The 44102-nt window shown below is 59.7% G+C and carries 51 protein-coding genes and 4 tRNA genes; 3 read left to right on the forward strand and 52 right to left on the reverse strand.

The features are described from left to right. Positions 1 to 174 precede the first annotated feature (174 nt). Together N5C91_RS12510 and N5C91_RS12515 are read left to right on the forward strand one after the other, a co-directional pair. Complete coding sequence (locus N5C91_RS12510) at positions 175 to 1479, forward strand: hypothetical protein (RefSeq protein WP_236172373.1); 1305 nt, start codon at positions 175 to 177, stop codon at positions 1477 to 1479. Positions 1480 to 1514: 35 nt separating this feature from the next. Then, a complete protein-coding gene (locus tag N5C91_RS12515) occupies positions 1515 to 2051 on the forward strand; it encodes a M15 family metallopeptidase (RefSeq protein WP_236172372.1) in 537 nt (178 codons plus the stop codon). Positions 2052 to 2152: 101 nt separating this feature from the next. On the opposite strand, the gene ssb is transcribed toward N5C91_RS12515, so the two are convergent. Further along, a complete protein-coding gene (ssb, locus tag N5C91_RS12520; protein WP_017521888.1) occupies positions 2153 to 2650 on the reverse strand; it encodes a single-stranded DNA-binding protein in 498 nt (165 codons plus the stop codon). Between the two features lie 18 nt (positions 2651 to 2668). Then, positions 2669 to 4057 carry an MFS transporter gene (locus tag N5C91_RS12525; RefSeq protein ID WP_081517085.1) on the reverse strand — a complete coding sequence of 463 codons (1389 nt, stop codon included), beginning with the start codon at positions 4055 to 4057 and terminating at the stop codon, positions 2669 to 2671. 213 nt (positions 4058 to 4270) lie between these two features. Here N5C91_RS12525 and uvrA point away from each other — a divergent pair, with 213 nt between their 5' ends. Further along, positions 4271 to 7105 (forward strand): excinuclease ABC subunit UvrA, encoded by a 2835-nt coding sequence (uvrA, locus tag N5C91_RS12530; protein ID WP_081517084.1) that lies wholly within the window; start codon positions 4271 to 4273, stop codon positions 7103 to 7105. Positions 7106 to 7304: 199 nt separating this feature from the next. Here the strand turns inward: uvrA and bfr are convergent, their stop codons facing one another. The 50 genes from bfr to birA all read right to left on the reverse strand — a co-directional run bounded on the left by bfr (position 7305) and on the right by birA (position 44016). Continuing rightward, entirely contained in the window at positions 7305 to 7769 is a 465-nt protein-coding gene (gene bfr / locus N5C91_RS12535; protein ID WP_236172371.1) for a bacterioferritin, read from the reverse strand. A 131-nt stretch (positions 7770 to 7900) separates the two neighbouring features. Continuing rightward, positions 7901 to 9349: a catalase KatA gene (gene katA, locus N5C91_RS12540; protein ID WP_236172370.1), complete on the reverse strand. Its 1449-nt coding sequence runs from the start codon at positions 9347 to 9349 to the stop codon at positions 7901 to 7903. Positions 9350 to 9620: 271 nt separating this feature from the next. Continuing rightward, positions 9621 to 10010, reverse strand: a complete 390-nt coding sequence (gene rplQ / locus N5C91_RS12545; RefSeq protein ID WP_015475338.1) for a 50S ribosomal protein L17 — start codon at positions 10008 to 10010, stop codon at positions 9621 to 9623. Positions 10011 to 10053: 43 nt separating this feature from the next. Beyond that, positions 10054 to 11055 (reverse strand): DNA-directed RNA polymerase subunit alpha, encoded by a 1002-nt coding sequence (rpoA, locus tag N5C91_RS12550; protein WP_009617182.1) that lies wholly within the window; start codon positions 11053 to 11055, stop codon positions 10054 to 10056. A 22-nt stretch (positions 11056 to 11077) separates the two neighbouring features. Then, complete coding sequence (gene rpsD, locus N5C91_RS12555; RefSeq protein WP_054906702.1) at positions 11078 to 11698, reverse strand: 30S ribosomal protein S4; 621 nt, start codon at positions 11696 to 11698, stop codon at positions 11078 to 11080. Between the two features lie 16 nt (positions 11699 to 11714). Beyond that, positions 11715 to 12104: a 30S ribosomal protein S11 gene (rpsK, locus tag N5C91_RS12560; protein WP_003093689.1), complete on the reverse strand. Its 390-nt coding sequence runs from the start codon at positions 12102 to 12104 to the stop codon at positions 11715 to 11717. A gap of 18 nt (positions 12105 to 12122) precedes the next feature. Next, entirely contained in the window at positions 12123 to 12479 is a 357-nt protein-coding gene (gene rpsM / locus N5C91_RS12565; protein WP_024767079.1) for a 30S ribosomal protein S13, read from the reverse strand. 130 nt (positions 12480 to 12609) lie between these two features. After that, entirely contained in the window at positions 12610 to 12726 is a 117-nt protein-coding gene (rpmJ, locus tag N5C91_RS12570; RefSeq protein WP_014854209.1) for a 50S ribosomal protein L36, read from the reverse strand. Between the two features lie 24 nt (positions 12727 to 12750). Continuing rightward, on the reverse strand, positions 12751 to 14082 hold the full coding sequence (gene secY, locus N5C91_RS12575; RefSeq protein ID WP_017521895.1) for a preprotein translocase subunit SecY: 1332 nt from the start codon (positions 14080 to 14082) through the stop codon (positions 12751 to 12753). Continuing rightward, a complete protein-coding gene (rplO, locus tag N5C91_RS12580) occupies positions 14083 to 14517 on the reverse strand; it encodes a 50S ribosomal protein L15 (protein WP_045215310.1) in 435 nt (144 codons plus the stop codon). It abuts the gene before it with no gap. A 3-nt stretch (positions 14518 to 14520) separates the two neighbouring features. Next, complete coding sequence (gene rpmD, locus N5C91_RS12585; protein WP_009617174.1) at positions 14521 to 14697, reverse strand: 50S ribosomal protein L30; 177 nt, start codon at positions 14695 to 14697, stop codon at positions 14521 to 14523. A 2-nt stretch (positions 14698 to 14699) separates the two neighbouring features. Further along, positions 14700 to 15200 carry a 30S ribosomal protein S5 gene (gene rpsE, locus N5C91_RS12590; RefSeq protein WP_009617173.1) on the reverse strand — a complete coding sequence of 167 codons (501 nt, stop codon included), beginning with the start codon at positions 15198 to 15200 and terminating at the stop codon, positions 14700 to 14702. A gap of 3 nt (positions 15201 to 15203) precedes the next feature. Beyond that, a complete protein-coding gene (rplR, locus tag N5C91_RS12595; RefSeq protein WP_017521897.1) occupies positions 15204 to 15554 on the reverse strand; it encodes a 50S ribosomal protein L18 in 351 nt (116 codons plus the stop codon). 10 nt (positions 15555 to 15564) lie between these two features. Then, positions 15565 to 16098 carry a 50S ribosomal protein L6 gene (gene rplF / locus N5C91_RS12600; RefSeq protein ID WP_015475332.1) on the reverse strand — a complete coding sequence of 178 codons (534 nt, stop codon included), beginning with the start codon at positions 16096 to 16098 and terminating at the stop codon, positions 15565 to 15567. A gap of 11 nt (positions 16099 to 16109) precedes the next feature. Next, positions 16110 to 16502 (reverse strand): 30S ribosomal protein S8, encoded by a 393-nt coding sequence (gene rpsH, locus N5C91_RS12605; protein WP_015475331.1) that lies wholly within the window; start codon positions 16500 to 16502, stop codon positions 16110 to 16112. A gap of 188 nt (positions 16503 to 16690) precedes the next feature. Continuing rightward, entirely contained in the window at positions 16691 to 16996 is a 306-nt protein-coding gene (rpsN, locus tag N5C91_RS12610) for a 30S ribosomal protein S14 (RefSeq protein ID WP_024767384.1), read from the reverse strand. Positions 16997 to 17009: 13 nt separating this feature from the next. Continuing rightward, positions 17010 to 17549 (reverse strand): 50S ribosomal protein L5, encoded by a 540-nt coding sequence (gene rplE, locus N5C91_RS12615; RefSeq protein ID WP_017521899.1) that lies wholly within the window; start codon positions 17547 to 17549, stop codon positions 17010 to 17012. A gap of 19 nt (positions 17550 to 17568) precedes the next feature. Beyond that, the gene (rplX, locus tag N5C91_RS12620; RefSeq protein WP_045215317.1) at positions 17569 to 17883 is read right to left on the reverse strand and encodes a 50S ribosomal protein L24; all 315 of its coding nucleotides are present in this window, start codon (positions 17881 to 17883) and stop codon (positions 17569 to 17571) included. 12 nt (positions 17884 to 17895) lie between these two features. Next, a complete protein-coding gene (rplN, locus tag N5C91_RS12625; protein WP_017521901.1) occupies positions 17896 to 18264 on the reverse strand; it encodes a 50S ribosomal protein L14 in 369 nt (122 codons plus the stop codon). Positions 18265 to 18280: 16 nt separating this feature from the next. Continuing rightward, the gene (gene rpsQ, locus N5C91_RS12630) at positions 18281 to 18547 is read right to left on the reverse strand and encodes a 30S ribosomal protein S17 (protein WP_236172369.1); all 267 of its coding nucleotides are present in this window, start codon (positions 18545 to 18547) and stop codon (positions 18281 to 18283) included. Between the two features lie 2 nt (positions 18548 to 18549). Then, positions 18550 to 18741, reverse strand: a complete 192-nt coding sequence (gene rpmC / locus N5C91_RS12635; protein ID WP_003093720.1) for a 50S ribosomal protein L29 — start codon at positions 18739 to 18741, stop codon at positions 18550 to 18552. Continuing rightward, positions 18741 to 19154, reverse strand: a complete 414-nt coding sequence (rplP, locus tag N5C91_RS12640; RefSeq protein WP_009617163.1) for a 50S ribosomal protein L16 — start codon at positions 19152 to 19154, stop codon at positions 18741 to 18743. The genes rpmC and rplP overlap by 1 nt, the downstream gene beginning before the upstream one ends. Positions 19155 to 19165: 11 nt before the next feature. Beyond that, positions 19166 to 19852: a 30S ribosomal protein S3 gene (gene rpsC, locus N5C91_RS12645; protein WP_024767387.1), complete on the reverse strand. Its 687-nt coding sequence runs from the start codon at positions 19850 to 19852 to the stop codon at positions 19166 to 19168. A 13-nt stretch (positions 19853 to 19865) separates the two neighbouring features. Beyond that, positions 19866 to 20198: a 50S ribosomal protein L22 gene (gene rplV, locus N5C91_RS12650; RefSeq protein ID WP_015475325.1), complete on the reverse strand. Its 333-nt coding sequence runs from the start codon at positions 20196 to 20198 to the stop codon at positions 19866 to 19868. Between the two features lie 12 nt (positions 20199 to 20210). Then, on the reverse strand, positions 20211 to 20486 hold the full coding sequence (gene rpsS / locus N5C91_RS12655) for a 30S ribosomal protein S19 (RefSeq protein ID WP_017521902.1): 276 nt from the start codon (positions 20484 to 20486) through the stop codon (positions 20211 to 20213). Positions 20487 to 20502: 16 nt separating this feature from the next. Continuing rightward, positions 20503 to 21324, reverse strand: a complete 822-nt coding sequence (gene rplB / locus N5C91_RS12660) for a 50S ribosomal protein L2 (RefSeq protein WP_024767388.1) — start codon at positions 21322 to 21324, stop codon at positions 20503 to 20505. An 11-nt stretch (positions 21325 to 21335) separates the two neighbouring features. Then, on the reverse strand, positions 21336 to 21635 hold the full coding sequence (gene rplW / locus N5C91_RS12665; protein ID WP_015475322.1) for a 50S ribosomal protein L23: 300 nt from the start codon (positions 21633 to 21635) through the stop codon (positions 21336 to 21338). Continuing rightward, positions 21632 to 22234 (reverse strand): 50S ribosomal protein L4, encoded by a 603-nt coding sequence (rplD, locus tag N5C91_RS12670; protein ID WP_017521904.1) that lies wholly within the window; start codon positions 22232 to 22234, stop codon positions 21632 to 21634. Before rplD ends, rplW begins: the two co-directional genes overlap by 4 nt. Before the next feature lie 14 nt (positions 22235 to 22248). Continuing rightward, positions 22249 to 22884 (reverse strand): 50S ribosomal protein L3, encoded by a 636-nt coding sequence (gene rplC / locus N5C91_RS12675; protein ID WP_024767389.1) that lies wholly within the window; start codon positions 22882 to 22884, stop codon positions 22249 to 22251. 82 nt (positions 22885 to 22966) lie between these two features. Beyond that, the gene (gene rpsJ / locus N5C91_RS12680; RefSeq protein ID WP_003243886.1) at positions 22967 to 23278 is read right to left on the reverse strand and encodes a 30S ribosomal protein S10; all 312 of its coding nucleotides are present in this window, start codon (positions 23276 to 23278) and stop codon (positions 22967 to 22969) included. 155 nt (positions 23279 to 23433) lie between these two features. Then, on the reverse strand, positions 23434 to 24627 hold the full coding sequence (tuf, locus tag N5C91_RS12685; protein ID WP_065327628.1) for an elongation factor Tu: 1194 nt from the start codon (positions 24625 to 24627) through the stop codon (positions 23434 to 23436). Between the two features lie 29 nt (positions 24628 to 24656). Next, the gene (gene fusA, locus N5C91_RS12690; protein WP_192435059.1) at positions 24657 to 26792 is read right to left on the reverse strand and encodes an elongation factor G; all 2136 of its coding nucleotides are present in this window, start codon (positions 26790 to 26792) and stop codon (positions 24657 to 24659) included. Positions 26793 to 26822: 30 nt separating this feature from the next. After that, entirely contained in the window at positions 26823 to 27293 is a 471-nt protein-coding gene (gene rpsG, locus N5C91_RS12695) for a 30S ribosomal protein S7 (RefSeq protein ID WP_054910989.1), read from the reverse strand. 85 nt (positions 27294 to 27378) lie between these two features. Beyond that, positions 27379 to 27750 carry a 30S ribosomal protein S12 gene (gene rpsL / locus N5C91_RS12700; RefSeq protein ID WP_015475317.1) on the reverse strand — a complete coding sequence of 124 codons (372 nt, stop codon included), beginning with the start codon at positions 27748 to 27750 and terminating at the stop codon, positions 27379 to 27381. Between the two features lie 154 nt (positions 27751 to 27904). Then, positions 27905 to 32104 (reverse strand): DNA-directed RNA polymerase subunit beta', encoded by a 4200-nt coding sequence (rpoC, locus tag N5C91_RS12705; RefSeq protein ID WP_279830004.1) that lies wholly within the window; start codon positions 32102 to 32104, stop codon positions 27905 to 27907. Positions 32105 to 32169: 65 nt separating this feature from the next. Continuing rightward, positions 32170 to 36243: a DNA-directed RNA polymerase subunit beta gene (gene rpoB, locus N5C91_RS12710; RefSeq protein WP_054910991.1), complete on the reverse strand. Its 4074-nt coding sequence runs from the start codon at positions 36241 to 36243 to the stop codon at positions 32170 to 32172. Between the two features lie 222 nt (positions 36244 to 36465). After that, positions 36466 to 36834, reverse strand: a complete 369-nt coding sequence (gene rplL / locus N5C91_RS12715; protein ID WP_017516430.1) for a 50S ribosomal protein L7/L12 — start codon at positions 36832 to 36834, stop codon at positions 36466 to 36468. A gap of 76 nt (positions 36835 to 36910) precedes the next feature. Continuing rightward, complete coding sequence (gene rplJ, locus N5C91_RS12720; protein WP_015475313.1) at positions 36911 to 37411, reverse strand: 50S ribosomal protein L10; 501 nt, start codon at positions 37409 to 37411, stop codon at positions 36911 to 36913. Positions 37412 to 37613: 202 nt separating this feature from the next. Continuing rightward, on the reverse strand, positions 37614 to 38309 hold the full coding sequence (rplA, locus tag N5C91_RS12725; RefSeq protein ID WP_279830008.1) for a 50S ribosomal protein L1: 696 nt from the start codon (positions 38307 to 38309) through the stop codon (positions 37614 to 37616). Next, positions 38309 to 38740 (reverse strand): 50S ribosomal protein L11, encoded by a 432-nt coding sequence (gene rplK, locus N5C91_RS12730; protein ID WP_024767122.1) that lies wholly within the window; start codon positions 38738 to 38740, stop codon positions 38309 to 38311. The genes rplA and rplK overlap by 1 nt, the downstream gene beginning before the upstream one ends. Positions 38741 to 38859: 119 nt before the next feature. After that, positions 38860 to 39393, reverse strand: a complete 534-nt coding sequence (gene nusG, locus N5C91_RS12735; RefSeq protein WP_015475310.1) for a transcription termination/antitermination protein NusG — start codon at positions 39391 to 39393, stop codon at positions 38860 to 38862. A gap of 9 nt (positions 39394 to 39402) precedes the next feature. After that, positions 39403 to 39771: a preprotein translocase subunit SecE gene (gene secE / locus N5C91_RS12740; RefSeq protein ID WP_088421640.1), complete on the reverse strand. Its 369-nt coding sequence runs from the start codon at positions 39769 to 39771 to the stop codon at positions 39403 to 39405. Positions 39772 to 39815: 44 nt separating this feature from the next. After that, positions 39816 to 39891 (reverse strand) — tRNA-Trp (locus N5C91_RS12745). A 53-nt stretch (positions 39892 to 39944) separates the two neighbouring features. Continuing rightward, positions 39945 to 41138, reverse strand: a complete 1194-nt coding sequence (gene tuf, locus N5C91_RS12750; RefSeq protein ID WP_065327628.1) for an elongation factor Tu — start codon at positions 41136 to 41138, stop codon at positions 39945 to 39947. Positions 41139 to 41221: 83 nt separating this feature from the next. Next, positions 41222 to 41297: transfer RNA gene (locus N5C91_RS12755), tRNA-Thr, on the reverse strand. Positions 41298 to 41316: 19 nt separating this feature from the next. Beyond that, positions 41317 to 41390, reverse strand: a tRNA-Gly gene (locus N5C91_RS12760). A 25-nt stretch (positions 41391 to 41415) separates the two neighbouring features. Further along, positions 41416 to 41500: transfer RNA gene (locus N5C91_RS12765), tRNA-Tyr, on the reverse strand. Between the two features lie 142 nt (positions 41501 to 41642). Continuing rightward, positions 41643 to 42323 carry an SPOR domain-containing protein gene (locus N5C91_RS12770; RefSeq protein WP_279830015.1) on the reverse strand — a complete coding sequence of 227 codons (681 nt, stop codon included), beginning with the start codon at positions 42321 to 42323 and terminating at the stop codon, positions 41643 to 41645. 9 nt (positions 42324 to 42332) lie between these two features. Next, positions 42333 to 43082 carry a pantothenate kinase gene (locus N5C91_RS12775; protein ID WP_279830017.1) on the reverse strand — a complete coding sequence of 250 codons (750 nt, stop codon included), beginning with the start codon at positions 43080 to 43082 and terminating at the stop codon, positions 42333 to 42335. Continuing rightward, complete coding sequence (birA, locus tag N5C91_RS12780) at positions 43072 to 44016, reverse strand: bifunctional biotin--[acetyl-CoA-carboxylase] ligase/biotin operon repressor BirA (protein WP_279830019.1); 945 nt, start codon at positions 44014 to 44016, stop codon at positions 43072 to 43074. The genes N5C91_RS12775 and birA overlap by 11 nt, the downstream gene beginning before the upstream one ends. Positions 44017 to 44102 lie beyond the last annotated feature (86 nt).

The raw sequence follows: 44102 nt of genomic DNA on the forward strand, positions 1-44102 counted from the left end.
TCGTCGCGAACACTTTACAGGTATTGTTTCAGCCACTTTACATAGTCGCGAAACATTGGAATTGGCTGTATTTCAACTTCAACTAAGCCCTTGGATTATTTGCTTGAAAGCCAAACCAACCTGAGCTTGCCTTAAACACTCGAAGTGTCATCAGGCTTGCCAGGGAGATTCATCATGAACGGAGTATCAGACCCGCCCGGCGACCCCACGCCCAACCCTCCGCCACCACAATCCAGCCCCACCGAAGACGGCTGGCCGGCCTTTGCCACGCCGATTATCTGCACCGCCATCGTGATCGGCTTCATCCTGATCCTGTTCGGCTGGCTGGTGGCAAGGTTCGCTCCGTTCAGCTGGATGCTGGAAACCTTCATTGTCTGCACAGGGCTGAGCATCATACTGGGCGCCTTCGGTGCCCGAGCCAAAGTCAAGGTGCTGGGCGAGGCGGGAGTGCTGGTAGGGGTTGCCGCTATCGCAATCATTATCTTCGTGACCCTGATCAACCAGATGTCCGACCGCTATGTCCACATCAAACTCAGCGGTGACATTCAGCCGAAACAAGTCAAGACCGTCGAACTGTATGGTGACAATCAATACCCTGGAAGTCTGCTGAGCAACCGCAACTCCTGGAGCTTCTATATATTCGGCAGGGAAATCAGAAGTCCGACCGTCGACCTGAAGATAGTGTTCACCGGTGAGGAAGATCTGGAGGCCGACTTCGGCTGCATCAAATCGGAGCAGATCACTCCGTATCTTGCTTCCGGGAAGACCATCCACTGGAAGTATTCGAAGAAGAACAATCGCCTGGTCAATGTGGAAACCAACCAGGTCGTCGGCATCATCGGCTGTGAAACACCGGAGGATTTCGCCCGGCAGCCTGCAACCACCAGGCAGATGATCGCCTTCAGGATGATCAACGAGGCCATGGCCGACGACGAAGTGCCTGCGAACGACGCGAAGATTCAGGACCTCATCGCCGACCTCGACTCCGACAGCAGTCTCGTCAGGCGTGACGCACGAACCCGGCTGGGCGAATCCGGCGTACCGGCCATCGAGCCGTTACTCGATAGCTTCAGTCAGCCCAACGTCAGCTACCGCACCCAACTCGGCGCGCTGGTAGCGCTCAACTCGATGGCCCGGCAGAAAACCGATGCCGAGACATTCAAGGCCGGGATAAGCGACGTCGAACTGGAAGAGTTGGTCGGCGCGACTGCCCACAACGATGAAACCCTGCGCAAATACGCTTCCGAGTTCCTCTACCGGATCGGCGACCCACGCGCCATCACGCCCGCCCTGAACAAGTTCCCGTCGTCTTCGGCCAACGGCAAGTACAACCTGCTGCTGGTGATCAAGGGATCGCTTGCGCAAGCCAGCCCGGAGCAGAAGCAGGCATTGGCGGAGAAAGTCGAACAGCTGAAGTCCGTCGAAACACCAAAGACCAACCAGTTGATCGAGGACATCCTCACTGAAGTGTCCAACTGATTCCTGAGCGCCCTCTATTTCATTGGAGACGAATCATGGCCGCCGACCTGAATGAACTCGTAGCGGAATTCCGTGACAAGGTGACTGTACTGCTTGGCGCATGCGCCAAGGCGGGCGTCACCATGCGCCCGAGCACCGGGCTGCGAGACCCGCTGGAACAAGGACGACTATGGAGGCAGTCGCGGTCGATCGAGGAGATCAGCGAGAAGATCAAATCGCTGAAGCAACAGAAAGCCCCGTTTCTCGCCCACTGCATCGAGTCGGTCGGGCCACAGGATGGCAAGCACGTCACCAATGCCATTCCGGGGCTTTCCTGGCATCAATGGGGGGAAGCGCTGGATTGCTTCTGGCTGCTGGACGGCAAGGCGGAATGGTCCACCAAGCGCCTCGTCGGCGGACAGAATGGTTACCAGGTGATGGCCAACCTGGCGGAGTCCGTCAAACTCGACGCCGGCGGGCACTGGCCGAAATTCAAGGACTGGCCGCACCTGCAATTGCAGAAGGCCGGCAGCCCGCTGCAGGTCCACGATCTGGCCGCGATCGACAAGGCCATGCAGCAGCGATTCAGCTGAAGCGCTATTTCCAGCGGCGCGATGGGTCGGCTGGGCACAACAAAAACCCCCTGGGACTTGCGTCGCAGGGGGTTCGGTGAAGCTGGCTGGCGATCGTTCCGTCAGAACGGAATATCGTCGTCGAAGCTGTCGTAGTCCGGAGCCGGTTGCGGCGCAGGCTGGGACTGCTGCTGCGGCGCAGGACGCTGGGCCTGCTGCGGACGCTGCTGCGGCTCGCGGGGAGCGCGCGGAGCATCGTCACCACCGGCGCCCGGACGGCCGCCGAGCAGCTGCATGTTGCCGTTGATGTCGACCACGATTTCGGTGGTGTACTTGTCCTGGCCGTCCTGACCCTGCCACTTGCGGGTACGCAGGCTGCCTTCGACGTAGATCTGCGAACCCTTGCGCACGTACTCGGCGACGATTTCCGCCAGGCGACCGAAGAACACCACGCGGTGCCACTCGGTACGTTCCTGCTGCTGGCCGGTCTGCTTGTCCTTCCAGCTCTCGCTGGTGGCCAGGGTGACGTTGGTCACCGCGTTGCCGTTGGGCATGTAACGGGTTTCCGGATCGCCACCGACGTTACCCACCAGAATGACTTTGTTAACCCCACGGGCCATGACGCTCTCCTAAAGGCTTCAGCACGTCGCCTGCTCGGCGCCAGCGAGGCGCTCGAGGGACGTGCGATCAACTTGTTGGGAATCCACTTTGACATAAGCGGCCGCTTCTTCAGCGACCACCATCACATCGCTCACACCGGGCAATGCCTTGAAACGCTCAGCCAACGAAGCATCGCGCAGGGCCTCATCGGAAAGAGGCAGGCGAATACTCGTTACATAAGGCGGTTCACGCATGGTAACAGCAATCGCCAGCCAGATGGCAGCCAGCACCGCGCAGCCGATGAACACCCCGTCGAGCCCGCCGTGCTGGAACATCCAGCCACCAAGAATGCCGCCAACTGCCGCGCCGAGGAACTGGCTGGTGGAGTACACGCCCATCGCCGTGCCCTTGCCGCCGGCCGGCGACACCTTGCTCACCAGCGAAGGCAGCGAGGCCTCCAGCAGGTTGAACGCGGTGAAGTAGACGATGATGCCGAACACCAGTTCCTTGAGGCTGTTGCCGAACTCCCAGAAGAACAGTTCGCAGAGCATCAGGGTCGCCACGGCGCCGGTCAGGACGCGCTTCATCTGACGCTTCTTCTCGGCGTAGATGATGAACGGGACCATCCCGAAGAAACCCACCAGAAGTGCCGTCAGGTAGACCCACCAGTGTTCTTCCTTGGGCAGACCGGCGCGCTCCACCAGCGCCAACGGCAGTGCGACGAAGCTGGCCATGAGGATGGCGTGCAGCACCAGGATGCCGGCGTCCAGGCGCAGCAACTCGCCGTTCTTCAGGGTCGGCAGCAGCGACTGCTTGGCCACGCTGGACTCGCGGTGCTGCATGCGATGGTCGGGCGTCGGCACGAAGAACAGGATGATCAGCATGCCGACCAGGGCCATGCCGGCGGTGAACCAGAACAGCCCGTGCAGGCCGAACCAGTGGGTCAGCACAGGGCCGGCGACCATCGCCACGGCGAAGGACACGCCGATGCTCATGCCGATCATGGCCATGGCCTTGGTGCGGTGCTGCTCGCGGGTAAGGTCGGAGAGCATCGCCATCACCGCCGCGGAGATCGCCCCGGCGCCTTGCAGGACGCGACCGGCGATGATGCCCCAGATGGAGTCGGCATTGGCCGCCAGCGCGGCGCCAGCGGCGAACACCAACAGGCCGACGACGATGATCGGGCGGCGGCCGATACGGTCGGACAAGGTGCCCAGCGGGATCTGCAGGATCGCCTGGGTCAGCCCGTAGGCGCCGATGGCCAGGCCGATCAGCGCCGGGGTGGCGCCCGCCAGGTCCTGGCCGTAGGTGGCGAGTACCGGCAGGACCATGAACATGCCGAGCATGCGGAAAGCGAAGACCAGGGACAGGCCGGCGGCCGCGCGGGTTTCGGTGCCACTCATGCGCTCAGTGTGGGAATCGTGCATAGGCCCCTCATGGAAAGACGAAAAACGGGAATGCGCTACATTGCCCCCGTGGCGACGCGCCTGCCGGGCCCTGCGGGGCCGGTTGTCGCCAACGCCGAAAAATAGCCGCGCATTCTATCAGCCCAACGGTCCAACGGCACACACGCGCTACTTTGCCGCGTGCCGGAAACGCCCCGTATAATCGATAGTTTTCGCCCGCCATGCGAGGCCGTAGTGGACAAGATCCTCATCCGTGGGGCACGTACCCACAACCTGAAGAACATCGACCTGACCCTGCCGCGCGACAAGCTGATCGTGATTACCGGGCTGTCCGGTTCCGGCAAATCTTCCCTGGCCTTTGACACGCTCTATGCCGAGGGCCAGCGCCGTTACGTGGAATCCCTGTCGGCCTACGCCCGGCAGTTCCTCTCGATGATGGAAAAGCCCGACGTCGACACCATCGAAGGCCTGTCGCCGGCGATCTCCATCGAGCAGAAATCCACCTCCCACAACCCGCGCTCCACCGTAGGCACCATCACCGAAATCTACGACTACCTGCGCCTGCTCTACGCCCGCGTCGGTATCCCGCGCTGCCCGGATCACGATATCCCGCTCGAGGCACAGACCGTCAGCCAGATGGTCGACCAGGTACTGGCGCTGCCCGAAGGCCGCAAGCTGATGCTGCTGGCCCCGGTGATCCGCGAGCGCAAGGGCGAGCACCTGGCAGTGTTCGAGGAGATGCGCGCCCAGGGCTTCGTCCGCGCTCGTGTCGACGGCAAGCTCTACGAGCTGGATGAAGTGCCCAAGCTGGACAAGAAGCTCAAGCACTCGATCGATATCGTGGTCGACCGCTTCAAGGTCCGTGGCGACTTGCAGCAGCGCCTCGCGGAGTCGTTCGAAACCGCGATCAACCTGGCCGACGGCATCGCCCTGGTTGCTCCGATGGACGACGAGGAAGGTGAGGAGATGATCTTCTCCGCCCGCTTCGCCTGCCCGATCTGCGGGCACTCCATCAGCGAGCTGGAACCCAAGCTGTTCTCCTTCAACAACCCGGCCGGCGCCTGCCCGACCTGCGACGGTCTGGGTGTGAAGCAATTCTTCGACGCGCGCCGGGTGGTCAATGGCGAGCTGACCCTGGCCGAAGGCGCGATCCGCGGCTGGGACCGGCGCAACGTCTATTACTTCCAGATGCTCGGCTCACTGGCCGGGCACTTCGGTTTCAGCCTGGAGGAGCCGTTCCAGGATCTCGACCCGGATCACCAGAAGTTCATCCTCAACGGCTCGGGCCGCGAGAACGTCGAATTCCGCTACCTCAACGACCGCGGCGACATCGTCAAGCGCGCGCACCCGTTCGAGGGCATCCTGCCGAACCTGGAACGCCGCTACCGCGAGACCGAGTCGGCCACCGTGCGCGAAGAACTGGCCAAGTTCCTCAGCACCCAGCCGTGCCCGGACTGCCACGGCACCCGCCTGCGCCGCGAGGCGCGGCATGTATGGGTGGGTGACAAGACGTTGCCGGCGATCACCTCGATGCCGGTGGGCACCGCCTGCGAATACGCCGAGAGCCTGACTCTGACCGGCCGTCGCGGCGAGATCGCCTCGAAGATCCTCAAGGAGATCCGCGAACGCCTGCAATTCCTGGTCAACGTCGGCCTCGACTACCTGACCCTGGACCGCAGCGCCGACACGCTGTCCGGCGGCGAAGCCCAGCGCATCCGCCTGGCCAGCCAGATCGGCGCCGGCCTGGTGGGCGTCATGTACATCCTCGACGAGCCCTCCATCGGCCTGCACCAGCGCGACAACGAGCGCCTGCTGGGCACCCTCACCCACCTGCGCAACCTGGGCAACACGGTGATCGTGGTCGAGCACGACGAGGACGCCATCCGTCTCGCCGACTATGTCGTGGACATCGGCCCCGGTGCCGGCGTGCACGGCGGCCAGATCGTCGCCGAGGGCACACCGCAGCAGGTCATGGACCATCCGGATTCGGTTACCGGCGCCTACCTCTCCGGCCGTACCAAGATCGTAGTGCCCGCCGAGCGCACCCCGCGCAACAAGAAACAATTGCTGAAACTCAAGGGCGCTCGCGGCAACAACCTGCAGAACGTCAACCTGGAAATCCCGGTCGGCCTGTTCACCTGCATCACCGGCGTCTCAGGCTCGGGCAAGTCGACGCTGATCAACAACACCCTGTTCCCGATCACCGCCACCGCACTCAACGGCGCCACCACGCTGGAAGTCGCGCCCTACGACTCGTTCGACGGCCTGCAGCACCTGGACAAGGTGGTGGACATCGACCAGAGCCCGATCGGCCGCACCCCGCGCTCCAACCCGGCGACCTACACCGGATTGTTCACGCCGATCCGCGAGCTGTTCGCCGGTGTGCCGGAAGCCCGCTCGCGCGGCTACGGCCCGGGGCGCTTCTCGTTCAACGTCAAGGGCGGCCGCTGCGAGGCCTGCCAGGGCGACGGCGTGATCAAGGTGGAGATGCACTTCCTGCCGGACATCTACGTCCCCTGCGACGTCTGCAAGGGCAAGCGCTACAACCGCGAAACCCTGGAGGTCCGCTACAAGGGCAAGAGCATCACCGAGGTGCTGGACATGACCATCGAGGACGCTCGCGCGTTCTTCGACGCCGTGCCAGCCATCGCCCGCAAGCTGCAGACGCTGATGGATGTCGGCCTGTCGTACATCAAGCTGGGGCAGAGCGCGACCACCCTGTCAGGTGGTGAGGCGCAGCGGGTGAAGCTGTCCCGCGAGCTGTCCAAGCGCGATACCGGCAAGACCCTGTACATCCTCGACGAGCCGACCACTGGCCTGCACTTCGCGGATATCCAGCAACTGCTCGACGTGCTGCACCGCCTGCGCGACCACGGTAATACCGTGGTGGTGATCGAGCACAACCTGGACGTGATCAAGACCGCCGACTGGCTGGTCGACCTCGGCCCAGAAGGCGGCTCCAAGGGCGGCCAGATCATCGCCACCGGCACGCCGGAACAGGTCGCGGAACTGGCGGTGTCGCACACCGGGCACTTCCTCAAACCATTGCTGGAGCGTGATCGAGCCTGATTCGCACCGGCATGAAAAAAGCCCCTGCTGCCAATCGGCGCAGGGGCTTTTTCTTGTGCACCTGTAGGAGCGAGCTTGCTCGCGAGTCGCTCAACGCTGGAGTTACCGGGTGACCCTGTTCGCGAGCAAGCTCGCTCCTACAAAAACAAAGCCCCCGAGGCGTTTGCTTCGAGGGCTTCTTTTGCTCTTCAGGCCCGGATCAGATCTGCGACTGCAGGTAATTCTCCAGCCCCATCTTGGCAATCAACCCGAGCTGCTGCTCCAGCCAGTAGGCGTGGTCTTCCTCGGTATCGGTCAGCTGCACGCGAAGGATGTCGCGGGAGACGAAGTCCTTGTGCTTCTCGCAAAGGGCGATGCCCTTGGCCAAGGCAGCGCGGACATGGCGCTCCAGCTTCAGATCGGCTTCCAGCATCTCCGGCACGGTCTTGCCCGGGTGGATGTCGTCCGGGCGCATGCGCGGAGTGCCTTCGAGTAACAGGATACGGCGCAGCAAGGCGTCGGCGTGCTGGGTTTCCTCTTCCATCTCGTGGTTAAGGCGCTCGTAGAGTTTGGTGAAACCCCAATCCTCGTACATGCGCGAGTGGATGAAGTACTGGTCGCGAGCGGCCAGCTCACCGGTCAGCAGCGTGTTGAGATAATCGATAACCTCGGCATGGCCTTGCATCAGCCTTCTCCCTGGGACGTGACAGCGAATTAAACGGCGCTATGGTCGCGACTGGCCATGACCGGGGTCAAGCGCGGATCGCACGCAAAAGAAAGCCGCCCTCATGGGGCGGCTCGCTTTGTCGCTTCAGGTTAGTCCAGCTTCAGACCCAGCGCCTTGGCAACGCCTGCGCCGTACGCCGGATCGATCTTGCAGAACAGCGCCAACTGCCGACGCTGGATAGCCTCCGGCACGTCCGCCATATCTCCGGCGATGTTCTCGTACAGGCGCTGCCGCTGTGCCTCGTCGAACAGGCGGAACAGCGCAGCCGGCTGGCTGTAGTAGTCATCGTCGACACGGTGGTTCCAGTGGTCCGCGCTGCCTTCCAGGGTCAGTGGCGGCTCGGAGTAATCCGGCTGCTCCTGCCACTGGCTGAAGCTGTTCGGCTCGTAGGTAACAGTCATGTCGCCATTGTTGCCGTCCACCCGCATGGCGCCGTCGCGGTGGTAGATCCGGGGGTTGTTGCGCGCAGCGTTCACCGGAATCTGGTGATGGTTCACGCCCAGGCGATAGCGGTGCGCATCGCCGTAGGAGAACAGACGGCCCTGAAGCATCTTGTCTGGCGAGAAGCCGATACCGGGAACAATGTTCGCCGGGCTGAAAGCCGACTGCTCAACCTCGGCAAAGTAGTTCGCCGGGTTGCGATTGAGCTCGAAGTAACCCACCTCGATCAGCGGGTAGTCGCCATGCGGCCAGACCTTGGTCAGGTCGAACGGGTTGTAGCGGTAGCTCGCCGCCTCCTTCTCAGGCATCACCTGCACGTACATCTTCCAGCGCGGGAAGTCGCCGCGTTCGATGGCGTCGTACAAGTCGCGCTGCGAGCTTTCGCGATCGGCCCCGACGAGCTTGGCGGCCTCCTCGTTGCTCAGATTCTCGATGCCCTGCTGAGTCTTGAAGTGGAATTTGACCCAGAAACGCTCGTTGCGGGCATTGATGAAGCTGAAGGTATGGCTGCCGAAGCCGTGAACGTGGCGGTAGCTGCGCGGCAGGCCGCGGTCGCTGAAGTCGATGGTCAGCTGGTGCAACGCTTCAGGCAGGTGCGAGAAAAAGTCCCACTTCAGCGTGGCGTTGCGCAGGTTGGTGCGCGGATCGCGCTTTACCACGTGGTTCAGGTCAGGGAACTTCAGTGGGTCGCGGAAATAGAAGACCGGGGTGTTGTTGCCGACCAGATCCCAGTTGCCTTCCTCGGTGTAGAACTTCATCGCGAACCCGCGGATATCACGCTCGGCGTCAGCCGCACCGCGCTCGCCAGCAACGGTGGAGAAACGCAGGAACAGCGGAGTCTGCTTACCGACTTCGGAGAACAGCTTGGCACGGCTGTAGCGGGTGATGTCATGGGTAACCGTGAAGGTGCCGTACGCAGCAGAACCCTTGGCGTGCATGCGGCGCTCCGGGATCACCTCGCGGTCGAAATGTGCCAGTTTCTCCAGGAACCAGACGTCCTGCAGCAGCATCGGACCACGCGGGCCGGCGGTCTGGACGTTCTGGTTATCGGCGACCGGCGCTCCAGCAGCGGTCGTCAGGCGGGTGTTGTCACTCATCGTTACTCTCCTCAACGGCGGGGTGCTGGAAGTCCGACACTTCACCGAGCGGTGAGTGCAACCCAACATCCCAATCGGACAATTAAGCGCCTCCATCGGCAATGCGGCTGTTGATCCAGCTCAGCAAGCAGTAGAAGTCGGCGTCGTTAAGGATCGGTGACAAGGCGATGGATCAGCCAATTTATTGATTCGAGCTGATCGATAGAGAGAAACTTTTCTACAGGCAATAAAAAACCGGGCACAGGGCCCGGTTTCTTATAAGGCGTGAGCCTTACTCTGCAGCTTCTACTGCTTGGCCGCCAACAGCGCGGTCAATCAGTTCGACGTATGCCATGGGGGCATTGTCGCCGGCGCGGAAGCCGCACTTCAGGATGCGCAGGTAGCCGCCCGGACGGTTGGCGTAGCGCTTGCCCAGTTCGTTGAACAGCTTGCCTACGGCTTCTTTCGAACGGGTACGGTCGAAAGCGAGACGGCGGTTGGCAACGCTATCCACTTTAGCCAGGGTGATCAGCGGCTCGGCAACGCGACGCAGTTCCTTGGCCTTGGGCAGGGTGGTTTTGATCAGTTCGTGTTCGAAGAGCGACACAGCCATGTTCTGGAACATAGCCTTGCGGTGCGCGCTGGTGCGGCTCAGGTGACGACCACTTTTACGATGGCGCATGGTTCAATTCCTTTCCAAACTTTACGTTCGGTAGCTACGACGATCAGGCAGTAGCCTTGTCGTCTTTCTTGAGACTTGCCGGCGGCCAGTTGTCGAGGCGCATACCGAGGGACAGACCGCGAGAGGCCAGAACATCCTTGATTTCGGTCAGGGACTTCTTACCCAGGTTCGGCGTTTTGAGCAGCTCTACTTCGGTGCGCTGAATCAGGTCACCGATGTAGTAGATGTTCTCTGCCTTCAGGCAGTTGGCCGAACGGACGGTCAGCTCAAGGTCATCGACCGGACGCAGCAGGATCGGATCGATCTCGTCTTCCTGCTCTTCAACGACGGGCTCGCTGTCGCCTTTGAGGTCCACGAACGCTGCCAGCTGCTGTTGCAGGATGGTAGCGGCGCGACGGATAGCCTCTTCAGGATCCAGGGTGCCGTTGGTTTCCAGATCAAGGACCAGCTTGTCCAGGTTGGTACGCTGTTCGACACGGGCGTTCTCGACCACGTAGGCAACACGACGTACGGGGCTGAACGAGGCATCGAGCTGAAGACGGCCGATGCTACGGCTTTCGTCTTCATCGCTCGAGCGGGCATCAGCCGGCTCGTAGCCACGGCCACGAGCGACTTTCAGCTTCATGTTCAGCGCGCCGTTATCGGCCAGGTGGGCGATAACATGGTCACCGTTGACGATCTCGACATCATGATCCAGCTGAATATCGGCAGCGGTCACCACACCCGAGCCCTTTTTCGCCAGGGTCAGCGTCACTTCGTCACGGCCGTGCAGCTTGATGGCCAGGCCTTTCAGGTTGAGCAGGATCTCGATGACATCTTCCTGCACACCTTCGATGGCGGAGTACTCGTGGAGTACACCGTCAATCTCGGCCTCGACTACCGCACAGCCAGGCATGGAGGACAACAGGATGCGACGCAGCGCGTTGCCCAGGGTATGGCCGAAACCACGCTCGAGAGGCTCGAGAGTGATCTTGGCGCGGGTTTGGCTGACCACCTGCACATCGATGTGGCGGGGGGTCAGGAACTCATTTACCGAACTCTGCATGGATGCACCTATTTTCTAGCCCTTACTTGGAGTAGAGCTCGACAATCAGGTTTTCGTTGATGTCGGCGGACAGATCGGCACGAGCCGGGACACTTTTGAAGGTGCCAGCTTTCTTGTCGGTGTCCACGTCGACCCACTCAACGCGACCGCGCTGGGCGCACAGGTCCAGAGCTTGGGCGATACGCAGCTGGTTCTTCGATTTCTCGCGAACAGCAACCACATCACCGGCTTTGACCTGGTAGGACGGTACGTTTACGGTCTGACCGTTGACGCTGATGGTCTTGTGGGACACCAGCTGACGGGATTCGGAACGAGTGGAACCGAAGCCCATACGGTAGACGACGTTGTCCAGACGGCACTCAAGCAGCTGCAGCAGGTTTTCACCTGTGGAGCCCTTGCGGCGGGACGCTTCCTGATAGTAGCCACGGAATTGACGTTCCAGAACGCCGTAGATGCGGCGAACTTTTTGTTTCTCGCGCAGCTGCAGACCGTAGTCGGACAGACGACCACGACGCTGGCCATGCTGGCCGGGAACTTGTTCTGCCTTGCACTTCGAGTCGAGGGCACGAACGCCGCTCTTCAGGAAGAGATCAGTGCCTTCGCGGCGGGACAGTTTGCACTTGGGACCAATGTAACGAGCCATTTCTCACTGTCTCCTATTACACGCGACGCTTTTTCGGCGGACGGCAGCCGTTATGCGGAATCGGGGTTACGTCGGTGATGCTGGCGATCTTGTAACCGCAGGCATTCAGCGCACGAACAGCCGACTCGCGACCCGGGCCCGGGCCCTTGACGTTGACGTCAAGGTTTTTCAGACCGTATTCCAGAGCAGCCTGGCCGGCACGCTCGGCCGCTACCTGGGCAGCGAACGGGGTGCTCTTACGCGAGCCACGGAAACCCGAACCACCGGAAGTGGCCCAGGACAGGGCGTTGCCCTGACGATCAGTGATGGTAACGATGGTGTTGTTGAAGGACGCGTGGATATGCGCGATCCCGTCAACCACCGTCTTTTTGACTTTCTTGCGAGGACGAGCAGCAGGTTTTGCCATGACTATATTCCTAAGCGATTACTTGCGGATCGGCTTACGCGGGCCCTTACGGGTGCGCGCGTTGGTCTTGGTACGCTGACCGCGAACCGGCAGACCGCGACGATGACGCAGACCGCGGTAGCAACCGAGGTCCATCAGACGCTTGATATTCATGTTGATTTCGCGACGCAGGTCACCTTCGGTGGTCAGTTTGGCCACTTCGGTACGCAGCGAATCGATCTGCTCTTCGCTCAGCTCTTTGATCTTTACAGCCGGGCTGATGCCGGTGGCTGCACAGATGCTCTGTGCGGTAGTGCGACCAACACCATAGATGTAGGTCAGCGAGATAACAGTGTGCTTGTTATCCGGAATGTTTACGCCTGCAATACGGGCCATTCAGAAAAACTCCAATTGACAGCTACCCGGCGCCCAGGGAGCCAAGAAAGGGCGCGGATATTAGCGCTGTAAAAACAAATAATCAACCCGGCAGCACACTAGCTGCCGGGCTATCACGCGTGAATCACACTCAGCCTTGGCGCTGCTTGTGACGCGGCTCCGCGCTGCAGATCACACGAACGACGCCTTCGCGACGGACGATCTTGCAGTTGCGGCACAGCTTCTTAACCGATGCACGAACTTTCATCAGTGACTCCTCGAACCTTACGGGTCAGCGCAGCAGACCGCTGCCATAGCCCTTCAGGTTGGCTTTCTTCATGAGGGATTCGTACTGGTGAGAAACGAGGTGCGATTGTACTTGGGCCATAAAGTCCATCACAACCACGACCACGATCAGCAACGAGGTCCCGCCAAGGTAGAACGGAACGTGGGCAGCTACGACCAGGAACTGGGGCAGCAGGCACACAGCCGTCATGTACAGGGCACCGAACATGGTCAAACGGGTCAGTACGCCATCAATGTAGCGCGCCGACTGTTCGCCCGGACGAATACCCGGAATAAATGCACCGGACTTCTTGAGGTTTTCCGCCACGTCCTTCGGGTTGAACATCAGCGCTGTATAGAAGAAGCAGAAGAAGACGATCCCTGCACTAAACAGCAGAATGTTCAGCGGCTGACCAGGAGCGATCGCTTGCGCGACGTCCTGCAGCCAACCCAGGCCTTCCGACTGACCGAACCAGGCACCCAGGGATGCCGGGAACAGCAGAATGCTGCTGGCGAAGATCGCGGGGATTACACCCGCCATGTTCACTTTCAGCGGCAAATGGCTGGTCTGGGCGGCAAACACCTTGCGACCTTGCTGGCGCTTGGCGTAATGCACGGCGATACGGCGCTGACCACGCTCGATGAACACCACGAACGCAATGATGGCCACGGCCAGCAGGCCGATGGCGATCAGGGCGAAGATGTTGATGTCACCTTGACGCGCGGACTCGAAGGACTGACCGATTGCTCGGGGCAGGCCTGCGACGATACCGGAGAAGATCAACATGGAGATGCCGTTGCCGACACCCCGCTCGGTGATCTGCTCACCCAGCCACATCATGAACAGTGCACCCGCCACGAAGGTGGTGACCGACACGAAGTAGAAGCCGAAGTCGTTGGAGAAGGCCACACCCTGGCTACCCAGACCAATGGACATGCCAATGGCCTGGACGAGTGCCAGAGCGAGAGTTGCGTAGCGGGTGTACTGGCTGATCTTGCGACGCCCAGACTCACCCTCTTTCTTCAACTGCTCCAGCTGCGGGCTGATAGCGGTCATGAGCTGCATGATGATCGATGCCGAGATGTACGGCATGATCCCCAGTGCAAAAATACTCATGCGCTCCAGCGCGCCGCCGGAAAACATGTTGAAGAGGCTAAGAATGGTCCCCTCGTTCTGCCGGAACAGTGCCGCCAAGCGATCGGGGTTGATGCCCGGGACTGGGATGTGCGCGCCGATCCGGTAGACGATGATCGCCAGGAACAGGAAACGCAGACGTGCCCAGAGCTCGGACAAACCACCACCGTTGCTCAGCGCAGAGAGAGCACCTTGCTTAGCCATTTAGTCCTCGATTTTGCCGCCAGCTGCTTCGATAGCCGCACGAGCGCCCTTGGTGGCGCCGATGCCTTTCAGGGTGACCGCGCGAGTAACGTCGCCCGACAGCATGACTTTCACACGCTGTACGTTCTGGTTAATCACGTTGGCATCCTTCAGGGACTGCACGGTAACGACATCACCCTCGACCTTGGCCAGTTCGGAAGTGCGCACTTCTGCGCGATCCATGGCTTTCAGCGAGTTGAAGCCGAACTTCGGCAGACGACGGTGCAGCGGTTGCTGACCACCCTCGAAGCCCGGAGCGATGGAGCCACCGGAGCGGGAGGTTTGACCTTTGTGACCACGGCCACCGGTCTTGCCCAGACCGCTACCGATGCCACGGCCCGGACGGTGCTTTTCGCGACGGGCACCCGGCGCGGAACGCAGATCGTTCAGTTGCATGGATTAACCCTCCACACGCAGCAGGTAGTAGGCCTTGTTAATCATGCCGCGGTTTTCAGGAGTGTCCTGAACTTCGACGGTGTGATTAATGCGACGCAGGCCGAGGCCTTTGACGCAAGCCTTGTGATTGGCCAGACGGCCGTTCAGGCTCTTGATCAGGGTAACTTTGACAGTTGCCATGGTTAGAGAATCTCCTCGACGCTCTTGCCACGCTTGGCCGCTACCGACTCAGGAGACTGCATGTTCTTCAGGCCCTTGAAGGTTGCGTAGACCACGTTCACCGGATTGGTGGAGCCGTAGCACTTCGCCAGAACGTTCTGCACACCGGCCACTTCCAGGACAGCACGCATGGCGCCGCCGGCGATGATGCCGGTACCTTCGGAAGCCGGCTGCATGTACACCTTGGAGGCGCCATGGGCGGACTTGGTCGGGTACTGCAGGGTGGTGCCGTTCAGATCAACCTGGATCATGTTGCGGCGAGCAGCTTCCATTGCCTTCTGGATAGCGGCCGGCACTTCACGCGCCTTGCCACGACCGAAGCCAACACGGCCCTTGCCATCGCCAACCACGGTCAGCGCGGTGAAGGCGAAGATACGGCCACCTTTTACGGTTTTGGCGACGCGGTTCACTTGAACCAGCTTCTCGATGTAGCCTTCGTCGCGCTTTTGATCGTTGTTTGCCATAACTTAGAACTCCAGACCGCCTTCACGAGCGGCATCAGCCAGGGCCTTGATACGACCGTGGTACTTGAAGCCAGAACGGTCGAACGCCACCTGAGTGACGCCGGCAGCCTTGGCGCGTTCCGCGACCAGTTGACCAACTTTCTTGGCTGCGTCGACGTTGCCGGTGGCAGCTTCGCGCAGTTCTTTGTCCAGGGTCGAGGCGCTGGCCAGGACCTTGCCGCCGTCGGCTGCAATAACCTGGGCGTAGATGTGCTGGGAGGAGCGGTACACGCAGAGGCGTACGGCTTCCAGTTCGCGCATCTTCAGGCGAGCCTTGCGAGCGCGGCGCAGACGGGTTTCTTTCTTGACGCTCATTTGCTATGCCCTACTTCTTCTTGGCTTCTTTACGAAGGACGACTTCGTCGGCGTAACGCACGCCCTTGCCTTTGTACGGCTCCGGCGGACGGAAGTCGCGGATTTCCGCGGCAACCTGGCCAACCAGCTGCTTGTCGATACCCTTGATCAGGATGTCGGTCTGGCTGGGGGTTTCCGCGACGATGCCGGCAGGCAGTTCGTAATCAACCGGGTGGGAGAAGCCGAGAGCCAGGGACAGCACTTGGCCTTTGGCCTGCGCTTTGTAACCAACACCAACCAGCTGGAGCTTGCGCTCGAAGCCTTGGCTGACGCCGATCACCATATTGTTGACCAGAGCGCGAGTGGTACCGGCCATGGCACGGGTCTGCTGGTCGCCGTTACGCGCAGCGAAACGCAGCTCACCGTTGTCCTGAATGACTTCGACGGACGGATGTACTTTCAGCTCCAGAGCGCCTTTGGCACCCTTGATCGAAAGTTCCTGACCAGCCAGCTTGATTTCAACGCCGGCAGGCAGAATGACGGGGTTCTTAGCAACGCGAGACATGCTGATTCCCCTTAGAACACAGTGCAGAGCACTTCGCCACCAACGCCAGCGGCACGGGCAGCACGGTCAGTCATCACACCTTTGTTGGTGGAGACGATCGAAACGCCCAGGCCGCCGCGAACTTTCGGCAGCTGGTCTACGGATTTGTACTGGCGCAGGCCAGGACGGCTGATTCGCTTCACTTCCTCGATGACAGGCTTGCCTTCGAAGTACTTCAGCTCGATCGACAGCAGAGGCTTGGCCTCGGCGGTGACTTGGAAATCCGCAATGTAACCTTCGTCCTTGAGGACTTTGGCGACTGCCGCTTTCAGCTTGGAAGACGGCATGCTCACGACGGTCTTCTCAGCCATCTGGGCATTACGGATGCGAGTTAGCATGTCTGCTAACGGGTCCTGCATACTCATGGGCTTAATGCTCCTGATACAAAAGATAAGCCTTCAACTACAAAACTCGCCCTCAAAACGCCGGGCGATCTAAACCCGGGCTCGGGGGAGCCGGGTATTCTAGAGATCGCTCAAAAACGAATCAAGCCCCACGAGGGGGCTTGCTTCGCAAAGCGATCAACGGAGCTGTTGCCAGCTCCGTCTAGCACTTACCAGCTGGCTTTCACCAGGCCCGGTACGTCACCGCGCATTGCTGCTTCACGCAGCTTGTTACGGCTCAGGCCGAACTTGCGGTAGTAACCGTGCGGACGACCGGTCAGACGGCAACGGTTACGCAGGCGGCTGGCGCTCGCGTCACGCGGTTGCTTCTGCAGGGCGACCTGGGCATTCCAACGATCTTCCGCAGTGGTGCTCGGATTAACGATGATCGCTTTCAGCTCGGCACGCTTTTTGGCGTACTTGGCTACCGTGCGCTGACGCTTCAGCTCACGGTTCTTCATGCTCTCTTTAGCCATGGTCCTACTCCAATCAGTTGCGGAACGGGAATTTGAAGGCGCGCAGCAGCGCACGACCTTCATCATCCGAACGCGCGGTAGTGGTCAGAGTGATATCCATACCGCGGAGGGCATCGATCTTGTCGTAATCGATTTCCGGGAAGATGATCTGCTCTTTGACGCCCATGCTGTAGTTGCCACGGCCGTCGAAGGACTTGGCATTCAGACCGCGGAAGTCACGAACGCGCGGCAGGGAAATCGACAGCAGACGGTCCAGGAACTCGTACATGCGATCGCCACGCAGGGTGACTTTCACGCCGATCGGCCAGCCTTCACGAATCTTGAAACCAGCGATGGACTTACGAGCGTAAGTCACGACCGGCTTCTGACCCGCGATCTTTTCCAGATCAGCTACGGCGCTCTCGATGACTTTCTTGTCGCCGACAGCTTCGCCAAGACCCATGTTCAGGGTGATTTTGGTAACGCGCGGAACTTCCATCACGTTCGCCAGCTGAAGCTCTTGCTTCAGCTTGGGAGCGATTTCCTTCCGATAAATTTCTTTCAATCGTGCCATGGTGATCTACCTAGCTCCCTCAAGCCTGAACCGGTTTCTGGGTCGACTTGAAGACACGAATCTTCTTACCGTCTTCGACTTTGAAACCAACGCGGTCAGCCTTGTTGGTTTCAGCGTTGAAGATGGCGACGTTGGAGACGTGCAGAGGCGCCTCCTTCTCGACGATCCCGCCTTGCTGGTTGAGCATGGGGTTGGGCTTGGTGTGGCGCTTGACCAGGTTCACACCGCCAACGACCAGACGGTCGTCAGCCAGAACCTTGATCACTTTGCCACGCTTGCCCTTGTCCTTGCCGGCAATGACGATGACTTCGTCGTCACGACGAATTTTTTGCATGACGGCTACTCCTTACAGCACTTCAGGGGCAAGGGAGACGATCTTCATGAACTTCTCGGTACGAAGTTCACGAGTCACCGGCCCGAAGATACGGGTGCCGATCGGCTCCTGCTTGTTATTCAGCAGGACGGCGGCGTTGCCGTCGAAGCGAATAATGGAACCGTCGGTACGACGCACGCCGTGCTTGGTGCGAACGACCACGGCAGTCATTACCTGGCCCTTCTTCACCTTGCCACGCGGAATTGCTTCCTTGACGGTGACCTTGATGATGTCGCCAATGCCGGCGTAACGGCGATGCGAACCGCCGAGTACCTTGATGCACATTACGCGACGCGCGCCGCTGTTATCAGCGACTTCGAGCATGGATTGAGTCTGAATCATCTTCTATCTCCGACCCTTAGACTTCAACCGCGCGCTCGACGATATCAACCAGGGTCCAGGCCTTGGTCTTGGCCAGCGGACGGGTCTCGCGAATGGTGACCAGGTCACCAATGCGGCACTGATTGGTTTCGTCGTGTGCGTGCAGTTTGGTCGAACGCTTCACGTATTTGCCGTAGATCGGGTGCTTAACGCGGCGCTCGATCAGAACGGAAATGGTCTTGTCCATTTTGTCGCTGACGACGCGGCCAGTCAGCGTACGGACGGTTTTCTGAGCTTCAGCCATGATTACTTACCTGCTTGCTGGTTGAGCACAGTTTTCACGCGAGCGATGTCGCGCTTAACCTGCGAGAGCAGGTGAGACTGCCCCAACTGGCCAGTTGCTTTCTGCATGCGCAGATTGAACTGGTCGCGCAGCAGGCCGAGCAGTTGCTCGTTCAGCTGCTCAACGGATTTTTCACGAAGTTCATTCGCTTTCATCACATCACCGTCCGCTTAACAAAGGAGGTGGCGAGCGGCAGCTTTGCAGCAGCCAGGGCGAATGCCTCACGCGCCAGCTCTTCGGATACACCCTCGATCTCGTACAGGACCTTGCCCGGTTGAATCTGGGCTACCCAGTACTCGACGCCGCCCTTACCTTTACCCATACGTACTTCCAGGGGCTTCTTGGTAACAGGCTTGTCGGGGAATACGCGGATCCAGATCTTGCCGCCACGTTTTACGTGACGGGTCAGCGCACGACGTGCGGACTCGATCTGACGCGCGGTGAGACGGCCACGGCTGGTTGCCTTGAGGGCGAACTCGCCGAAGCTGACTTTAGAACCGCGATGAGCCAGGCCACGGTTGTGACCGGTCATTTGCTTGCGGAACTTCGTACGCTTGGGTTGCAGCATTTGCGTACTCCTTACTTAGCAGCTTTTTTACGAGGAGCGGGCGCTTGGGGCTTCAGCTCTTCCTGGCGGCCACCAATGACCTCGCCTTTGAAGATCCAAACCTTCACACCGATCACACCGTAAGTGGTGTGCGCTTCGTAGGTTGCGTAGTCGATGTCGGCACGCAGGGTGTGCAGGGGCACACGACCTTCGCGATACCACTCGGTACGAGCGATTTCAGCGCCGCCCAGACGACCGCTTACCTGGATCTTGATGCCCTTGGCACCAATACGCATGGCGTTCTGTACAGCGCGCTTCATGGCGCGACGGAACATAACGCGGCGCTCCAGCTGCTGAGCTACGCTTTGCGCAACCAGCATACCGTCGAGTTCCGGCTTGCGGATCTCTTCGATGTTGATGTGCACAGGCACACCCATTTGCTTGGTCAGGTCCTGACGCAGCTTCTCAACATCTTCACCTTTCTTGCCGATCACGATGCCGGGACGAGCGGTGTGGATGGTGATGCGTGCGGTTTGGGCCGGGCGATGGATATCGATACGGCTTACGGACGCGCTTTTTAGTTTGTCTTGGAGATACTCACGTACCTTCAGGTCGGCGAACAGATAATCGGCGTAAGTGCGCTTATCTGCGTACCAAACGGAGGTGTGCTCCTTGACGATACCCAGGCGGATGCCATTGGGATGTACTTTCTGACCCATCTGATCGACTCCGTTACTTGTCCGCAACCTTGACAGTGATATGGCAAGACCGCTTGACGATGCGATCAGCACGGCCTTTGGCACGCGGCATGATGCGCTTGAGCGAACGACCTTCGTTGACGAAGACGGTGGAGACTTTGAGATCGTCTACATCGGCACCTTCGTTGTGCTCGGCGTTGGCAACGGCCGACTCCAGCACTTTCTTCATGATCTCGGCGGCTTTCTTGTTGCTGAAAGCCAGGAGGTTGAGCGCGTCGCCCACCTTCTTCCCGCGGATCTGGTCGGCGACCAAGCGGGCTTTCTGGGCGGAGATACGAGCGCCCGAGAGCTTAGCGGCTACTTCCATCTTCCTTACCCCTTAACGCTTGGCTTTCTTGTCCGCAGCGTGCCCACGATAAGTGCGGGTAGCAGCGAACTCGCCGAGTTTGTGACCGACCATGTCTTCGTTGACCAGAACCGGCACGTGTTGACGGCCGTTGTGGACAGCGATGGTCAGACCAACCATGTGCGGCATGATCATAGAACGGCGCGACCAGGTCTTGATCGGCTTGCGGTCGTTCTTTTCTACCGCCACTTCGATCTTCTTCAGCAGGTGAAGATCGATAAAAGGACCTTTTTTCAGAGAACGTGGCACTGTCGTATCCCTCTATTTACTTGCGGCGACGGACGATCATGTTGTCGGTACGCTTGTTCGCGCGAGTCTTCTTACCCTTGGTCTGAAGACCCCACGGCGATACCGGATGACGACCAGCAGAGGTACGACCTTCACCACCACCATGCGGGTGGTCGACCGGGTTCATGGCAACACCACGAACGGTCGGGCGAACGCCACGCCAGCGCTTGGCACCAGCTTTACCCAGCGAACGCAGGCTGTGCTCGGAGTTCGAGACTTCACCCAGGGTCGCACGGCAGTCAGCCAGGACTTTGCGCATTTCGCCGGAACGCAGACGCACGGTGACGTAAGCGCCTTCACGGGCAACCAGCTGAGCCGAAGCGCCAGCGGAGCGAGCGATCTGAGCGCCTTTGCCAGGCTTCAGTTCGATACCGTGGATGGTGCTACCAACCGGGATGTTGCGCAGCGGCATGTTGTTGCCGGCCTTGATCGGAGCGCCGATACCGGAGATCAGTTGATCGCCAGCCACCACGCCTTTGGGGGCGATGATGTAACGACGCTCGCCGTCCGCGTATTTCAGCAGAGCGATGTGAGCAGTACGGTTCGGATCGTATTCGACGCGTTCAACGATGGCAGGAATGCCATCCTTGTTGCGGCGGAAGTCGACCAGACGATAGTGCTGCTTGTGACCACCACCGATATGACGGGTGGTGATACGACCGTTGTTGTTACGGCCGCCCGACTTGGACTTCTTCTCGAGCAGGGGAGCGAACGGAGCACCTTTGTGCAGGTCCTGGTTCACTACCTTGACGACGAAACGACGACCAGCGGAAGTCGGTTTGCATTTAACGATTGCCATGATGCACCCCTTTACTCAGCGCCAGCTGCGAAATCGAGATCCTGGCCCGGCTGGAGAGCGATGTACGCTTTTTTCCAGTCGTTACGCTTGCCCAGGCCGCGAACGGTACGCTTGGTCTTGCCCTGAACATTCAGGGTGGTGACGCGACGTACTTTCACGCCGAACAGGCTCTCTACGGCCTTCTTGATTTCCAGCTTGGTTGCATCAGTGGCAACCTTGAAAACGAATTGGCTGTTGCCGTCCGCCAGGCCAGTGGCCTTCTCGGAGATATGCGGGCCCAGCAGCACTTTGAATACGCGTTCCTGGTTCATGCCAGCAGCTCCTCGAACTTCTTCACGGCAGACACGGTGACCAGCACCTTGTCGTAGGCGATGAGGCTGACCGGATCGGAAGCCTGAACGTCACGTACATCGACGTGGGCCAGGTTGCGAGCTGCCAGGTACAGGTTCTCATCGACGCCTTCGGTGACGATCAGTACATCTTTCAGGCCCAGGCCTTCCAACTTGCTGACCAGACCCTTGGTCTTCGGTGCATCGACAGCGAAGTCGGCAACGACAACCAGACGATCCAGACGAACCAGCTCAGAGAGGATGGAGCGCAGAGCAGCGCGGTACATCTTCTTGTTGAGCTTCTGGGAGTGATCCTGGGGCTTGGCTGCGAAAGTCGCGCCGCCGCCACGCCAGATGGGGCTACGGATGGTGCCAGCACGAGCACGACCAGTGCCCTTCTGACGCCACGGCTTCTTGCCACCACCGGAGACTTCGGAACGAGTTTTCTGAGCCTTGGTGCCCTGGCGGCCGCCAGCCATGTAGGCGACGACTGCCTGGTGAACCAGGGTCTCGTTGAATTCGCTACCAAAGGTACGCTCGGAAACCTCGATCGCCTGAGCGCCATTTACATTCAGTTGCATCTCAGCTTCCTCTCTTAACCGCGAGCCTTGGCTGCCGGACGCACCAGCACATCACCACCGGTAGCGCCAGGAACAGCACCTTTGACCAGCAGCAGATTGCGCTCTGCATCGACACGCACGACCTCAAGGGATTGAACGGTTACGCGCTCAGCACCCATGTGGCCCGACATTTTTTTGCCCTTGAACACTCGACCAGGAGTCTGGCACTGGCCGATGGAACCCGGGACGCGGTGGGAAACGGAGTTACCGTGGGTGTTATCTTGACCACGGAAGTTCCAGCGCTTGATGGTACCGGCGAAGCCTTTACCCTTGGACTCGCCGGTAACGTCTACCAGCTGGCCAGCCTGGAACAGATCGACAGAGATGGAATCGCCTGCCTTGAACTCCTCTTCGCCCAGACGGAATTCCCACACGCCGCGACCGGCGGCGACATTCGCCTTGGCAAAGTGACCGGCTTGCGCCTTGGTCACGCGAGAAGCACGACGCTCGCCAGCAGTTACCTGCACAGCGCGATAGCCATCGCTCTCTTCGTTTTTGAACTGGGTGACGCGATTCGGCTCGACCTCAATGACCGTGACCGGAATGGAGACACCATCTTCGGTGAAGATGCGGGTCATGCCGCACTTACGACCGACAACACCAATTGTCATCTTTAGAACCTCTTTAGTGTACGGGGCTTTCACCCGCTATGGCCGCCCATTTCAGAGCGTTACACGACCAATGCCGAAGGCATTAGCCGAGGCTGATCTGTACTTCGACGCCAGCAGCAAGGTCGAGCTTCATCAGCGCGTCGACGGTTTTGTCGGTCGGCTGAACGATGTCGAGAACACGCTTGTGGGTACGAATTTCGTACTGGTCACGAGCGTCCTTGTTGACGTGCGGGGAAATCAGCACGGTGTAACGTTCCTTGCGGGTCGGCAGAGGAATCGGACCACGCACCTGAGCGCCAGTACGTTTCGCGGTTTCCACGATTTCCTGGGTAGATTGGTCGATCAGGCGGTGATCAAAAGCCTTCAACCGAATACGGATTTGTTGATTTTGCATTTGACCTCAGACTCCAAGTTGCCATTCCCAACGGACGGACTCCGCCCGTTAAAAGGAGGCGCAATTGTACGGATGCGCCTGGGGGGTGTCAATATTTAACCAACTCAACGAAAAAGGGACCCCGAAGGGTCCCTTTTTCTGGAGCAGATCAGCGATTACTCGATGATCTTGGCAACCACGCCGGCGCCAACGGTACGGCCGCCTTCGCGAATCGCGAAGCGCAGGCCATCTTCCATGGCGATCGGAGCGATCAGGGTGACAACCATTTTCACGTTGTCGCCCGGCATTACCATCTCAACGCCTTCCGGCAGCTCGCAGTTGCCGGTTACGTCGGTGGTACGGAAGTAGAACTGCGGACGGTAGCCCTTGAAGAACGGGGTGTGACGACCACCTTCTTCTTTGGACAGCACGTACACTTCGCACTCGAACTTAGTGTGCGGCTTGATGGTGCCCGGCTTGGCCAGAACCTGGCCACGCTCTACGTCTTCACGCTTGGTGCCACGCAGCAGAACGCCGACGTTCTCACCAGCACGACCTTCGTCGAGCAGCTTGCGGAACATTTCAACGCCAGTGCAGGTGGTCTTGGTGGTCGCCTTGATACCGACGATTTCCACTTCTTCCTGGACCTTGACGATGCCACGCTCAACACGGCCAGTTACCACGGTGCCACGACCGGAGATCGAGAACACGTCTTCGATCGGCATCAGGAACGGCTGGTCGATTGCACGAACCGGCTCAGGGATGTAGGAGTCCAGGGTTTCTACCAGCTTGCGCACGGCGGAAACGCCCATCTCGTTGTCGTCCTGGCCGTTCAGAGCCATCAGAGCGGAACCGATCACGATCGGAGTGTCGTCGCCCGGGAAGTCGTAGGTGTTCAGCAGGTCGCGAACTTCCATCTCGACCAGTTCCAGCAGCTCGGCGTCGTCAACCATGTCGGCCTTGTTCAGGAACACGACAATGTAAGGAACGCCTACCTGACGGGACAGCAGGATGTGCTCGCGGGTCTGCGGCATGGGGCCGTCAGCAGCCGAGCAAACCAGGATCGCGCCGTCCATCTGGGCAGCACCGGTGATCATGTTCTTCACGTAGTCGGCGTGGCCCGGGCAGTCTACGTGAGCGTAGTGGCGTACCGGCGAGTCGTATTCAACGTGAGAGGTGTTGATGGTGATACCACGAGCCTTCTCTTCCGGCGCGTTGTCGATCTGGTCGAAAGCGCGAGCGGAGCCGCCCCAGGTCTCGGAGCAGACCTTGGTCAGAGCAGCGGTCAGAGTGGTTTTGCCGTGGTCAACGTGACCGATGGTGCCGACGTTGACGTGCGGTTTGTTACGTTCAAATTTTTCTTTAGCCACGAGAGTAACCTCTTACTAAAAGAGCTGAATCAAGCTTGTTTTTTGGCCAGAGCTTCGACGACGTTCGCCGGAGCTTCAGCATACTTGGAGAATTCCATGGAGTAGCTAGCGCGACCCTGGGACATGGAACGCACGTCGGTTGCATAACCGAACATCTCGCCCAGCGGAACCTCGGCACGGATAACCTTACCGGAAACCGAGTCTTCCATCCCCTGAATCAGACCACGACGACGGTTCAGGTCACCCATCACGTCACCCATGTAGTCCTCAGGAGTCACCACTTCCACCTTCATGATCGGCTCCAGAACCTTGCCGCCGCCCTTCTGGGCCAGCTGCTTGGTCGCCATGGAAGCAGCGATCTTGAACGCCATCTCGTTGGAGTCGACGTCGTGGTAGGAACCATCGAAGACGGTCGCCTTCAGGCCGATCAGCGGATAGCCGGCGACAACGCCGTTCTTCATCTGCTCTTCGATGCCCTTCTGGATGGCCGGAATGTATTCCTTCGGAACCACACCGCCCACGACTTCGTTGGTGAAGACCAGGCCTTCAGTGATGTTGCCCTTGTCGTCCACGTCCGGAGTCGAGAAGCGAATCCAGCAGTGACCGAACTGACCACGACCACCGGACTGACGAACGAACTTGCCTTCGATCTCGATGTTGTCTTTCGAGATGGTTTCGCGGTACGAAACCTGCGGCTTGCCGATGTTCGCCTCAACGCCGAATTCACGCTTCATGCGGTCGACGAGGATGTCCAGGTGCAGCTCACCCATACCGGAGATGATGGTCTGGCCGGTTTCTTCGTCGGTCTTGACGCGGAACGACGGGTCTTCCTGAGCCAGCTTGCCGAGGGCGATACCCATCTTCTCCTGGTCAGCCTTGGTCTTCGGCTCAACAGCTACCGAGATCACAGGCTCCGGGAAGTCCATACGCTCGAGGATGATCGGCTTCTCGATGTCGCACAGGGTGTCACCAGTGGTGACGTCCTTCATGCCGATCAGAGCAGCGATGTCGCCAGCGCGTACTTCTTTGATCTCGTCACGCTGGTTGGCGTGCATCTGCACCATACGACCAACGCGCTCTTTCTTGCCTTTCACGGAGTTGATAACCGAGTTACCGGACTCCAGAACGCCCGAGTAGACGCGAACGAAGGTCAGAGTACCTACGAACGGGTCAGTGGCGATCTTGAATGCCAGAGCCGAGAACGGAGCATTGTCGTCAGCCGGACGCTCGTCTTTCGGAGCATCGTCGCCGTCGTCAATGTGATCCGGGTGGATACCCTGGATCGCAGGGATCTCGGTCGGAGCAGGCAGGAAGTCGATGACGGCGTCGAGAACCAGGGGCACGCCCTTGTTCTTGAACGAGGAGCCACAGACAGCCGGTACGATTTCGCAGGCGATGGTACGCAGACGCAGGCCAGCCTTGATCTCTTCGATCGACAGCTCACCCTCTTCCAGGTACTTGTTCATCAGCTCTTCGTTGGCTTCGGCAGCAGCCTCGACCATGTTGTTGCGCCACTCGGTGGCCAGCTCAACCATGTCCGCGGGAATTTCTTCTTCGCGGTAGGAAGTGCCTTTGTCGTCTTCGTTCCAGTAGATGGCCTTCATCTTCAGCAGGTCAACCTGACCCTGGAAGTCATCTTCTGCACCGATAGCCAGCTGAACCGGAACCGGGGTATGACCCAGGCGGTTCTTGATCTGACCGACGACGCGCAGGAAGTTGGCGCCGGCGCGGTCCATCTTGTTCACGTAAACGATACGCGGAACACCGTATTTGTTGGCTTGACGCCATACGGTTTCGGACTGCGGCTCAACGCCGGAGGTGCCGCAGAACACAACGACGGCGCCGTCCAGTACGCGCAGGGAGCGCTCAACTTCAATGGTGAAGTCTACGTGGCCGGGGGTGTCGATGACGTTTACGCGGTACTTGTCGTACTGGCCGCGCGAACCTTCCCAGAAGGTCGTGATCGCAGCGGAGGTAATGGTGATACCACGCTCCTGCTCCTGCACCATCCAGTCGGTGGTAGCAGCGCCGTCGTGCACCTCACCCATCTTGTGGCTGAGACCTGTGTAGAACAGGATCCGCTCGGTGGTGGTGGTCTTGCCCGCGTCAACGTGGGCACAGATACCAATGTTCCGGTAGCGGTTGATTGCTGTATTACGAGCCATAAAGCCCTCGCAGAAGTGTTGAAGCCGTAATTAGAAGCGGTAGTGCGAGAACGCTTTGTTGGCCTCGGCCATACGGTGCACGTCTTCACGCTTCTTGACGGCGGCGCCTTTACCTTCAGCGGCATCCATCAGTTCGCCAGCGAGACGCAGAGCCATGGACTTCTCGCCACGCTTGCGGGCGAAGTCCACCAGCCAGCGCATGGCCAGTGCATTACGACGGGACGGACGTACTTCGACCGGAACCTGGTAGGTTGCACCGCCGACACGGCGGGACTTCACTTCGACCAGCGGAGCGATGGCGTCGAGTGCTTTCTCGAAGATTTCCAGGGGGTCGCCTTTACCGCGCTCTTTGACCTTGTCCAGAGCACCGTAAACGATACGCTCGGCAACGGCTTTCTTGCCGCTTTCCATCACGTGGTTCATGAACTTCGCCAGAATCTGGCTTCCGTATTTCGGATCGGCCAGGATCTCACGTTTGGCCGCTACACGACGTCTTGGCATTGATAAGCCCTCAAACGGTCTTCAGGTAATCCGGGACTCAATGCCCGACCTTACTCTTATCGACTCAGCAAATAGGAAAACAAAATTACTTCGGACGCTTCGCGCCGTACTTCGAACGACCCTGCTTACGGTCTTTGACACCGGAGGTGTCCAGCGAACCGCGCACGGTGTGGTAGCGAACACCCGGAAGGTCTTTTACACGACCACCACGGATCAGCACTACGCTGTGTTCCTGCAGGTTGTGACCTTCACCGCCGATGTACGAGGAAACCTCGAAACCGTTGGTCAGACGAACACGGCACACTTTACGCAGTGCGGAGTTCGGCTTCTTCGGGGTGGTGGTGTATACGCGGGTGCATACGCCGCGACGCTGAGGGCAGTTCTGCAGGGCAGGAACGCCGCTCTTGTCTACCAGGCGCTTGCGCGGTTTGCGCACCAGCTGGTTGATAGTTGCCATCTATAGCTCCACTGATTGTCTTACGACACTTAAAAACGAAAATGGGCAGAGCATGCGCCCTGCCAATTTTCGGGGTACAAGATACTAAAGAGCTTCCGGATTCCAGTCAAGACAAAGCCCCGGTTGTCAAGACAACCGGGGCTTCGTTTGAGGCTTAGTTACCGCTCAGATTGAGCGCTTCGGCCAGTGCTGCTTCGGCCTCGCTCGCGCTCACGCGCTGCGGTTTGCCGAGTTCGCGCTGACGCTTGCGCTCGCTGTGGTAAGCCAGACCGGTACCTGCCGGGATCAGACGACCCACGACCACGTTCTCCTTCAGGCCGCGCAGGAAGTCGCGCTTGCCGGTGACCGCCGCCTCGGTGAGGACGCGGGTGGTCTCCTGGAAGGATGCCGCCGAGATGAACGACTCGGTGGACAGCGAGGCCTTGGTGATACCCAGCAGAACGCGCTCGTACTTGGCCGGGAACTTGTCCTGGGTACCCAGCACTTCGTTCTCTTCCAGCACGTGAACCAGTTCGACCTGGTCGCCCTTGATGAAGGTCGAATCGCCCGACTCGGCCACTTCGACCTTGCGCAGCATCTGGCGCAGGATGGTCTCGATGTGCTTGTCGTTGATCTTCACGCCCTGCAGACGGTAAACGTCCTGGATCTCGTTGACGATGTACTTGGCCAGCGAGCTCACACCCAGCAGACGGAGAATGTCGTGCGGGTTGCTCGGGCCGTCGGAGATCACTTCACCACGGCTTACCTGTTCACCTTCGAACACGTTCAGGTGACGCCACTTCGGAATCAGCTCCTCGTACGGATCGCTACCGTCGGTGGGAGTGATGACCAGGCGGCGCTTGCCCTTGGTTTCCTTGCCGAAGGAAATGGTGCCGCTGATTTCCGCCAGGATCGAAGGCTCTTTCGGACGACGAGCTTCGAACAGGTCGGCAACACGCGGCAGACCACCGGTAATGTCGCGGGTCTTCGAGGTTTCCTGCGGGATACGCGCGATAACGTCACCGATACGCACTTTCGCGCCATCGTTGAGGTTGACCAGGGCGTTCGCCGGCAGGAAGTACTGAGCCGGCACGTCGGTACCCGGCAGCAGCAGATCCTTGCCTGCGGCGTCGATCAGCTTCACGGCCGGACGGATGTCCTTGCCGGCAGCCGGACGATCCTTCGGATCCATCACTTCAATGTTGGTCAGACCGGTCAGTTCGTCGGTCTGGCGCTTGATGGTGATGCCCTCTTCCATGCCCACGAAGGCCACGGTGCCGTCCATCTCGGTGACGATCGGGTGGGTGTGCGGGTCCCACTTGGCGACGATGGCGCCCGGATCGACCTTGTCACCTTCCTTCACGGAAATCACCGCACCGTACGGCAGCTTGTAGCGCTCGCGCTCACGACCGAAGTCGTCGGCGACCGCCAGCTCACCGGAACGGGAAACCGCTACCAGGGCGCCATCGGCACGCTCTACGTGCTTCAGGTTGTGCAGGCGGATGGTGCCGCCATTCTTGACCTGGACGTTGTCCACGGCGGAAGTACGGCTGGCCGCACCACCGATGTGGAAGGTACGCATGGTCAGCTGGGTACCCGGCTCACCGATCGACTGGGCAGCGATAACGCCGACAGCCTCACCGATGTTCACGCGGTGACCACGGGCCAGATCGCGGCCGTAGCACATGGCGCAGATGCCGTGACGGGTTTCGCAGGTGATCGGCGAACGCACAACGACTTCGTCGACGCTCATCTGCTCGAGGAAATCGACCCACTTCTCGTCGATCAGGGTACCGGCTTCGACGATCACGTCGTCGCTGCCCGGCTTGAACACGTCACGAGCCATCACGCGGCCGAGTACACGCTCACCCAGCGGCTCTACTACGTCGCCGCCTTCGATGTGCGGGGACATGACCAGGCCATGCTCGGTGCCGCAGTCGATCTCGGTCACTACCAGGTCCTGGGCCACGTCGACGAGACGACGAGTCAGGTAACCGGAGTTCGCAGTCTTCAGTGCGGTATCCGCCAGACCTTTACGAGCACCGTGAGTGGAGATGAAGTACTGGAGTACGTTCAGGCCTTCACGGAAGTTCGCGGTGATCGGGGTCTCGATGATGGAGCCGTCCGGCTTGGCCATCAGGCCACGCATACCGGCCAGCTGACGGATCTGGGCCGCGGAGCCCCGCGCACCGGAGTCCGCCATCATGTACATGGAGTTGAAGGACTCCTGGTCGACCTGCTTGCCCTCGCGATCGGTCACCTTCTCTTTCGAGAGGTTGGCCATCATCGCCTTGGATACTTCGTCGTTGGCCTTGGACCAGAGGTCGATCACCTTGTTGTACTTCTCGCCCTGGGTTACCAGGCCGGAAGCGTACTGGCTCTCGATCTCCTTCACTTCCTCGGTGGCGGCATCGATGATGCGAGCCTTTTCGTCCGGGATGACGAAGTCGTTCACGCCGATCGACACACCGGAGATGGTCGAGTAGGCGAAGCCGGTGTACATCAGTTGGTCAGCGAAGATGACGGTGTCCTTCAGACCGACCACGCGATAGCAGTGGTTGATCAGCTTGGAGATCGCCTTCTTCTTCATCGACTGGTTGACCACGTCGAACGGCAGACCTGCCGGCACGACCTGGAACAGCAGCGCACGGCCAACGGTGGAATCGACGATACGAGTGTTGGCGGTCAGGCTGCCGTCCTCGTTCTTGATCTTCTCGTTGATGCGCACTTTTACGCGGGCGTGCAGGGACACCTGGCCGCTGCGGTACGCGCGGTCAACTTCCTGCAAGTCTGCGAAAGCCATGCCCTCGCCCTTCGCGTTGATCGCTTCACGGGTCATGTAGTACAGACCCATTACCACGTCCTGCGACGGAACGATGATCGGCTCGCCGTTGGCGGGCGACAGAATGTTGTTGGTGGACATCATCAGCGCGCGCGCTTCCAGCTGAGCCTCGAGGGTCAGCGGAACGTGCACGGCCATCTGGTCACCGTCGAAGTCGGCGTTGTACGCGGCGCAGACCAGCGGGTGCAGCTGGATGGCTTTACCTTCGATCAGTACCGGCTCGAACGCCTGGATGCCCAGACGGTGCAGAGTCGGCGCACGGTTCAGCAGTACGGGGTGTTCGCGGATGACTTCGGCGAGAACGTCCCATACTTCCGGCAGCTCGCGCTCGACCATCTTCTTGGCGGCCTTGATGGTGGTGGCCATGCCACGACCTTCCAGCTTGCCGAAGATGAACGGCTTGAACAGCTCCAGGGCCATTTTCTTCGGCAGACCGCACTGGTGCAGACGCAGGGTCGGACCTACGGTAATTACCGAACGGCCGGAGTAGTCCACGCGCTTGCCGAGCAGGTTCTGACGGAAGCGACCCTGCTTGCCCTTGATCATGTCGGCCAGGGACTTCAGCGGGCGCTTGTTCGAGCCGGTGATGGCACGGCCACGACGGCCGTTGTCCAGCAGGGCGTCGACGGCTTCCTGCAGCATGCGCTTTTCGTTGCGCACGATGATGTCCGGAGCAGCCAGGTCGAGCAGGCGCTTCAGACGGTTGTTACGGTTGATCACGCGGCGATACAGATCGTTCAGATCCGAAGTCGCGAAGCGGCCGCCATCCAGCGGAACCAGCGGACGCAGGTCCGGCGGCAGCACCGGCAGGACGGTCAGCACCATCCACTCGGGATGGTTGCCGGAGCCCTGGAAGGCTTCCATCAGCTTCAGGCGCTTGGACAGCTTCTTGATCTTGGTTTCCGAGTTGGTCTGCGGAATTTCTTCGCGCAGGCGGCCGATCTCGTGCTCCAGATCGATAGCGTTGAGCAGTTCGCGAACGGCTTCCGCACCCATGCGGGCGTCGAAGTCGTCACCGAACTCTTCGAGGGCTTCGAAGTACTGCTCGTCGTTCAGCAGCTGGCCCTTCTCCAGGGTAGTCATGCCCGGATCGATCACCACGTAGCTCTCGAAATAGAGCACGCGTTCGATGTCACGCAGGGTCATGTCCAGCAGCAGGCCAATACGGGACGGCAGGGACTTCAGGAACCAGATGTGGGCGACCGGCGAGGCCAGCTCGATATGGCCCATGCGCTCACGGCGCACCTTGGCCAGCGCGACTTCGACGCCGCACTTCTCGCAGATCACACCGCGGTGCTTGAGGCGCTTGTACTTACCGCACAGGCACTCATAGTCCTTCACCGGGCCAAAGATCTTGGCGCAGAACAGACCATCGCGCTCCGGCTTGAAGGTACGGTAGTTGATGGTCTCCGGCTTCTTGACTTCGCCGAAGGACCAGGAACGGATCATCTCGGGCGAGGCCAGACCAATACGGATGGCATCGAACTCTTCGATCTGACCCTGGTTTTTCAACAGATTAAGCAAGTCTTTCAAGGCCTTTCCTCCTCACGGACCCGGTGCGACCGGCCTTGACCAGCCGCACCGTTTGACGTCACGTGTTATTCGGTTTCCAGTTCGATATCGATGCCGAGCGAGCGGATCTCTTTGATCAACACGTTGAAGGACTCGGGCATGCCGGCCTCCATGCGGTGATCCCCGTCCACGATGTTCTTGTACATCTTGGTACGGCCGTTCACGTCGTCCGACTTCACGGTCAGCATTTCCTGCAGGGTGTAGGCGGCACCGTAGGCTTCCAGCGCCCAGACCTCCATCTCCCCGAAACGCTGGCCACCGAACTGCGCCTTACCACCCAGCGGCTGCTGGGTAACCAGGCTGTAGGAGCCGGTGGAACGTGCGTGCATCTTGTCATCGACCAGGTGGTTCAGCTTGAGCATGTACATGTAACCAACAGTGGTCGTACGCTCGAACTGGTTGCCGGTGCGGCCGTCATACAGACGCATCTGACCGCTCTCCGGCAGATCGGCCAGCTTCAGCATGGCCTTGATCTCGCGCTCCTTGGCACCGTCGAACACCGGGGTAGCCATGGGCACGCCGCCCTTGAGGTTGTTGGCCAGAGCGAGGATCTCGTTATCGTTCAGCTCGTCCAGGCTCTCCTGGCGGCCGCCGATCTCGTTGTAGATCTCGTTCAGGAAGACACGCAGCTCGGCGATCTTGCGCTGCTCTTCGAGCATGCGGTTGATCTTCTCGCCCAGGCCCTTGGCCGCGAGGCCCAGGTGGGTTTCGAGGATCTGGCCGACGTTCATACGCGACGGTACGCCCAGCGGGTTCAGAACGATATCCACCGGAGTGCCGTTGGCATCGTGCGGCATGTCTTCGACCGGCATGATCACGGAGACCACACCCTTGTTACCGTGGCGGCCCGCCATCTTGTCGCCCGGCTGGATGCGGCGCTTGATAGCGAGGTAGACCTTGACGATCTTCAGTACGCCCGGAGCCAGGTCGTCGCCCTGCTGCAGCTTGCGCTTCTTGTCTTCGAACTTGTCGTCGAGCATCTGACGGCGGTCGCTGATGTAGGCCTGGGCCTTCTCCAGCTGCTCGTTCAGAGCATCTTCCGCCATGCGCAGCTTGAACCACTGGCCGCGCTCGAGGCCGTCCAGGTACTCGTCGGTGATCTCTGCGCCTTTCTTCAGGGCAGGACCGCCGTCGGCCTTGGCACCGACCAGAGCGGAACGCAGACGCTCGAAGGTTGCGCCTTCGACGATGCGAAACTCTTCGTTCAGGTCCTTGCGGATCTCGTCCAGCTGCATCTTCTCGATGGACAGGGCACGGCTATCGCGCTCCACGCCATCGCGGGTGAAGACCTGTACGTCGATGACGGTGCCCTTGGTGCCGGTCGGCACACGCAGGGAGGTGTCCTTCACGTCGGACGCCTTCTCACCGAAGATCGCGCGCAGCAGCTTCTCTTCCGGAGTCAGCTGGGTCTCGCCTTTCGGAGTGACCTTGCCAACCAGGATGTCGCCGGCCTGTACTTCGGCGCCGACGTAGACGATGCCTGCTTCGTCCAGCTTGTTCAGCGCAGCCTCACCCACGTTCGGGATGTCCGCGGTGATTTCTTCTGGGCCGAGCTTGGTGTCACGGGCAACGCAGGTCAGTTCCTGGATGTGGATCGTGGTGAAACGATCTTCCTGGACCACGCGCTCGGACAGGCAGATGGAGTCTTCGAAGTTGAAGCCGTTCCAGGGCATGAACGCTACGCGCATGTTCTGACCCAGAGCCAGTTCACCCATGTCGGTGGACGGGCCGTCGGCCAGGATGTCGCTGCGCGAAACCTGATCACCCTTCTGCACCAGCGGACGCTGGTTGATGCAGGTGTTCTGGTTGGAACGGGTGTACTTGGTCAGGTTGTAGATGTCGACACCGGCTTCGCCAGTCTCGACTTCATCGTCGTTCACACGCACAACGATACGGCTCGCGTCGACCGAGTCGATCACGCCACCACGGCGAGCTACCACGCAGACGCCGGAGTCACGGGCGACGTTGCGCTCCATGCCGGTACCTACCAGCGGCTTGTCGGCGCGCAGAGTCGGTACAGCCTGACGCTGCATGTTCGAACCCATGAGTGCACGGTTGGCGTCGTCGTGCTCGAGGAACGGGATCAGCGAGGCAGCGACGGAAACGACCTGCTTCGGCGATACGTCCATGAGGGTGACGTCTTCCGGCGCCTTCACGGTGAATTCGTTCAGGTGACGGACGGCAACCAGTTCGTCGATCAGCTGGCCCTTTTCGTTCAGGGTCGCGGACGCCTGAGCGATGACATGGTCAGCTTCTTCGATTGCGGACAGGAAGACGATGTCGTCGCTGACCAGACCTTCCTTCACCACGCGGTACGGGCTTTCCAGGAAGCCGTACTTGTTGGTGCGGGCGTAGGTGGCCAGGGAGTTGATCAGACCGATGTTCGGACCTTCAGGGGTTTCGATCGGGCACACGCGGCCGTAGTGGGTCGGGTGTACGTCACGAACCTCGAAGCCCGCGCGCTCACGAGTCAGACCACCTGGGCCGAGTGCGGAGACACGGCGCTTGTGGGTGATCTCGGAGAGCGGGTTGTTCTGGTCCATGAACTGCGACAGCTGGCTGGAACCGAAGAATTCCTTGATCGCGGCAGCCACCGGCTTGGCGTTGATCAGGTCCTGCGGCATCAGGCCTTCGCTTTCGGCCATCGACAGACGTTCCTTGACCGCGCGCTCTACACGCACCAGGCCAACGCGGAACTGGTTCTCGGCCATCTCGCCGACGCAACGGACGCGACGGTTACCCAGGTGGTCGATGTCGTCGACGATGCCTTTACCGTTACGGATGGCAACCAGGGTCTTGAGGACCTCGACGATGTCTTCCTTGCTCAGGACGCCGGCGCCTTCGATCTCGGAACGACCGATGCGACGGTTGAACTTCATGCGGCCAACGGCGGACAGGTCGTAACGCTCGGCGCTGAAGAACAGGTTGCCGAACAGGGTCTCGGCAGCTTCCTTGGTCGGCGGCTCGCCGGGACGCATCATGCGATAGATCTCGACCAGCGCTTCCAGTTGGTTGCTGGTGGAGTCGATCTTCAGCGTGTCGGAGATGAACGGACCGCAGTCGATGTCGTTGGTGTACAGCGTTTCCAGGCGCGCGACCTGAGCCTTGGCGATCTTGGCCAGGGCGTCGACGGTCAGCTCGGTGTTGCACTCGGCGATGATCTCGCCGGTGGCCGGATGCACGACAGCCTTGGCCACGGTACGGCCAATCAGGTAGTCGAACGGCACTTCCAGCTGGCTGATGCCGGCCTTCTCGAGCTGATTGATGTGACGCGCGGTGATACGACGGCCCGCTTCAACGATGACCTTGCCGGCAGCATCCTTGATGTCGAAGCTGGCGATCTCGCCACGCAGACGCGAAGGCACCAGTTCCAGGTTCAGGGTCTCGCCCTTGATCTGGTAGACGTTGGTGTCATAGAACGCGTTGAGGATTTCCTCGGTGCTGTAGTTCAGCGCGCGCAGCAGGACCGAAGCCGGCAGTTTGCGGCGACGGTCGATACGAACGAACACGCAGTCCTTCGGATCGAACTCGAAGTCGAGCCACGAACCGCGGTAAGGAATGATACGAGCGGAGTACAGCAGCTTGCCGGAGCTGTGGGTCTTGCCACGGTCGTGGTCGAAGAACACACCCGGGGAACGGTGCAGCTGGGAAACGATGACGCGCTCGGTACCGTTGATGATGAAGGTACCGTTCTCGGTCATCAGGGGGATTTCCCCCATGTAGACTTCTTGTTCCTTGATGTCCTTGATCGCTTTGTTCGACGATTCTTTGTCGAAAATGATCAGGCGCACTTTCACACGCAGCGGGACCGCGAAGGTCACACCACGCAGCACGCATTCCTTGACATCGAAGGCCGGCTCACCGAGGCGGTAGCCGACGTATTCCAGGGCAGCATTGCCGGAATAGCTGATAATCGGGAAAACGGACTTGAAGGCCGCATGCAGGCCGATGTCTCGAACCTGGTCCTTGCTCGCGCCGGCCTGCAGGAATTCGCGATAGGAATCCAGCTGGATGGCCAGCAAATACGGCACATCCATGACGTCCGGCAACTTGCTAAAGTCCTTGCGGATACGTTTTTTCTCAGTGTATGAGTAAGCCATCAGCGTTCCCCAGCTTGGTCACCTGCTTGATTGGCCTCTCCCGCGCGGGGAGCAGCCCAAAATCGTGCAAACCCTTGGTTTGCGCCGCCAGTCGTGGCGGGATTTTCACGTTATGGAGGGGCACCCACGGCACCCCACCCATAACGGAAAAAGGCCGGTGGCATTTGCCACCAGCCATCAGCCTGTCGCTTAACGCTCGGGCTGTCGACGCAAGGTACGAACTTACTTGAGCTCGACCTTGGCGCCTGCTTCTTCCAGGGCTTTCTTGGCAGCTTCGGCTTCTTCTTTCGAAGCGCCTTCCTTGACCACGCCCGGGGCGCCGTCAACGACAGCCTTGGCTTCTTTCAGGCCCAGGCCGGTCAGTTCACGAACGACCTTGATCACGTTCACTTTCTTGTCGCCAGCTTCGGCCAGGACGATGGTGAACTCGGTCTGCTCTTCAGCAGCGGCAGCAGCCGGGCCGGCAGCAGCAACGGTAGCGGCAGCAGCGGTAACGCCGAACTTCTCTTCCATCGCCTTGATCAGTTCAACGATCTGCATGACGGACATTTCGGATACGGCGGAGATGATGTCTTCGTTGGTCAGAGCCATGACTCTAATTCCTGTATTGGGTGACGGCCTAAGGCCATCGAATTAAACAAAAAAGGTTGAAAGGAGATGCCGAGCCTTAGGCTGCGGTAGCTTCTTTCTGATCGCGAATTGCCGCCAGAGTACGAGCCAGCTTGCTGGTAGCGCCTTGGATCACGCTCATCAGCTGTGCAACAGCTTCGTTGTAGGTCGGCAGGGTCGCCAGCACGTCGATCTGATTGGCTGCGAGGAACTGACCCTCGAACGCGGCCGCCTTGATCTCGAACTTGTCCTGACCCTTGGCAAACTCCTTGAAGATACGAGCGGCAGCGCCCGGATGTTCGTTGGAGAAAGCAATCAGGGTCGGGCCCTTGAACACGTCGTTGAGCACTTCAAACTGAGTGCCTTCAACAGCGCGCTTGAGCAGGGTGTTACGTACGACTTTCACGTACACACCAGCTGCGCGGGCCTCTTTACGGAGTCCGGTCATAGCGCCGACAGTCACGCCGCGTGCATCAACCACGACAGCGGACAGACCGGCTTTGGCAGCCTCGTTGACTTCAGCGACGATGGCCTTCTTGTCTTCGAGTTTAATTGCCACGGGTTTACTCCTGGATGTTACCGATTCGTCCAGCCGGAGCCGGACGGCGTTTTGGTGTCTGATTCGGTAAACGAATCGGGAGCACCATCTGCGTAGGCTTGAGGTTTAAGGCTTGCGCCGCCTACGGTCTTGGATAGCCCCCGCCAGGCAGGGACCCCAATACCTGCGAACAGTGGGCGAACCCACTGTTCGACTTAGTTCATCAGCCTTCCAGCGAAGCCTGATCGATCTGCAGACCCGGGCCCATGGTGGTGCTCAGGGTAACGCGCTGAACGTACACGCCCTTCGAGGAGGACGGCTTCAGACGCTTCAGATCGCTCAGCAGCGCTTCCACGTTCTGCTTCAGCTTGACCGGCTCGAAGTCGATCTTGCCAACGGAAGCGTGGATGATGCCGTTCTTGTCGGTACGGAAACGTACCTGACCGGCTTTGGCGTTCTTGACAGCGGTGGCGACGTCCGGGGTCACGGTGCCGACTTTCGGGTTCGGCATCAGACCGCGCGGGCCGAGAACCTGGCCCAGCTGGCCAACAACACGCATCGCATCCGGGGAGGCGATGACGACGTCGTAGTTCAGGTCGCCGGCTTTCATTTCGGCAGCCAGTTCGTCCATGCCAACCTTGTCTGCACCAGCAGCCAGGGCAGCTTCAACACCAGGACCCTGGGTGAAGACGGCAACGCGTACGGATTTGCCGGTGCCGTTCGGCAGAACGGTGGCACCACGTACGACCTGGTCGGATTTACGCGGATCAACGCCCAGATTGATGGCGATGTCCACGGACTCCTTGAACTTGATGGTCGACAGTTCAGCCAGCAGCTTGGCGGCATCTTCGAAGCCGTAATGCTTGCCCGCTTCAACCTTCTCGGCGATAGCCTTTTGACGCTTGGTCAGCTTAGCCATTACACACCCTCCACGTTCAGGCCCATGCTGCGCGCGGAGCCAGCAATGGTGCGTACGGCAGCGTCCAGGTCAGCAGCGGTCAGGTCAGCCTGCTTGGCCTTGGCGATCTCTTCCAGCTGGGCACGGGTAACGGTGCCGACTTTCTGAGAGTTCGGACGAGCGGAACCGCTGGTGATGCCAGCTGCTTTTTTCAGCAGGACGGCAGCCGGGGTGCTCTTGGTTTCGAAGGTGAAGCTACGGTCGCTGTAAACGGTGATGATCACAGGAGTCGGCAGACCCGGCTCTTGGCCTTGGGTCTTGGCGTTGAACGCCTTGCAGAATTCCATGATGTTCACGCCGTGCTGACCCAGAGCAGGGCCTACGGGCGGCGACGGGTTGGCCTGGCCGGCCTTAACTTGCAGCTTGATGTAAGCCGTGATTTTCTTAGCCATTTGCTACTCCAAATGCGGGTCAAGCGCCCTGACGGGCTCCCCGGTTGCTATCGCGTTTATCCCAATGACGACAAAACCCCGCAGCCTAGGGCTGCGGGGTATGGGATTCATTGTGCCAGTTAGACCTTCTCTACCTGACTGAACTCCAGCTCCACCGGAGTAGAGCGACCGAAAATGAGCACAGCGACCTGGATGCGGCTCTTTTCGTAGTTAACTTCTTCGACGACACCATTGAAGTCGGCGAACGGACCATCGATAACGCGAACGGTCTCGCCCGGCTCGAACAGCGTCTTCGGCTTGGGCTTGTCGCCGCTATCGGCAACGCGACGCAGGATGGCATCAGCTTCCTTGTCGGTGATCGGCGCCGGCTTGTCGGCGGTACCACCAATGAAGCCCATGACGCGAGGAGTATCCTTGACCAGGTGCCAGGTACCCTCGTTCATTTCCATCTGCACCAGGACATAGCCCGGGAAGAATTTGCGCTCACTTTTGCGCTTCTGGCCGTTCCGCATCTCTACCACTTCCTCGGTAGGGACCAGAATCTCACCAAACCCGTCTTCCATGCCGGCCAGTTTGACCCGCTCGATCAGCGAGCGCATGACATGCTTCTCGTAACCCGAGTAGGCATGCACAACGTACCAACGCTTAGCCACGGAACACCCTTAACCTACGATCATGGAAACCAGCCAACCCAGCAGGGAGTCGAGCCCCCAAAGCACCAGCGCCATTACCAGCACTACTGCCACTACGATCAGCGTGGTCTGAGTTGTCTCTTGACGAGACGGCCATACAACCTTGCGAATCTCGGCGCGAGCTTCTTTAGCCAAAGTAAAGAACGCGCGCCCCTTGACGGTTTGCAGCGCAATGAAACCTGCAACAGCCGCCATCACGAGAATACCGAGAACGCGATAGAAGATCGGTTGCGCGGAGTAATACTGGTTGGCAACCACAGCCACCACCACCAGCACTGCAACCACAAGCCACTTCAAGAGATCAAGACGCGACTCTTTGGCTTCTACCTTCGCATTCATCTGCTAGGAATCCCGTTTAAAGAAGTGCCAGATCTTGAGAAATCTGGCAGGCCAGGAGGGAATCGAACCCCCAACCTGCGGTTTTGGAGACCGCCGCTCTGCCAATTGAGCTACTGGCCTAGAACAAAGTCAGGCCGACCATTATGCCGGCCTGATAGGGAAAGATCAATCGATTATTCGATGATCTTGGCAACCACGCCGGCACCAACGGTACGGCCGCCTTCGCGAATCGCGAAGCGCAGGCCATCTTCCATGGCGATCGGAGCGATCAGGGTGACAACCATTTTCACGTTGTCGCCCGGCATTACCATCTCAACGCCTTCCGGCAGTTCGCAGTTGCCGGTTACGTCGGTGGTACGGAAGTAGAACTGCGGACGGTAGCCCTTGAAGAACGGGGTGTGACGACCACCTTCTTCTTTGGACAGCACGTACACTTCGCACTCAAACTTGGTGTGCGGCTTGATGGTGCCCGGCTTGGCCAGAACCTGGCCACGCTCTACGTCTTCACGCTTGGTGCCACGCAGCAGAACGCCGACGTTCTCACCAGCACGACCTTCGTCGAGCAGCTTGCGGAACATTTCAACGCCAGTGCAGGTGGTCTTGGTGGTCGCCTTGATACCGACGATTTCCACTTCTTCCTGGACCTTGACGATGCCACGCTCAACACGGCCAGTTACCACGGTGCCACGACCGGAGATCGAGAACACGTCTTCGATCGGCATCAGGAACGGCTGGTCGATTGCACGAACCGGCTCAGGGATGTAGGAGTCCAGGGTTTCTACCAGCTTGCGCACGGCGGAAACGCCCATCTCGTTGTCGTCCTGGCCGTTCAGAGCCATCAGAGCGGAACCGATCACGATCGGAGTGTCGTCGCCCGGGAAGTCGTAGGTGTTCAGCAGGTCGCGAACTTCCATCTCGACCAGTTCCAGCAGCTCGGCGTCGTCAACCATGTCGGCCTTGTTCAGGAACACGACAATGTAAGGAACGCCTACCTGACGGGACAGCAGGATGTGCTCGCGGGTCTGCGGCATGGGGCCGTCAGCAGCCGAGCAAACCAGGATCGCGCCGTCCATCTGGGCAGCACCGGTGATCATGTTCTTCACGTAGTCGGCGTGGCCCGGGCAGTCTACGTGAGCGTAGTGGCGTACCGGCGAGTCGTATTCAACGTGAGAGGTGTTGATGGTGATACCACGAGCCTTCTCTTCCGGCGCGTTGTCGATCTGATCGAAAGCGCGAGCAGAGCCGCCCCAGGTCTCGGAGCAGACCTTGGTCAGAGCAGCGGTCAGAGTGGTTTTGCCGTGGTCAACGTGACCGATGGTGCCGACGTTTACGTGCGGCTTGTTACGCTCAAACTTTTCTTTAGCCATCTTGACCGCCTCCCGTTAGGAATTGAGAAAGTCACGTCACCATTAAAACAAAGGCAGATATTTTCATATCTGCCTTTGCGAGATGGAGCTCATGAGCGGATTTGAACCGCTGACCTCACCCTTACCAAGGGTGTGCTCTACCAGCTGAGCTACATGAGCAAGACATCAGCAACAAACTTGGAGCGGGTAGCGGGAATCGAACCCGCATCATCAGCTTGGAAGGCTGAGGTTCTACCACTGAACTATACCCGCGGAGCTTGCAGCTCACGCTTGAAACTGGTGGAGGGGGAAGGATTCGAACCTTCGAAGTCTGAGACGTCAGATTTACAGTCTGATCCCTTTGGCCGCTCGGGAACCCCTCCGAGTGAGGCGGCATTCTACAGCCTGCCACCGCGTTGTCAACTGTTTTTCTTTAAAAAACTTGAGCTTAGCTCTTCGACAACGGCTTCCAGTGTTCGACCTTTTTCAGGTCACCCCTGTGAAGCGGGCGCCATTCTATTCAAACTATTGAGGGCTTGCAACGTTTTTGCACGGCATTGTTTGTTTTTGCAGTTCGGGGAAATCCGGGGCCAGCTGACGCACCAGAGAGTCATCCACCAGGCGCCCGCTTTCCGGGGTGATCTGCGCCCAGTAATCATGTTGCGAACGAGCCAGTTCGCGCACCAGAGCGTCGTAACCTGCAGTCTTCAGCCGCTCCACCACGCTATCGGCGGAATCCTTGCGCTGAAAGATGCCAAGGGAGATCCCGTCAGTCAGATCCCCCTCCGTGATGATGTAGCTATCGATCTTGCGCGCCTGCAGCTCGCGCAGCTGCCACAAGGAGGCCTGCCGCGAAGCCAGAGGCGGAAGATAAACCCAGTAGTCGGTACCAGCAGCCGCATCCACAGTCTGCACTGAGGCCTGGACATCAAGGCTCAACAAGCGCTGGACCAACTGCCGTGCGCGATCCTCTACGGGGAAACTGCCCAGGTAGACACACGCAGAGGCGGGAGCAGCGGCCGGCTTTTCGTCTGCCGGGCGGCGCTGAGGCGTCTCGGCAGACTCACTGAGCAGACGAATATTCTTCTGCTCAGTGTGAAACAGACTGAGCGGCGCGATCTCTTTCGGGCGGAGCGGCGCCTGCTGTTGATGCCAGACGTAATAGAAGACATTGAGGGCGAGGAGGAAGAGGAAAAACCAACGCATCGGTCAGACTCACTCGATCGGACAGGCAAGTGCCAGGCCGAGAAATACCAGATCCGGGAGCACGACAGCGCGCGCAGACTCATCCTTGACCAGCTCGGCATCGCCCCCGGTCAGGTAGACAGCGCAGTCATCACCCAGCAGTTTATTCGCCAGATCGATCTGCTCCCGCACGAACCCGCGCAGCATCAGCACGCAACCGCGTTCAACTGCCTCGGAAGTTTCCTGGCCTGGGAGCAGGTTCTGCAGCGCCTCATGGGCCGCCTCATCGTCATAGCGAATACGCCGCGTGTGCGTGCGGAGCTGGCTGCGCATCAGGGGCATGCCGGGAGCTATATAGCCACCCAGATGCCTGCCGGCCGAGTCAACCAGGTCGGAAGTGACCGCGGTGCCAAGATCGAGCACCAGGCAGCCACGCCCCGCGAGGCAATGACCCGCCACGAGGGCAAGCCAGCGATCCATCCCCAGCCGCTGATACTCACGATAGCCATTCAGCACACCGCTCAGCTCGGTCGCCGGCGCGGCGATCTGCACCACAACAGGGAAAGCACTCTCCAGGCTGACACGCAGCGCGTCGGTTTCCTGCTCACTGCGCACGCTGACCATACGGCAATAGCGAATGTCGACCACTTCGCTGGCCTGCAATTGCGCTAGCAGCACCTGATCGGAATCAGCCACACCACCAGCGACGGTCACCAGGTCGTGCTTTCTGACCACCCGCCACTTGATCAGGCTATTTCCGCAATCCAACTCAAGAATCATCCGACAACCTCAGACTCAGCTCGCCTCCGCTGTAGCTCTGCTCCTTCCCATCAACCAGGAGACGCAACGCACCTCGCTCATCGATGCCAAGGGCACGCCCAACGATATTATTGGCGACAGTAGACAGCGTGACTTGCCGCCCCTGCCATAGATGAAGTGATTCCCACTCCTCGCGGCTCGCGGCAAAGCCGCGCTCGCGATGGCGGGAAAGTACGTGCGCAAGTTGCGACTCCAGCGCCCGCAGCAACTCATTGCGATCGACCAGCCTGCCCAGAGCCTCTCGCACCGAAGTCCAGGGCTGATCAATGGCGTCCGCCTTGCGCATATTCACATTGATACCGATGCCAATGGCAACGCTGCAGATGTCAGCAGGATCGCCCGTGAGTTCAAGCAAGATGCCGGCAATCTTCTTGCCAGCCACCAGAACATCATTGGGCCATTTGAGGCCTACATCCTTCACGCCCAAAGATTGAATCGCTCCTGCCACCGCAAGACCAACCACCAGACTCAACCCCTCCAACTCCTGCGCACCACCGCGCACGGCGATACCCAGCGTGTAATACAGGTTGGCGCCGAAGGGGCTTTCCCATTGCCGCCCTCGCCTTCCCCGCCCAGCGGTCTGGCGCTCGCCAAGAATGGCGAACGGCGCCACGGCGCCGGCAGAAAGGCGTCGTAGAACCTCGGCGTTAGTGGAGTCGATTGAAAACAGGACATCGAGAGGCCACTGGCCGGAATCGGACCTAGGCGAGATGATGCTCAGCGGCTCTTCCAGGCGGTAACCACGGCCGCGTACTCGCTGCACGACCATGCCGTAGTCCCGCTCAAGACCCTCAAGGCGCTTCCAGACGGCACTACGACTTACCCCGAGGAGAGCACCCAGCTCTTCTCCGGAATGAAAGCGGCCATCGCTCAGCAATTTCAGCAAGGTCTGCATATCACCCCCGCAACTGTCAGGCACGCATCATATAGAGGCATGCCTGAATTGCCTACGCAGCAATGGCCCGACTTTCCCGCGTGCAA

This window comes from Pseudomonas sp. GD03903 (assembly GCF_029840045.1).
Classification (GTDB): Bacteria; Pseudomonadota; Gammaproteobacteria; order Pseudomonadales; family Pseudomonadaceae; genus Pseudomonas; species Pseudomonas pseudonitroreducens.

What these genes read in the sequence shown, in the direction of transcription:
- N5C91_RS12510 (WP_236172373.1), top strand. Translation starts at nt 175, where the DNA reads ATGAACGGAGTATCAGACCCGCCCGGCGACCCCACGCCCAACCCTCCG.
- N5C91_RS12515 (WP_236172372.1), top strand. Translation starts at nt 1,515, where the DNA reads ATGGCCGCCGACCTGAATGAACTCGTAGCGGAATTCCGTGACAAGGTG.
- ssb (WP_017521888.1), bottom strand. Translation starts at nt 2,650, where the DNA reads ATGGCCCGTGGGGTTAACAAAGTCATTCTGGTGGGTAACGTCGGTGGC.
- N5C91_RS12525 (WP_081517085.1), bottom strand. Translation starts at nt 4,057, where the DNA reads ATGCACGATTCCCACACTGAGCGCATGAGTGGCACCGAAACCCGCGCG.
- bfr (WP_236172371.1), bottom strand. Translation starts at nt 7,769, where the DNA reads ATGCAAGGCCATGCCGAGGTTATCGATTATCTCAACACGCTGCTGACC.
- katA (WP_236172370.1), bottom strand. Translation starts at nt 9,349, where the DNA reads ATGAGTGACAACACCCGCCTGACGACCGCTGCTGGAGCGCCGGTCGCC.
- rplQ (WP_015475338.1), bottom strand. Translation starts at nt 10,010, where the DNA reads ATGCGCCATCGTAAAAGTGGTCGTCACCTGAGCCGCACCAGCGCGCAC.
- rpoA (WP_009617182.1), bottom strand. Translation starts at nt 11,055, where the DNA reads ATGCAGAGTTCGGTAAATGAGTTCCTGACCCCCCGCCACATCGATGTG.
- rpsD (WP_054906702.1), bottom strand. Translation starts at nt 11,698, where the DNA reads ATGGCTCGTTACATTGGTCCCAAGTGCAAACTGTCCCGCCGCGAAGGC.
- rpsK (WP_003093689.1), bottom strand. Translation starts at nt 12,104, where the DNA reads ATGGCAAAACCTGCTGCTCGTCCTCGCAAGAAAGTCAAAAAGACGGTG.
- rpsM (WP_024767079.1), bottom strand. Translation starts at nt 12,479, where the DNA reads ATGGCCCGTATTGCAGGCGTAAACATTCCGGATAACAAGCACACTGTT.
- rpmJ (WP_014854209.1), bottom strand. Translation starts at nt 12,726, where the DNA reads ATGAAAGTTCGTGCATCGGTTAAGAAGCTGTGCCGCAACTGCAAGATC.
- secY (WP_017521895.1), bottom strand. Translation starts at nt 14,082, where the DNA reads ATGGCTAAGCAAGGTGCTCTCTCTGCGCTGAGCAACGGTGGTGGTTTG.
- rplO (WP_045215310.1), bottom strand. Translation starts at nt 14,517, where the DNA reads ATGCAACTGAACGATCTGCGTTCCGCGCCGGGTGCCCGTCGCGAAAAG.
- rpmD (WP_009617174.1), bottom strand. Translation starts at nt 14,697, where the DNA reads ATGGCAACTGTCAAAGTTACCCTGATCAAGAGCCTGAACGGCCGTCTG.
- rpsE (WP_009617173.1), bottom strand. Translation starts at nt 15,200, where the DNA reads ATGGCAAACAACGATCAAAAGCGCGACGAAGGCTACATCGAGAAGCTG.
- rplR (WP_017521897.1), bottom strand. Translation starts at nt 15,554, where the DNA reads ATGAGCGTCAAGAAAGAAACCCGTCTGCGCCGCGCTCGCAAGGCTCGC.
- rplF (WP_015475332.1), bottom strand. Translation starts at nt 16,098, where the DNA reads ATGTCTCGCGTTGCTAAGAACCCCGTCATTCTGCCTGCCGGCGTTGAA.
- rpsH (WP_015475331.1), bottom strand. Translation starts at nt 16,502, where the DNA reads ATGAGTATGCAGGACCCGTTAGCAGACATGCTAACTCGCATCCGTAAT.
- rpsN (WP_024767384.1), bottom strand. Translation starts at nt 16,996, where the DNA reads ATGGCTAAAGAGAGCATGAAGAACCGTGAGCTGAAGCGTCAGCGCACG.
- rplE (WP_017521899.1), bottom strand. Translation starts at nt 17,549, where the DNA reads ATGGCACGATTGAAAGAAATTTATCGGAAGGAAATCGCTCCCAAGCTG.
- rplX (WP_045215317.1), bottom strand. Translation starts at nt 17,883, where the DNA reads ATGCAAAAAATTCGTCGTGACGACGAAGTCATCGTCATTGCCGGCAAG.
- rplN (WP_017521901.1), bottom strand. Translation starts at nt 18,264, where the DNA reads ATGATTCAGACTCAATCCATGCTCGAAGTCGCTGATAACAGCGGCGCG.
- rpsQ (WP_236172369.1), bottom strand. Translation starts at nt 18,547, where the DNA reads ATGGCTGAAGCTCAGAAAACCGTCCGTACGCTGACTGGCCGCGTCGTC.
- rpmC (WP_003093720.1), bottom strand. Translation starts at nt 18,741, where the DNA reads ATGAAAGCGAATGAACTTCGTGAAAAATCCGTTGAGCAGCTGAACGAG.
- rplP (WP_009617163.1), bottom strand. Translation starts at nt 19,154, where the DNA reads ATGCTGCAACCCAAGCGTACGAAGTTCCGCAAGCAAATGACCGGTCAC.
- rpsC (WP_024767387.1), bottom strand. Translation starts at nt 19,852, where the DNA reads ATGGGTCAGAAAGTACATCCCAATGGCATCCGCCTGGGTATCGTCAAG.
- rplV (WP_015475325.1), bottom strand. Translation starts at nt 20,198, where the DNA reads ATGGAAGTAGCCGCTAAGCTCTCGGGCGCTCGTATCTCCGCCCAGAAA.
- rplB (WP_024767388.1), bottom strand. Translation starts at nt 21,324, where the DNA reads ATGGCAATCGTTAAATGCAAACCGACTTCCGCTGGTCGTCGTTTCGTC.
- rplW (WP_015475322.1), bottom strand. Translation starts at nt 21,635, where the DNA reads ATGAACCAGGAACGCGTATTCAAAGTGCTGCTGGGCCCGCATATCTCC.
- rplD (WP_017521904.1), bottom strand. Translation starts at nt 22,234, where the DNA reads ATGCAACTGAATGTAAATGGCGCTCAGGCGATCGAGGTTTCCGAGCGT.
- rplC (WP_024767389.1), bottom strand. Translation starts at nt 22,884, where the DNA reads ATGACAATTGGTGTTGTCGGTCGTAAGTGCGGCATGACCCGCATCTTC.
- rpsJ (WP_003243886.1), bottom strand. Translation starts at nt 23,278, where the DNA reads ATGCAAAATCAACAAATCCGTATTCGGTTGAAGGCTTTTGATCACCGC.
- fusA (WP_192435059.1), bottom strand. Translation starts at nt 26,792, where the DNA reads ATGGCTCGTAATACAGCAATCAACCGCTACCGGAACATTGGTATCTGT.
- rpsG (WP_054910989.1), bottom strand. Translation starts at nt 27,293, where the DNA reads ATGCCAAGACGTCGTGTAGCGGCCAAACGTGAGATCCTGGCCGATCCG.
- rpsL (WP_015475317.1), bottom strand. Translation starts at nt 27,750, where the DNA reads ATGGCAACTATCAACCAGCTGGTGCGCAAACCGCGCAAGCGCCTGGTA.
- rpoB (WP_054910991.1), bottom strand. Translation starts at nt 36,243, where the DNA reads ATGGCTTACTCATACACTGAGAAAAAACGTATCCGCAAGGACTTTAGC.
- rplL (WP_017516430.1), bottom strand. Translation starts at nt 36,834, where the DNA reads ATGGCTCTGACCAACGAAGACATCATCTCCGCCGTATCCGAAATGTCC.
- rplA (WP_279830008.1), bottom strand. Translation starts at nt 38,309, where the DNA reads ATGGCTAAGCTGACCAAGCGTCAAAAGGCTATCGCCGAGAAGGTTGAA.
- rplK (WP_024767122.1), bottom strand. Translation starts at nt 38,740, where the DNA reads ATGGCTAAGAAAATCACGGCTTACATCAAGCTGCAAGTTAAGGCCGGC.
- secE (WP_088421640.1), bottom strand. Translation starts at nt 39,771, where the DNA reads ATGAATGCGAAGGTAGAAGCCAAAGAGTCGCGTCTTGATCTCTTGAAG.
- tuf (WP_065327628.1), bottom strand. Translation starts at nt 41,138, where the DNA reads ATGGCTAAAGAAAAGTTTGAGCGTAACAAGCCGCACGTAAACGTCGGC.
- N5C91_RS12770 (WP_279830015.1), bottom strand. Translation starts at nt 42,323, where the DNA reads ATGCGTTGGTTTTTCCTCTTCCTCCTCGCCCTCAATGTCTTCTATTAC.
- N5C91_RS12775 (WP_279830017.1), bottom strand. Translation starts at nt 43,082, where the DNA reads ATGATTCTTGAGTTGGATTGCGGAAATAGCCTGATCAAGTGGCGGGTG.
- birA (WP_279830019.1), bottom strand. Translation starts at nt 44,016, where the DNA reads ATGCAGACCTTGCTGAAATTGCTGAGCGATGGCCGCTTTCATTCCGGA.